This window comes from Bacillus sp. B1-b2 (assembly GCF_009183415.1).
GTDB lineage: Bacteria > Bacillota > Bacilli > Bacillales > Cytobacillaceae > Niallia.
In genome coordinates this window covers 1-46,464 of record NZ_WEHU01000032.1, presented here as the reverse complement: position 1 = coordinate 46,464, position 46,464 = coordinate 1, and the positions used below count along the sequence as shown (strand labels likewise).

The 46,464-nt window shown below is 34.7% G+C and carries 46 protein-coding genes, 2 pseudogenes and 2 riboswitches; of the genes and pseudogenes, 44 read left to right on the top strand and 4 right to left on the bottom strand.

The window, feature by feature from the left end; translation table 11 throughout:
* Positions 1 to 538: pseudogene (locus tag F9279_RS21330) on the bottom strand (hypothetical protein); the annotation flags it as partial.
* A gap of 1,992 nt (positions 539 to 2,530) precedes the next feature.
* On the opposite strand from F9279_RS21330, the gene F9279_RS21325 reads away from it, so the two are divergent.
* The 19 genes from F9279_RS21325 to F9279_RS25370 all read left to right on the top strand — a co-directional run bounded on the left by F9279_RS21325 (position 2,531) and on the right by F9279_RS25370 (position 22,571).
* Complete coding sequence (locus tag F9279_RS21325; protein ID WP_152116212.1) at positions 2,531 to 3,106, top strand: DUF6944 family repetitive protein; 576 nt, start codon at positions 2,531 to 2,533, stop codon at positions 3,104 to 3,106.
* A 66-nt stretch (positions 3,107 to 3,172) separates the two neighbouring features.
* Positions 3,173 to 3,667, top strand: coding sequence for a hypothetical protein (locus F9279_RS21320; protein ID WP_152116211.1), 495 nt, complete (start codon positions 3,173 to 3,175; stop codon positions 3,665 to 3,667).
* Positions 3,668 to 4,031: 364 nt separating this feature from the next.
* The gene (locus F9279_RS21315) at positions 4,032 to 5,489 is read left to right on the top strand and encodes a glycosyltransferase family 2 protein (RefSeq protein ID WP_413463235.1); all 1,458 of its coding nucleotides are present in this window, start codon (positions 4,032 to 4,034) and stop codon (positions 5,487 to 5,489) included.
* Between the two features lie 154 nt (positions 5,490 to 5,643).
* The gene (locus F9279_RS21310; RefSeq protein WP_152116209.1) at positions 5,644 to 6,378 is read left to right on the top strand and encodes a ZIP family metal transporter; all 735 of its coding nucleotides are present in this window, start codon (positions 5,644 to 5,646) and stop codon (positions 6,376 to 6,378) included.
* Positions 6,379 to 6,437: 59 nt separating this feature from the next.
* Complete coding sequence (locus F9279_RS21305; RefSeq protein ID WP_152116208.1) at positions 6,438 to 7,289, top strand: NAD(P)-dependent oxidoreductase; 852 nt, start codon at positions 6,438 to 6,440, stop codon at positions 7,287 to 7,289.
* 146 nt (positions 7,290 to 7,435) lie between these two features.
* Positions 7,436 to 8,236 (top strand): MurR/RpiR family transcriptional regulator, encoded by an 801-nt coding sequence (locus F9279_RS21300; protein WP_152116207.1) that lies wholly within the window; start codon positions 7,436 to 7,438, stop codon positions 8,234 to 8,236.
* Positions 8,237 to 8,330: 94 nt separating this feature from the next.
* Positions 8,331 to 9,326, top strand: a complete 996-nt coding sequence (locus F9279_RS21295; protein WP_152116206.1) for an acryloyl-CoA reductase — start codon at positions 8,331 to 8,333, stop codon at positions 9,324 to 9,326.
* Between the two features lie 70 nt (positions 9,327 to 9,396).
* A riboswitch (cyclic di-GMP riboswitch) is annotated at positions 9,397 to 9,484 on the top strand.
* Between the two features lie 273 nt (positions 9,485 to 9,757).
* On the top strand, positions 9,758 to 9,967 hold the full coding sequence (locus F9279_RS21290; RefSeq protein WP_226793797.1) for a nuclease-related domain-containing protein: 210 nt from the start codon (positions 9,758 to 9,760) through the stop codon (positions 9,965 to 9,967).
* Positions 9,964 to 10,611 carry an NERD domain-containing protein gene (locus F9279_RS21285; protein ID WP_152116204.1) on the top strand — a complete coding sequence of 216 codons (648 nt, stop codon included), beginning with the start codon at positions 9,964 to 9,966 and terminating at the stop codon, positions 10,609 to 10,611. Before F9279_RS21290 ends, F9279_RS21285 begins: the two co-directional genes overlap by 4 nt.
* A gap of 168 nt (positions 10,612 to 10,779) precedes the next feature.
* Positions 10,780 to 10,983 carry a hypothetical protein gene (locus tag F9279_RS21280; RefSeq protein WP_152116203.1) on the top strand — a complete coding sequence of 68 codons (204 nt, stop codon included), beginning with the start codon at positions 10,780 to 10,782 and terminating at the stop codon, positions 10,981 to 10,983.
* 121 nt (positions 10,984 to 11,104) lie between these two features.
* On the top strand, positions 11,105 to 13,348 hold the full coding sequence (locus F9279_RS21275; RefSeq protein WP_152116202.1) for a hypothetical protein: 2,244 nt from the start codon (positions 11,105 to 11,107) through the stop codon (positions 13,346 to 13,348).
* 130 nt (positions 13,349 to 13,478) lie between these two features.
* The gene (locus F9279_RS21270) at positions 13,479 to 15,089 is read left to right on the top strand and encodes a gamma-glutamyltransferase family protein (RefSeq protein WP_152116201.1); all 1,611 of its coding nucleotides are present in this window, start codon (positions 13,479 to 13,481) and stop codon (positions 15,087 to 15,089) included.
* 144 nt (positions 15,090 to 15,233) lie between these two features.
* The gene (locus F9279_RS21265; RefSeq protein WP_152116200.1) at positions 15,234 to 16,667 is read left to right on the top strand and encodes an NAD-dependent succinate-semialdehyde dehydrogenase; all 1,434 of its coding nucleotides are present in this window, start codon (positions 15,234 to 15,236) and stop codon (positions 16,665 to 16,667) included.
* Between the two features lie 258 nt (positions 16,668 to 16,925).
* Positions 16,926 to 17,531 (top strand): cysteine hydrolase family protein, encoded by a 606-nt coding sequence (locus F9279_RS21260; RefSeq protein WP_152116199.1) that lies wholly within the window; start codon positions 16,926 to 16,928, stop codon positions 17,529 to 17,531.
* Positions 17,532 to 17,591: 60 nt separating this feature from the next.
* Positions 17,592 to 19,046, top strand: a complete 1,455-nt coding sequence (locus F9279_RS21255; RefSeq protein WP_152116198.1) for an MFS transporter — start codon at positions 17,592 to 17,594, stop codon at positions 19,044 to 19,046.
* A 171-nt stretch (positions 19,047 to 19,217) separates the two neighbouring features.
* Entirely contained in the window at positions 19,218 to 19,721 is a 504-nt protein-coding gene (locus F9279_RS21250; RefSeq protein WP_152116197.1) for a cupin domain-containing protein, read from the top strand.
* Between the two features lie 157 nt (positions 19,722 to 19,878).
* Positions 19,879 to 21,615 carry a phospho-sugar mutase gene (locus F9279_RS21245; RefSeq protein WP_152116196.1) on the top strand — a complete coding sequence of 579 codons (1,737 nt, stop codon included), beginning with the start codon at positions 19,879 to 19,881 and terminating at the stop codon, positions 21,613 to 21,615.
* Positions 21,616 to 22,069: 454 nt separating this feature from the next.
* Positions 22,070 to 22,411, top strand: coding sequence for a single-stranded DNA-binding protein (locus F9279_RS21240; protein WP_152116195.1), 342 nt, complete (start codon positions 22,070 to 22,072; stop codon positions 22,409 to 22,411).
* Between the two features lie 13 nt (positions 22,412 to 22,424).
* A complete protein-coding gene (locus tag F9279_RS25370; protein ID WP_193224660.1) occupies positions 22,425 to 22,571 on the top strand; it encodes a hypothetical protein in 147 nt (48 codons plus the stop codon).
* A 219-nt stretch (positions 22,572 to 22,790) separates the two neighbouring features.
* Here the strand turns inward: F9279_RS25370 and F9279_RS21235 are convergent, their stop codons facing one another.
* Complete coding sequence (locus F9279_RS21235; protein ID WP_226793794.1) at positions 22,791 to 22,931, bottom strand: anti-repressor SinI family protein; 141 nt, start codon at positions 22,929 to 22,931, stop codon at positions 22,791 to 22,793.
* Between the two features lie 24 nt (positions 22,932 to 22,955).
* Positions 22,956 to 23,043, bottom strand: a riboswitch (cyclic di-GMP riboswitch).
* A 308-nt stretch (positions 23,044 to 23,351) separates the two neighbouring features.
* Here F9279_RS21235 and galE point away from each other — a divergent pair.
* Both galE and F9279_RS21225 read left to right on the top strand, forming a co-directional pair.
* Positions 23,352 to 24,314 (top strand): UDP-glucose 4-epimerase GalE, encoded by a 963-nt coding sequence (gene galE / locus F9279_RS21230; protein WP_152116194.1) that lies wholly within the window; start codon positions 23,352 to 23,354, stop codon positions 24,312 to 24,314.
* A gap of 38 nt (positions 24,315 to 24,352) precedes the next feature.
* Positions 24,353 to 24,763 (top strand): VOC family protein, encoded by a 411-nt coding sequence (locus F9279_RS21225; RefSeq protein ID WP_152116216.1) that lies wholly within the window; start codon positions 24,353 to 24,355, stop codon positions 24,761 to 24,763.
* Between the two features lie 443 nt (positions 24,764 to 25,206).
* Here F9279_RS21225 and F9279_RS21220 read toward each other — a convergent pair whose 3' ends face one another.
* A complete protein-coding gene (locus tag F9279_RS21220) occupies positions 25,207 to 26,139 on the bottom strand; it encodes a LytR family transcriptional regulator (RefSeq protein ID WP_152116193.1) in 933 nt (310 codons plus the stop codon).
* Between the two features lie 195 nt (positions 26,140 to 26,334).
* On the opposite strand from F9279_RS21220, the gene F9279_RS21215 reads away from it, so the two are divergent.
* Positions 26,335 to 26,835 (top strand): VanZ family protein, encoded by a 501-nt coding sequence (locus F9279_RS21215; RefSeq protein WP_193224659.1) that lies wholly within the window; start codon positions 26,335 to 26,337, stop codon positions 26,833 to 26,835.
* A 104-nt stretch (positions 26,836 to 26,939) separates the two neighbouring features.
* A complete protein-coding gene (gene galU, locus F9279_RS21210) occupies positions 26,940 to 27,812 on the top strand; it encodes a UTP--glucose-1-phosphate uridylyltransferase GalU (protein WP_152116191.1) in 873 nt (290 codons plus the stop codon).
* Positions 27,813 to 27,982: 170 nt separating this feature from the next.
* On the opposite strand, the gene F9279_RS21205 is transcribed toward galU, so the two are convergent.
* Complete coding sequence (locus tag F9279_RS21205; RefSeq protein ID WP_152116190.1) at positions 27,983 to 28,615, bottom strand: YigZ family protein; 633 nt, start codon at positions 28,613 to 28,615, stop codon at positions 27,983 to 27,985.
* A gap of 650 nt (positions 28,616 to 29,265) precedes the next feature.
* Here F9279_RS21205 and F9279_RS21200 point away from each other — a divergent pair.
* The 21 genes and pseudogenes from F9279_RS21200 to F9279_RS21100 all read left to right on the top strand — a co-directional run bounded on the left by F9279_RS21200 (position 29,266) and on the right by F9279_RS21100 (position 46,016).
* Positions 29,266 to 30,408, top strand: a complete 1,143-nt coding sequence (locus F9279_RS21200; protein ID WP_152116189.1) for a sensor histidine kinase — start codon at positions 29,266 to 29,268, stop codon at positions 30,406 to 30,408.
* 27 nt (positions 30,409 to 30,435) lie between these two features.
* A complete protein-coding gene (locus F9279_RS21195) occupies positions 30,436 to 31,122 on the top strand; it encodes a response regulator (RefSeq protein ID WP_152116188.1) in 687 nt (228 codons plus the stop codon).
* A 170-nt stretch (positions 31,123 to 31,292) separates the two neighbouring features.
* Positions 31,293 to 31,430 (top strand): sporulation histidine kinase inhibitor Sda, encoded by a 138-nt coding sequence (sda, locus tag F9279_RS21190; protein WP_319020782.1) that lies wholly within the window; start codon positions 31,293 to 31,295, stop codon positions 31,428 to 31,430.
* A 156-nt stretch (positions 31,431 to 31,586) separates the two neighbouring features.
* Positions 31,587 to 32,429, top strand: a complete 843-nt coding sequence (locus tag F9279_RS21185; RefSeq protein WP_152116187.1) for a DegV family protein — start codon at positions 31,587 to 31,589, stop codon at positions 32,427 to 32,429.
* 793 nt (positions 32,430 to 33,222) lie between these two features.
* On the top strand, positions 33,223 to 34,266 hold the full coding sequence (locus F9279_RS21180) for a nuclease-related domain-containing protein (protein WP_152116186.1): 1,044 nt from the start codon (positions 33,223 to 33,225) through the stop codon (positions 34,264 to 34,266).
* Positions 34,266 to 35,747 carry a DEAD/DEAH box helicase gene (locus tag F9279_RS21175; protein WP_152116185.1) on the top strand — a complete coding sequence of 494 codons (1,482 nt, stop codon included), beginning with the start codon at positions 34,266 to 34,268 and terminating at the stop codon, positions 35,745 to 35,747. Before F9279_RS21180 ends, F9279_RS21175 begins: the two co-directional genes overlap by 1 nt.
* Positions 35,744 to 36,421, top strand: a complete 678-nt coding sequence (locus tag F9279_RS21170) for a ComF family protein (protein WP_152116184.1) — start codon at positions 35,744 to 35,746, stop codon at positions 36,419 to 36,421. The genes F9279_RS21175 and F9279_RS21170 overlap by 4 nt, the downstream gene beginning before the upstream one ends.
* Before the next feature lie 16 nt (positions 36,422 to 36,437).
* A complete protein-coding gene (locus F9279_RS21165; RefSeq protein WP_152116183.1) occupies positions 36,438 to 36,845 on the top strand; it encodes a TIGR03826 family flagellar region protein in 408 nt (135 codons plus the stop codon).
* Between the two features lie 202 nt (positions 36,846 to 37,047).
* Positions 37,048 to 37,311, top strand: coding sequence for a flagellar biosynthesis anti-sigma factor FlgM (gene flgM / locus F9279_RS21160; RefSeq protein WP_152116182.1), 264 nt, complete (start codon positions 37,048 to 37,050; stop codon positions 37,309 to 37,311).
* A 26-nt stretch (positions 37,312 to 37,337) separates the two neighbouring features.
* Positions 37,338 to 37,832 carry a flagellar protein FlgN gene (locus F9279_RS21155; protein WP_152116181.1) on the top strand — a complete coding sequence of 165 codons (495 nt, stop codon included), beginning with the start codon at positions 37,338 to 37,340 and terminating at the stop codon, positions 37,830 to 37,832.
* Positions 37,833 to 37,846: 14 nt separating this feature from the next.
* On the top strand, positions 37,847 to 39,391 hold the full coding sequence (flgK, locus tag F9279_RS21150; RefSeq protein ID WP_152116180.1) for a flagellar hook-associated protein FlgK: 1,545 nt from the start codon (positions 37,847 to 37,849) through the stop codon (positions 39,389 to 39,391).
* Between the two features lie 11 nt (positions 39,392 to 39,402).
* On the top strand, positions 39,403 to 40,290 hold the full coding sequence (gene flgL / locus F9279_RS21145; RefSeq protein ID WP_152116179.1) for a flagellar hook-associated protein FlgL: 888 nt from the start codon (positions 39,403 to 39,405) through the stop codon (positions 40,288 to 40,290).
* Positions 40,291 to 40,532: 242 nt separating this feature from the next.
* Positions 40,533 to 41,120: a DUF6470 family protein gene (locus F9279_RS21140; RefSeq protein WP_152116178.1), complete on the top strand. Its 588-nt coding sequence runs from the start codon at positions 40,533 to 40,535 to the stop codon at positions 41,118 to 41,120.
* 14 nt (positions 41,121 to 41,134) lie between these two features.
* Complete coding sequence (gene fliW, locus F9279_RS21135) at positions 41,135 to 41,584, top strand: flagellar assembly protein FliW (RefSeq protein WP_152116177.1); 450 nt, start codon at positions 41,135 to 41,137, stop codon at positions 41,582 to 41,584.
* A 4-nt stretch (positions 41,585 to 41,588) separates the two neighbouring features.
* On the top strand, positions 41,589 to 41,816 hold the full coding sequence (gene csrA / locus F9279_RS21130) for a carbon storage regulator CsrA (RefSeq protein ID WP_152116176.1): 228 nt from the start codon (positions 41,589 to 41,591) through the stop codon (positions 41,814 to 41,816).
* 268 nt (positions 41,817 to 42,084) lie between these two features.
* On the top strand, positions 42,085 to 43,356 hold the full coding sequence (locus F9279_RS26105) for a flagellin (protein ID WP_152116175.1): 1,272 nt from the start codon (positions 42,085 to 42,087) through the stop codon (positions 43,354 to 43,356).
* A gap of 344 nt (positions 43,357 to 43,700) precedes the next feature.
* A pseudogene (locus F9279_RS21120) lies at positions 43,701 to 43,814 on the top strand (flagellin); the annotation flags it as partial.
* A gap of 635 nt (positions 43,815 to 44,449) precedes the next feature.
* Entirely contained in the window at positions 44,450 to 44,632 is a 183-nt protein-coding gene (locus F9279_RS21115) for a hypothetical protein (RefSeq protein ID WP_152116174.1), read from the top strand.
* Between the two features lie 278 nt (positions 44,633 to 44,910).
* Positions 44,911 to 45,426, top strand: coding sequence for a JAB domain-containing protein (locus F9279_RS21110; RefSeq protein WP_152116173.1), 516 nt, complete (start codon positions 44,911 to 44,913; stop codon positions 45,424 to 45,426).
* 15 nt (positions 45,427 to 45,441) lie between these two features.
* Positions 45,442 to 45,753 (top strand): hypothetical protein, encoded by a 312-nt coding sequence (locus tag F9279_RS21105; protein WP_152116172.1) that lies wholly within the window; start codon positions 45,442 to 45,444, stop codon positions 45,751 to 45,753.
* Positions 45,754 to 45,755: 2 nt separating this feature from the next.
* Entirely contained in the window at positions 45,756 to 46,016 is a 261-nt protein-coding gene (locus tag F9279_RS21100) for a hypothetical protein (RefSeq protein WP_152116171.1), read from the top strand.
* Positions 46,017 to 46,464 lie beyond the last annotated feature (448 nt).

The following is a 46,464-nucleotide window of genomic DNA, read 5'->3' as shown; positions in this document are numbered from 1 at the left end:
AATAGGTGATAGCTAGTTCGGTTGATTCTGAAACAAAGGGACGACTTGTGGAACCAGGAGCAGCACTTCCCTTTCCAACTAAGCGAATCTCAATTGCTTCTATCCGCATAGAAAGTCCTTGAGTCCCAGCAGATTGTCCATTTTTAGCCCAATCTAGCCATCCATAATTTTCTGAATGAACACGGTAATAGACATCGTAATAGTTGTTCATTTCTCCCGTTAAGCTAATTTGAATTGCTTCAACCTGCTTACTTTCCCCAGGTTTCCCGCTAATAGCACCATTTGAGACAGAATCTAGCCAACTATAATTTTCAACATGGGTTTTGTAAGAAATACCACCAGAATAAGGAGCGTTTTTTAGCGCAACACTTAAGGCTTCAACGCGTTTGTTTTGCCCCGTTGTACCAGATGGAACGCCATCGTTTACGTAATTTAACCATCCATGGTCTTGAACATGAGTAGAATAAGAGACAGATGGTGTTGCATTAGCGTAAACCTTGTCCAAATGCGAATAAAATGTAAGACCTAAAATTAACAATAGAAAAGTATAGAATATCTTCCTTTTATTCATGGTTGTTTTATCATAACCTCCAGTATATAGAATTTTAGAATATTGAATGAAAGAATAGAGAACATATTCTTTCATTCAATATTCTATCTATTATTCTAGCATACTGAACAAAAAAAAAATTAAGAAAAATTTTCTATATTACAAGATGAATAGTTAGATGTTAGAGATAACTTTCTAATAGCAGTGTTAAATGAATTTTGAAGATTCCATTAAAGAGGAGTAAACTTGTAAAACCCTATAACTAGAACTAGTTAGTTTCAGACAGTGTGAAAATAAACAAATTGGTTCCTCATTCACTATTAAAGTAGGAGACTCAATCCATTTAAAAAATATGAGGTTTAGTCGCTTTCTGTAAAATAAATAATTTTAGTCAGAAGCAAATAACTTCTCAAGCCCATAGATCAACTGTCCTTTACATCTAGGAAAAGAGTGGTAATATTAACAGCTTATTCGACAAGAGAGGTTCATTTCATGGTGTGAATAAAAAGTTGCAATTTACTTAATTTTGATTATTGTATGAAAATAAGTTTTATGAGGATATCATAATTAGTCTTCTAATCTAGAAAAGGGTTGCTTAAAATCAATAATAATTAATTTTAATAGAGGCAGATTCTAAAGTGAATCTATTAAACATGGAGGAAATAGATGTGATTTTATATGTCTGATAGATGTTCTAAAAAGGCCAGAGCATCTATTTGAGTGAGTGTGGAAATGCTCTGGTTAATAAAATCCATCCATAAAAGCATTATAACTTCTAAAACTTAAATAAAGCTTAAACTTTGCATTTAACTATTATCTTCTAACTTGTTTTCCAGAGCTAATGGCAAACAGCTAATAAAAAAATATATAAACATTCTTGAAGGTTATGAATCATCATTCAGGCAAACTAAATTAATTTATTTGCACTAGTTAAATTATTTTGAGGTACTTATAGTACTTCATGGGTTTAAAAAAATCATAAAAATAATTGTTCTATTTTTAATTTATATATTCAAGTCTTACTACTATTAGTTTGGATCAATAGGTTTTTGCTGTGGTATGTAGAGATGTCATTCAGTAACTTAATCTATCTAAAACGATCTATTGTATCGTTCAACTGATATACTTCTAAACTATATGTTTGCTAGACACAAACAGCCAATCAAGCTCTATACCATTATTAAGACCAGTAATTGCTTATAGAGTCTTTACAGTGAATGGATTATCTTATTTTATAGTATTGGCTACAAAATAAAGATAGCTAATTATATAGAAAGATCAATAATAATATTGGACATATTTTGCTCGCGTTAGCGATATAAGATGAAATATTAAAAGTGATGAATTTGCGTTTTTAGGTAAATATGGATAATTATACCTCTTTATTTAGATGTATCTGCATTTTATAGGATTTAAAAAGGAGAAAATAGTTTTATTGATATCTGCAAGACTTGCTCAACTACAATATAAGTATGGGAATTGAAAATTCGGGTATAAATGATACTATGTGAAGGAATGGAAGGTAATAGTAGAATATATATGAGATTAAATACAAGATGATATCGCATAACTTTAACGATTATGGTATATATGGATGCATAGGAGAAGAAGTGAAAAAGAAGAGAAGAAAGTATGATAGGGCTAATAGGATTTGCTAGTATAAAGTAGAATTACATTATATTATATATTGTCATAAAAAGTAGTTATTTATGGATAAATATTATGAATAATAATAGAGAACTAAACTGTAAGATTTTTTAGGAGAAAATGGTTAATTTCCCGGGAAACTTGTCGCTATTTCTGTCTTCATATTTATTGCTGCTAGAATTGACATCATTATGACTACAAAAGTGGAATAGTTTTAGAAAATCTAGGTAGTTATTTATATAGAAATTAATAATGAAAGAATGAATAAAGTCGAATATCCTAAGCAATCCATTTTGCATAGAATACAACTAAGCTAAAATAGGGTTGGTGAATATGAATAATCATACCAAAGAAATACTAGGATCTGTTTTATCAGCAATTGGAACAATAGAAGCAGCGATTGGAAGTACACCTATACCAAGAATAAATGAACATTTAAGCATGGATTTAAGACTGACAGGCAATGTATTGCAAGCTACAGGTAGTGCTTTATCTGCTGATGGGCAGGGGACCTTCTCTTTAGAAATGTTTGGTGATGAGATACAGGCAGTAGGAAATTCAAGTGTCATAACAGGATTACTAATAAATAATAAAAGTATAAACAGTCAAAAAATTATTATTGATGGAAATTGGCTCCAAGCACTTGGAAGTTTTGTAGGATTAGCAGATGAATCTTTTGATTCTACTGCTTCAGGTAGAATAGAGAATGTTATTGGAGGATTTCTTCAAGGAATTGGAAACTCCATGCAGGCAGTTGGAGGAGTGGATCAATTAAAAAATGGATCGCAACCTACTCTTCATTCTGTTGGAGTGATTGGTTCTTGGATACAGGCAACTGGTTCTGTTATTTCTTTAATAGGACAAATAAAGGAAGAAAAGGAAGAAATAAAAAAAGGAATAAATGAGTAAAGTCTTTGCACCAATATAGGCAAATTGCATAAATTAAAGCATAAATACGAAAGGGGAATATTTGTTATGTATTATCCACCTTATTATACTTATAATGCTTTGAATACAGATCCACAACAAAATAGAATAATTCTTACTCCTATTGGAGGAGGCTCTACACCTAACTTTCCGCCATTTGGAGGGGGATCGACACCTAGTTTTCCACCACTTGGAGGGGGCTTTCCACCAAACTTTAACGGACCACAAGGGGGACCTCCATCTCCACCACCATTTGACGGACCTGGAGGGATGGGTGGAGAACAAGGACCACCGACATCACCGCCACCAGCTTTTACTCCACAACTTAATCAATCAAGTGCAAATTTACTTTCTGTTGAATCTGGTTCTATGAGACCATGCTTATATCGTTATACCTATGTTTGGTTAAACAATGGACGTGGGTTCTGGTTCTACCCAACTTTTATAGGAAGAAATTCAGTTGCTGGATATCGTTGGAGAGGTAATCGTTGGTCTTACTATGGAACAGACACAAATCGAATTCGTTCATTCCAATGTAATTGATAGGGTAAAAGCCTTGCTTGATAAAATATCATGCAAGGCTTTTTATATTAATTGTTCTATATATTGAATATCTAGGTATTATGTATAGATAGGTTTGTTCTGCTATATTTGTGGTTTGAGAGGAAAATGAAGTTGACTGCTTGTGATAAAGATGATAACATGTTCTTAAATAAGAACGAAACTAACGAAATATAGAGAACATCTCTGAAGCTTTTTCATTTGCTTGGTTGTTCTTTTTAAAGAACATATATATTACAAACGAAGATTTATAAAAAGAAAGTTGGTGGATATGGTGTCACTAGTAGTAGAAGAGGAAAAAGGAAGTATATCGTTTTTTAGTGTGCCTGGTGTAAAAAAATCGTATATGAAGCCTAGAATTGTTGCCTTAATTCCTGCTCATAATGAAGAGAAATCAATTAAGGATTGTTTAGCAGGTCTAAATGATCAGCTCTTACCAAAAGGAGTAGAATTAGATGTTTATGTAATTGCTGATAATTGTACCGATCGAACAGAAGAGAAAGCGATACAAGCAGGAGAAGAGTATGGATTAAATTTAAAGGTGATTATTACAGAAGGAAATAAGCTTCGTAAGGTAGGTGCTTTAAATACTGGGTGGAAGCTTTTATATGGTGATTTACTCGATATATATGAGAAGCAATTAACAGAATCACAAATGTTATATAAACAAAGCATTAAAGCTGTTTTAGGGATGGACGCGGATAGTAGATTAGCCCCGAATTGTTTAAAGTACCTTTGGGAAGGGCTAATGAGTGGAAGAAATATTGGTGGAGTAATGGCAAAGTATACCATGCGTATGCCAAAAAAGAAAAGTCAACTTAGTAAAAATGATGTCTATTATGAAGAAAAACTTGCTAGTGGAGAGTACGGTGGCCCTATTAGTAGATGGTGGACACACCAACAGAAACAAGACATGGCTAGTTGGCTACTGGATTTACAATATCATGGTGGAAGTACGTATGTATTAGGTGGGCAAGCAACTTTATTCCGCCCAGAAGCATTAGAGGAAGTGGTAAATCATAATAAATTAGATGGCCCATGGCAAAATGATAGTGATGTAGAGGACATGCTTCTTACATGGCAATTGCAGAAATCTGGATGGAAAACATTAATTAGTCCTAAAGGTAGATGTTTTGTGGATGCTATGCGCTCCTATCATACTTTCCGCGAACAAAGAAATAAATGGAATTCAGGAACAGTAGAATTATTAACGAATAGAGACTTAACTATTCAAACAAGACATAAGGGGAAAATATGGCGTAACCAATTCAAATTATTATCTGATTTAGTAGTACGTGTCCTGTTTGTTCTGCTCTTATCTGTAGCCGTTGCGACAGATCAATACTATTGGTCTTGGGTCTGGGTTATTCCAATCGCACTGGCATCATTTTTAAATATTATCCTGGCAATAAAAACACCCATGCATCGAACGACAGATGTAATCCTTGCAGCTCTTTTAATTAGTCCAGAAATCTATTTATGGGTCAATTTAATGACATTTAGTCAAGTGTGGCTAGGTAAGCTTTCTTCCAATAAAAAAGATGGATGGGCTAATCAATATGCGGCAGAAGCAGGAAAAACACGAAGTAAATTGTCTCAAGGCATACTAATCGCAATCATATTTATTTTATTAATAGGCTATTTATGTTTTCATTATCGCGATGTCTTAACAAGTCAATCTATAAGAGAAGCTATTAATCCATATTTAATGGCAGGTTGGATTACTCTAACCTACTTAACAATCATTAAATCACTCATGATGATTTATCAGATTTGGACATTAAGAGGAAGACATACTGCATAATATAAGGAAGCTTCTACAAGCTAAAGGTGAAGAGCCATGGTTGTAGAAGCTTCTTTTTTGTTGATCCTTCCTTCAAATGTTTAAAAAGAATAGAAAAAAAGGAAAAAGGAAATATTATGACTTTTAGGATACTTTAAGTTAGGAGTGAGTAACTATGTGGAATGCTGCTTTGTGGGGTGGTATTTCTGGTTCGGCTGTATTACTTGGAGCTTTGGCAGCCATGTTTCTGTCTATAAAAAAAAGATACATCGGATTTATTATGGCATTTGGAACTGGGGTATTAATAGGTGCAACTACATATGAACTATTAGAAGAGTCTGTAGAATCTGGTGGAATAGTGTCTACTTCTATTGGTTTTTTGTGTGGTGCTATTCTCTTTACAATCATGGATGGAATTATTACTCGAAAAGGAGCAAATGACCGCAAAAGATCTTCTCAAAACGCAGAAAGTTCTAACCAAAGTGGAATAGCTATCTTTATTGGAACGGTAATGGATGCCATTCCAGAATCTATCATGATTGGAGCAAGCTTAATTAGTCAAAATAGTGTAAGCTTTTTACTAGTTGTTGCTATTTTTATAAGTAATATACCAGAGGGATTATCAAGTACAGTTGGATTAATAAAGAGTAAATATACAAAAAAGAAAATTTTATTCTTATGGATAGCCGTTCTAGCTATATCCGCTTTGAGTTCTTTATCTGGATATGTATTTTTAGATCATGCTTCAGAAGAGTTGATGGCAGGAATAGCTGCCTTTGCAGGTGGTGGAATTATTGCAATGGTTGGTTCGACCATGTTACCAGAAGCTTTTGAAGAAGGTGGATCTATTACTGGACTGATTACTGCATTAGGATTATTAACCTCTTTACTATTAAATACTTTTAGCTAAAGTTATGCTAGTTCCTTATAATGAGAGTGATATATAAAGAAAGTGAGAGGGTGTTAGATATGAAAATTGGTTGGATTGGGTTAGGAAATATGGGTATTCCTATGTCCATAAATTTATTGAAAGCAGGATATGAGCTAAGCTTTTACAATCGTACGGCAGAAAAAGGAGAAGAATTAATTGCTTTAGGCGGTAAACGTACACAATCAATTCATGAGCTAGTGAAAGAAAGTGATGTTATTTTCACCATGGTGGCAGATGATAATGCAGTCAAAAGTATTTATGTAGAAAATAATATATGGAGCCATGAGGTGAAAGGCAAGATTTTTATTGATATGAGTACAGTGTCACCAGAGACTTCCAAAGAAGTATTTCAGTTAGCTCAAAAGCATGGTGCTTTCTTTTTAGATTCTCCCGTTTCAGGTAGTATTCAGCCGGCTAAGGAAGGGAACTTGATTGTATTAGTAGGTGGAGAAGAGTCTGTATATAAGAAAGTGGAATCCATTTTTGCGCCATTAAGTAAGCTTTCTCTCTATTTAGGAAAGTCAGGATCTGGAAGCAATGCAAAGCTTGCTATTAATTTACTGTTAGGAATAACCGTACAAGGAATTGCAGAATCTTTATTATTTGCAGAGAAACAAGGAATTCAAGTTGAAGATATGTTAACGATTATTAATGAAAGTGCAGTAGGTACTGCTATTTCTAAAATGAAAACTCCAGCTATTTTACATAATGACTTTCCCCCTGCTTTTGCGTTAAAGCATATGGCAAAAGATTTACGATTAGCTAATGATACAAGTAATTTACTACCATTGGGGAATGCTGCAAACGATTCGTACCAAGAAGCATTTGAAAACGGATTAGGGGAATTGGATGTTATGGCTATTTTAAAAGGATTACAAGATGGAGAATAAACGTAGTTAAGAGAGAAGAGTGAATGTACTCTTCTCTCTCTTTTTTTTACGGAAATTGGTAGTAGAAAGAGATGGCAATCTGCTATAGTAAAGGAAGAAACCGTTAACATTACGGATACAATAATTTAGAAATATTGGTGAGGAATATGAAAGATCTTATTTATCGATTATTAGATTTTATCAACAATCATAAAACGAAGGATACAAATTACTTTATTGCTTTATTTTTATTAAAAGATGTTTATCAGATTGCTTCTATGAATATTACGGTACTTGCTGAGTCTTGTTATACTTCGCCAGCAGCTGTGACAAGATTTTGTAAGAGAATAGGCTATTCTTCTTTTCAAGAGTTTAAAGAAATGGCCAAAATAGAACACATTACTATTCCCACTGATGTTCAAATGGATGTGTCTTTACCAGCAATAGAAAAGGGGAATATTTTGCAACATAAGCTTTATCATAAAATGGTAGACTGGCTAGATAGTGTAGAAAGTAACATACAGGTTTCAGAGGCTCAACATATATTAAAGCTTATTAATGAGTCAGAAAAGGTTTCCTTTTTTGGAACACAGCTATCCCAGGCTATCGCTCAGGATTTTCAATATCGATTAGCAAAGCTGGGGAAATTCGTTCAAGCATTTTCTGATATTCAAGAACAGCTTGCAGATGCCTTAGAATTAGATGAACATTCAGTTGCTATAGTAACAAGTCCTTCAGGAAGATTTGTGGAGGATAATTCAGATTTAATGAGAGTACTAAGAACATGTCAGGCTAAAGTATTTGTCCTTACACATAATGAAGATATTTCTTCCTATAGTAACTGGGAAATAATTCGATTGCAGGGAAGGTCGTATGATCGTACTGGTTTTTCATCAGAACGTTTTTCTCTTATGTATTTCTTTGATTTTGCTATTGCCTATTATCAGCAATTGTATCCACTTGAATAGTTGTTTGTAACGTTACTTCTATGAAAATGGGGTAATTTGTATCTTTTGACGGTGCTATTATTCACTGATACTATGGTTACGAGGTGATATATAGATGGATAAAAAATTTAAAGCATTAGTAGTAGATCTTCAGGATAATCAATTTTCTTTAGAGATAATGGATAGAACGATAGACGAATTATCTTCTGGTGAGGTACTAATAAAAGTTGCATACTCAGGCATTAACTATAAAGATGGCTTAGCAACAACACCAGATGGAAAAATTGTTCGTTCTTTTCCTCATATTCCAGGTATTGATCTAGCTGGAGAAGTAGTTGCTTCTACTGATCATCGATATAATGAGGGTGATCTAGTGATTGCAACTAGTTATGAAATCGGGGTCTCACATTCAGGAGGGTATAGTGAATATGCTCGCATTCCAGCCGATTGGATCGTTCCATTACCAGAGGGATTAACATTAAAAGAAGCCATGATATTTGGAACGGCGGGATTTACAGCTGCATTATCTGTTCAAAGATTGCAAGATAATGGTTTAAACCAAACAGATGGACAAGTTCTAGTCACTGGAGCGACAGGTGGAGTTGGTAGCTTTGGGGTTGCTATGTTAGCAAATCTTGGTTTTGAGGTAGTAGCTAGCACTGGAAAGGAAAGTGCGACAGAATATTTAACTAACATTGGTGCAACTTCCGTAATCAGTAGGGAAGAAGTATATAACGGAAAAGCTAGAGCACTAGATAAGCAGGTATGGTCAGGTGCAATTGATCCAGTTGGTGGAGAGTCATTAGCAGCTATACTTTCCAAAATAAATTATGGTGGCTCTGTAGCAGTTAGTGGTTTAACAGGTGGAGGTTCCTTACCAACAACGGTATTCCCCTTTATTTTAAGAGGTGTGAATCTACTAGGAATTGATTCCGTTTATTGCCCAATGCAAGAAAGAAATAAGATTTGGGGACGAATGGCAACGGATCTGAAGCCTAAAGATATGTCTCCTTTTATTTATAAAGAGGTTAAGTTACAAGACTTACCAAATGTACTTCCTAGTATTTTGAAGGGTGAAATGATAGGGAGAGTAATTGTTTCAATAGACTAATAAATATATCAAAATGGCAAATATTTTCTCTTTGGAACATTTTTGTAGTAGAATATAGTTAAAAAGAACTATCAGATAAAGGCAAACCCTTCGAAAGAGAGGGACGCAAAGTTACAGATCTAAGGCATAGCTAGGGCTAGGATGGCTGGACTACCAAGATAGCTGAGAAGGAGAGACTAATAGAATGAGCATTAAATCCATTATTTGTCTAATCCGAGGACAGCATAAATTTAGCTATTATTCTAATGTATGTGTTCGATGTGGAAAAAGCAAGCAAGAAAAACAATAAGCTTTTATGATGAAGAACTGGATTCTATTAAATCTAGTTCTTTTTTTTAAAGGATTTAGGAAAGGAACGTGTAATTTGAATGGAGTCAAATATTTATAAAGAACGAAGGGAATCGCCTGAGTTGCTCATCTATAAATCATTAATGAATCGAATGAAATTAACAGATAAAGAGAAACAATATGGTGAGTATTTGGTGAAAGGATATGAAGGAGAGAAGCAATTGGATTATTTTACAGAAGCATTAACTAGCAATTGTATGATTCTGAATGATTTATTCTTAGAAGTGGACAGAAGGGTTTTCCAGCTAGATACCACTATAATCACAGCAGAACAAATATTTATTTTGAAGTGAAAAATTATGTTGGTGACTATTATGATGAAAAGGAAAGAATATATCATATAAATAACAAAGAAATCATGAATCCTTCTTATCAAATAATCCGAAGTGCAGGATTATTAAGACAGTTTTTACAAAATATAGATTTGTCAATTCCCCCTATTACTTCCAAAATTGTATTTATCGATCCCTCATTCATGCTATATAATGCTCCAATTGAAGGACCAGTTATTTTTCCAAATCAAATAGAAAAAAAGCTACCATTATTGATTTATTCTAATAAAGTAGTAGGCTCCCAACACAAATTGATTGCTGAGAAGCTACTAGCTGCTCATAAGGATTATTCTCCATATAGTAAAATTCCTAACTACACATATGAACAATTAAGAATGGGATTAATATGTAAAGAATGTCGTTCATTTCAGTTAGAGCTAGAAGAAAGGAATTTACTGTGTAGGAAATGTGGGAAAAGAGAATGTTTAGAGCATGCTATTATTCGCATGGTAGAAGAATTTAAAGTACTGTTTCCAAATGAAAAGGTTACTACCTCTGTAATAAGTGAGTGGATACAGCACATTGTTTCATATAAGGTGATAAAAAGAATACTAAAAAAGCATTATACTTTTGTTGAATGTAATCGTTGGTCTTACTATAAATAGGTTTTAAATAAATTTAGGAGGAGAGACATAGGTTTCTCTTCCTGTATTTGTTAGAAGAGAGGAACTCAATTAAAGCCCGAGTACCATCAATAAAGGAGGAAGAGGGAAGAGGGGAACCGAATCAAAGCCCAAATATCATCGAAAAAGGCAGAAGAGGGAAGAGAGAACATGGATCAAAGCCCGAATATCATTAAAAAAGGAGGAGGAGGGAAGAGAGAACGTGGATCAAAGCCCGAATACCGTCAAAAAAGGCAGAAAAGGAAAGAGAGAATCCCGATCCCTACACATGCTAGGACCAGAACAGAAATATTTCACCATTTGTATGAAAAGTCTACTAAAGTCGGTTATGAAAAAAACGGTGTTCCTGTATAATACATATATTAGAATGCTTTTATGAGGATAAATGTTAATTTATTTACGACAATTTTATTATCGTGTAAAATTTACATTAAATGACATAGATTTGATTAGGGAGTAGAGGGGGAGAAAAGATATGGGAAAAAGCCTTATTCAGCAACAATTATATCAAAAAGAAAGCAAAGGACTTTTTCTTTCTAGTGATGGTTCTGATGTTAGTGCTGTTTCACCTCGTTTAGATCAACGCTTTGTTCAAAAATACCTGCATCCCATTTGTACCTATTCAATACCAAATGAGTTAAAGAGAAGCGGAGAACGGGATAAGAAACAATATCCTAACCTTTTCACCATGATACAGCCTGAAACAGGTGATTTAGTAGTAGGACAAGCAAGCTTTATACCAGCAGAAAATATGAAGCAAAAAAGTAGTTACCTTGTACATAACTTTATTGTTCCTGCAGCCCGCAAAGAGGAATGGATAGAAAAGCCATCTCAGATCTTTCAGATTGATAGTTTTATTGATTTGCCTGACACGGAAACTAGAAGTGAAGTATTAGAGGAAAAAGAGCAAATTTCTTATAGAACAGAAAACATATTTATGCGAAAGCAAGAACTTTTCCATGTATTGCAAATTGAGGAGGAAAAGTTTAAACAGTTACTATATGCAAGTATTGTAGCAGTGGAAAGTAATAAACGAATCTATATTACTTTTCAATCGGCACTTGAAGATCAAAAAAAGTATGCTATGTGGCTTTTGGAACTGTTATATACATATCTTCCATATGAGACTAGACGTAATATTGGTGTTACAACCTTTCATAATGAGCCGATTGTGAAGGAAAATATTCATATCATGTTTGTAGAGCCAGGAAGTATACGTTTACGTAATCGAGCGGTAGAAGAGCAATTTGTTTTTGATTTCTCCACACATAAGCAAAGTGGGATTAATGTGGATGTTAATCAATTGGAATTCTTGAATTATGCTTATAGTGCTTTACAAACAGCTTCAGATTTAGGTGAGTTTTTCATTTATTGTGAAAGAGCTCTTAAGGGCTTACCTAAGCAAAAGAAGCTGGAGATGGAAACATATAACGAATTATTCCTACTATTTTATTTGGAGAAGCTAGATTATTATTACTATGACTTAGATAAGGTAGCTATTATCAAAACACTACATACCTACTTAGAGAGTAATCATCGCGAAAAAGAAGAATTAGTTCAACTGTTTTCCAAATTACTTCAGCGTGAAGAGCGAATGAAGGATGCTACAACTGTTTTGGATTATCTTTGGCATGTATTAGAAATTCAAAGAATAGTAGGACAGGTTAATGTTTTAGAATTTGTAGTAAAAACAATTGTTTACTATGAAGGTGAAGCAATCTGTAAAGAGATTTGGGATTTGTTAGAAGGTTATGCTGAAACGTATTATCAAGTTCTTTCCTATATAGGAGATATTTTTTCTTATGGTGAGATTATCGATGAATATTTAAAACAAAAATTCAGCTTACATCATGATCTTGATACTATCTTACATAATATTAATACCTTATTAAGTGCAAATCCATCATTAGAACATAATGTATTCTTTTTAAAATGGACGAAGAATAGATTAGTAAACGAAGTGAAAAAAAGTAGTAAGCCTATGACCATTGTGGCTAAAATGGATCAGTTTTTCCACCAGTCTATTCTTTTTCATTCTTATAAACGAAGTGTTCTTCCAGAGGTTAAAGGGCATTTATTAATACAAGTACAACTAGAGCGAATTACAATGGAAGAAGTTCAACATTTTGGTGCCTTATTTTTAAGAGAAAAAGACGATAATAACTTTGCGATAAAAGGCTGGGAAAAGGAAAAGTATGAGATTTTAGAAGTTCTCCATTCTTTTTTCTATTCACCAATTGAACAAGTAAGTGCTTTATTTCGTATGGTGACAATGCCTATTAAAGGGAAAGCTAGTGAATTAGCACTTGAACTAATGAAAGAGAATGGATTATTTCAGCCTTATGAACGCTTTCTTCTGCTATTTCCAGGAGGAATGGAGGGCGTAGAGCACAGACAAGTTTTTTCTTACTTAGCTATATATGGTACAGCAGAGGAAATGACTACATATATTAAGTGGTCTTATAAACAATTTGCTACAAATAGTAGGTATAACCATGCATTATTAGACTACTTAGTATCTGATCGTAATTCGGTCTGGAAAAAGAAAGAAATACAAAAAGAATTAAAGAAAGTTCGATCTCAGTCCTTTAGGAAATTATTGAAGAAGGTAAGAGAACAAACATCTAGCCCTACGGTTAGGTTTGTTAGAAAATATGGCATTGTACTATGCATTTTTTTAATTGTCTTAGCTGGTGGATACTTTTATCTTAATATGTAATGTAGACTTGTTCACCTTTGTTTAGTTATTTTATACAAAGGTGAACCTTATTTTTAGAATTAAATTTCAGAATTTTCTAATATAATTATTAAATAATCTATTAAAGCTTTGTCGAAGGAGATTAAATATTATGTTAGAATTCGATTCGTTATATAACCCATATCCATCCAGAAGAAGTACTGTTTATGCAAACAAAGGGATGGTAGCAACCTCTCATCCACTTGCTGCTCAAGTGGGAATAGATATGATAAAGAGAGGAGGGAACGCCGTAGATGCAGCTATTGCCACAGCTGCCTGCTTAACCGTTGTAGAGCCGACATCTAATGGAATAGGAGGAGATGCCTTTGCCATTGTGTGGATAAACAATAAGCTTCATGGATTAAATTCTAGTGGGCCTTCTCCAAATAGTATATCGATTGAAGCGGTGAAGGCAGAGGGATATACAGAGATGCCAAAATACGGATTAACGCCAGTTACTGTTCCTGGAACTCCAGCAGCATGGGTCGAGCTTTCTAAACGATTTGGGAAATTACCCTTAACGGAAGTATTGAAGCCTGCCATTCAATATGCTGAAGAAGGGTATCCTATTTCTCCAACTTTAGGTCACTTTTGGCAGAAAGCTTTTGATACTTTTAAACAAGCTTGTAAGGGAGAAGTATTTCAACATTGGTTTGAAACATTTGCTCCAGAGGGAAGAGCTCCTGCAATCGGGGAGATATGGAAATCTAAATATCATGCTAAAACACTACAAGCCATTGCAGATACAAATGGAGAGGCATTTTATAACGGAGAGATTGCTGACCGTATAGATGCATTTTCAAAACAATACGGAGGATATTTGCGTAAAGAGGATTTAGCGGCATATACTCCTGAATGGGTGGATCCTATTTCCGTACATTACAAAGGATATGATGTTTGGGAAATTCCACCTAATGGGCAAGGTCTAATAGCCTTAATGGCTCTAAATACATTGAAAAATGATCATTATTTAGCAAAAGACCTTCCTGAAACCTATCACTTGCAAATGGAAGCATTGAAGCTTGCGTTTACAGATGGCTTAACATACATTACGGAACAACAAAGAATGAATACAAAGGTGGAAGAGCTTTTATCCGATACATATGCAAAGTTAAGAAGATCATTAATTGGTAATTATGCAATAGAACCATCAGCAGGAGAGCCACCTAAAGGAGGAACTGTTTATTTAGCAACAGCAGATACAGAGGGAAATATGGTTTCTTATATTCAAAGTAATTATATGGGTTTTGGCTCTGGGGTTGTAGTGCCAGAAACAGGTATTGCTCTACAAAATAGAGGTCACGGATTTAAGCTTGATCCAACACATGAAAATGCACTAGAGCCAAACAAGAAAACCTATCATACTATTATCCCAGGTTTCTTGACAAAAGATAATCAAGCAGTTGGACCCTTTGGCGTAATGGGTGGTTTCATGCAACCACAAGGACATTTACAAGTAGTAATGAACTTAATTGATTTCGGCTTAAATCCTCAAATGGCATTAGATGCACCCAGATGGCAATGGATGGAGAAGAAGATTTTTCAACTAGAACCAGGTTTTCCAGAGCATATTGCACATGCACTGGCAAGAAAGGGGCATGACATTAGATGGGCATTAGACTCTGGTAGTTTTGGTCGGGGGCAGATTATCATTCGTAGCAAAAATGGTGTTCTTGCAGGAGGGACGGAATCTCGAACAGATGGAAGTATTGCTTCCTTTTAATAGTAGTAAAAATAACTGCTTCTTCAAAAGAAGTGGTTATTTTTTGATTAAAAGAGACAATAGGAAGGATAAGCAGATAAAAAGAAATGAACCTATAATTCTGATATGATAAATAGGAATAAATAAGAAGAAGGAAGTGTTAAGATGCTCTATATAAATGGAGGTTGGTGTGAGGCTATCTCAAAGGAAACGTATCCAGTCTATAATCCTGCAAATAGAGAGATGGTTAAAATGGTGGCAAAGGGAAGTAAGGATGATGCCTTTCTTGCGATTGATGCTGCTCAGAACGCATTTTCTTCTTGGTCTAAGAGAACGGCTAAAGAAAGATTTCATTATATGAGGCAAGCTGCAGATTTATTTCGGAAAAGAATAGATTATCTTGCAGCCTTAATTACGACAGAAATGGGAAAACCACTAGCGGAAGCAAAAGGGGAAATAGAGCTTGCTGCAAATTATTTAGAATGGTATGCAGAGGAAGGAAAACGTATCTATGGTGATACTATTCCTGCAAGCTCCAAGACAAAGCGAATTATTGTGCTACGGCAACCAGTAGGTGTTGTGGCCGCTATAACTCCATGGAATTTTCCTATCGCCATGCTAGCGAGAAAAATAGCACCTGCTTTAGCTGCAGGTTGTACGGTTGTTTTAAAACCAGCAGAATCTACACCATTAACAGCAATAGAGGTACTAAAAATTTTTGATGAAATTCATTTACCTAAGGGTGTATTAAATTTAGTGCATGGTAATGCGCCAGCAATTGGTGATGCAATGATGGAGAGTAAGGATGTTAGAAAAATTACTTTTACAGGCTCTACAAAAGTAGGGAAAGAATTAGCTGCAAAAGCAGCAGATACTATGAAGAAAATTTCGATGGAACTTGGTGGACATGCTCCGTTTATTGTGTTTGAAGATGCAAATCTTGAAAAAGCGGCAGATGGTGTTATAACGAGTAAGTTTAGAAATGCTGGTCAGACATGTGTATGTACAAATCGAATTTATGTACAAAAAAATGTAGTGAAGCCCTTTTCTAAGATTTTAGCAGAAAAAATGAAAGGGTTAGTAGTTGGTAACGGATTAGATTCTGAAGTAACCATTGGTCCACTTATTAATGAAGCAGCTGTTGATAAAACAAAAGAGCATATAAAAGATGCCATGCAAAAAGGAGCAGCTATCCTTTCTGGCGGAAACAAGCCTAGTGAGCAATCTCTACAGAATGGACATTTTTTTGAACCTACCATTTTACTTAATGCTACACATGAAATGAAAATTGCTATGGAAGAGACTTTTGGTCCTGTTGCACCTATTTTTGAATTTGATACAGAAGAAGAGGTTATTCAGTTTGCGAATTCAACAGAGTATGGGTTAGCAGCCTATTTCTATACAAACGATTTATCGAGAGTGTTTCGAGTGGCAGAAGGATTAGAATATGGAATTGTCGGTATTAATGATCCACTTCCAACCACTGAGCAGGCTCCATTTGGTGGTATAAAAGAATCAGGTGTTGGAAGAGAAGGTGGAAAGTACGGGATTGAAGATTATTTAGAGTATAAGTACTTATCTTTAGAGTTGAACCTATAAACATAAACTAAATAATGTTTTACCTTTAACCATAGGAATCAAAGGGGAATTTAATCTCTTTGGTTCCTATGGTTTTTTTGTGCTTTCCTGCTACTATCATCTAACCATTATATTAAAGAGGGCAGATGATTCTTCTCTCTTATTAAGCAAATAGCTAGAAGATAGAAGTTTTAAAATGGACGGATATAGAACAAAGTAAGGTGAATAATAGGAGGTAAGCTCCTTCTCTTTATAGAGATGGAAGAAAGGAAGATGTTCATGAATGATATAGAGTGGGATCCTCATAGTAGTGCACTAATCATAGTAGATGTGCAAAATGATTATTGCCATAAAGATGGAAACATGGCGAAGCAGGATCTAGATGTATCTATGGTAAGTGAAATGATGCCAAATTTAAAGAACATGATTTCTTCGTTAAAGGAGTTATCTGTACCCATAATTTATGTGAAAACCATACATGAGGATTGCACTGATTCTAAAACATGGTTAAAGCGATTAAAAGGGAAAAGTGGAAAAGATTTATGCAGGAAGAATACATGGGGAGCCGAGTTTTTTGAGTTATCCCCAAATGATACGGATATCATTGTAGTAAAACATCGTTATAGTGCTTTTATTAATACAAGATTAGATTCCATTTTACGGTCATTAAAGATAGAAACTTTGCTAATGGCAGGTGTGAGCACGAATATTTGTGTGGAATCTACAGCGAGAGACGGCTTTATGATGGATTATGATATTATCTTACTCTCTGAGTGCACAGCTGCTTTTTCAAAAGAAGCACATGAAATGACTTTACAGACTATTGATCAGTTTTTTGGATCTGTCGCAACGAATAATGAGGTTCTTCAATCAATATATGTGTAATCCTATTAATGAAATAAAGGAAGCAAGGCAACGGATTTTACTCTTAAAGGATGATAGAAAATGAAAAAGGCGAAATTTAATAATTTTATATCATCTACTGAGGAGATTAGGGAAAGTAAGTCGCAATCTATCCTTCTTTTACTATCTGTATGTACGGGGGCATTTTTATCCCATTTCTCTGCAGGCTTCGTAAATATTGCACTTTCTGATATTGCCATTGATTATGCAACAAATCTAACCACCACACAATGGATTGTAAATGGTTATTTACTTTCTATTATGCTACTTTTGCCTTTAATGGGGAAGCTTTCAGATCAATATGGGAAGAAAAAGATACATAATTTGGGATATCTTTTTTTTGCTGCAGGGGCTTGTGCATCAGCCATTTCGCCGAATATTCTCTTTTTAATAGTAGCTAGAATTTTACAGGGAAGTGGTGCAGCTATGCTTCAAGCAGTCAATATGGCCATTGTAACAGATGCCTACCCAAAGGAGCATCGAGGGAAGGCATTAGGGATTATTAGTACTTCAGTTGGAATTGGGGCTTTACTTGGGCCATCTGTTGGTGGCTTCGTAATGGAGTATTCCTCCTGGCACCTTTTATTCTGGACAGTAGTCCCAATAAGTGTGGGGGCATATTTTCTTGCACAGAAATATATTCCAAAAGATAAAACTTTTCAAAGCTCTACTTTGGATGTAATGGGGAGTTTATTATTTGGAATTGCCACTGTTTCTTTTGTGTTTGTTCTTAACACCATTGGAAAAGGTGAACTGCACTTTTATTTAATCATTCTTATGCTAATAAGTTTAAGTAGTTTTATCTGTTTTTTCTTCCATACTAAAAGGGTGCAAAATCCATTCATAGAACCAACCATATTTGTTTCCTCTATTGTAAGAGCAGGCGGGCTTATTTTAATAGTAAGTTATGGTGCAACCTTTGCATCAACTGTGATCCTTCCTTTTTATTTAAGAGGAGTATTAGGGTATTCCGCAGAAGAAGCAGGCTTGCTTTTAATGTGCTATCCCTTATTTCTTGCCATAGTAGGACCGATTAGTGGTTCCCTATCCGATCGATATGGCGGTGTTAAAGTCGTATTTGGGGGTGTTGGAATACTATCTCTTACTATGCTAGCATTAAGTTTTTTAACTGCTCATACTTCCCTTTTCATGCTTCTTTTCCTGTTTAGTTTATTAGGATTTGCAATGGGATTGCTAACATCCCCAAATTACAGCATTATGATGTTGTATACGCCAGTTGCCTATTTAGGAATGATGAGTAGTACCATTGCGCTCTTAAGAAATATTGGGATGATAATTGGTACAGCCTTAGCCATTTCGTTTATGAATGCTTGGTTGGAGGGGACGATTAGCCAATGGATGCAACATACATCATCGGCTGAAGTAAACGCTGCATTACTTGGTTTTCATTACTTGTTTCTTCTGCTATCTTTCCTCTTATTATTAGTAGGTGTATATTTCTTTTTCACTCTGCATAGAAGTAAGGAAGGGAAATAAAAGGAATATATGAAATTAGTTTTTCTTTCCTTTAAATGAAATATCACTTTCCTATTTCTTACATTTTATGAGCGACACTTTCACCTTTATCCATTGTTTAAAGAGTAGGAATGTTTCTTGAAAGAAAGGGGTATATAGTAATATAGCGAGCCAGAGAGGTGAGTGGATATTATGATAAACCCAAGCTTAACCATGTACTATTTTGAACCAAATGGTTATATACCTAATCATCCATCTTTACCTGCTTTACATTATAAACAAGCAGTAGATAGTAAGGAAAAGGATTTAGAGTCTATTTTTCAAAAAAATGGTTGGACTAATACGTGGAGAGGTGGAATTTATGCATTTCATCACTATCATAGCAATACACATGAAGTACTCGGTGTTGGAAATGGTTCAGGCTTATTGATGATTGGAGGAGAAGGCGGGTCCAAGATTTTGGTTAATACTGGAGATGTCTTGATCTTACCTGCTGGAACAGGGCATAAAAGTATATCTGTTTCTCCTGATTTTGAAGTGGTAGGTGCTTATCCGAATGGTGTAGACTACAATATGAAAAAGGATGCTAAAGAAGATAGTGAAGAAGTAGAAGAAGACATCCTTCATGTTGACTTCCCAGAATTAGATCCCATTTATGGGAAAGACGGTCCTCTGTTTAAATTGTGGAAACGATAGAAAAGGTATATAATTTCTTTATGCTAATCCTACTATTTCAGGAAATAAGATATATGGTAATAGTAGGATTGGTTCCGAAATCACTTTACTTATATACATATTTTAGGTAATGTAAGGGTATAAATTTGAGAAATCAAAAGGTAGGGGAATAAAGACGATGGTCTATAAAGAAATTGTTGAAAAATGGACAAGTTTTGCAGGTCTTGAAGCAAACTTAAAAGCACAATTAACAGAATTACAAACATCGGAAAAATTACTAGAAGATAGTTTCTATAAACATTTGGAGTTCGGGACTGGGGGAATGCGAGGAGAGCTTGGACCTGGTATTAACCGAATGAATATTTATACAGTAAGAAAAGCTGCTCAAGGTTTGGGTAAATACATATTAGAGCAAGGCGAAGAAGCGATGAATAGAGGAGTTGCAGTTGCTTATGATTCCCGTCATCAATCACCAGAATTTGCATTAGAAGTAGCAAAAGTGGTAGGAAAACTTGGAATTAAAGCATATGTTTTTGAAGAGCTTCGTCCAACACCAGTACTATCTTTCGCTGTTCGTCATCTAAATACTTTTGCGGGAGTAGTGATTACAGCAAGTCATAACCCTCCAGAATACAATGGCTTTAAAGCATATGGAGAAGATGGTGGACAACTTCCTCCCGAAGCTGCAGATACGATTATTAAATATGTTAATGCAGTAGAAGATGAATTAACAATAGAAGTATTAGAGGAAAGTGATTTATTAGAAAAAGGGTTATTAACTTATATTGGAGAAGCTGTTGATCATGCTTATGTAGAACAGCTAAAAACAATTCAATTGAATCGACTTCCAGAAGCGACGGATTTAAAGATTGTTTTCACTCCATTACACGGAACAGGAAACAAACCAGTTAGAGCAGGCTTACAAGCTTTCGGATTTGAGAATGTTACGGTTGTAAAAGAACAAGAGCTACCAGACGCTAATTTCTCTACTGTTTCTTCACCAAATCCTGAAGAACATGCTGCTTTTGAAATTGCGATTCGTTATGGAAAAGAGTTGGATGCAGATATCCTTTTAGGAACAGATCCAGATGCTGATAGACTTGGTGTAGCAGTAAAAGATTTAAATGGAGAGTACACGGTATTAACAGGTAATCAATTAGGTGCTTTAATGCTTGAGTATTTACTATCAGAGAAAAAAGTGAAAGGCAGCTTACCAGATAATGGTGTGGTTATTAAAACAATCGTTACTTCTGAAATAGGACGTACTATTGCTAAGTCTTATGGAGTTCCTACTATTGATACTTTAACTGGCTTCAAATTCATTGGAGAAAAGATTCTAGAATTTGAACAAACAAAAGAGCATACATTCCTTTTTGGTTATGAAGAAAGCTATGGCTACTTAATTGGTGATTTTGTTCGTGATAAAGATGCTGTTCAATCTGCTATTTTTGCTGCAGAAGTTGCTGCTTACTACAAAGCAAAAGGTTTAACATTATATGAAGGTTTATTAGAAATTTTTGAGAAATATGGTTTCTATCAAGAAGGTCTAGAGTCCTTAACGCTTAAAGGTAAAGATGGTGCAGAGCAAATTTCCTATATCATGGATACATTCCGTAGCACACCGATTCAAGAAGTGAATGGATTAAAGGTGACAGTAGTAGAAGATTATTTAACAAGCATAAAGGTAGAAGGATTGACAGAAAGCTTAATCGAACTTCCTAAGTCTAATGTTATTAAATACTATCTAGAAGATGGTTCATGGTTCTGCTTACGTCCATCTGGAACAGAGCCGAAAGCAAAATTCTATTTCAGTGTAACTAGTACTTCTCTTGAAGAAAGCACAGCAAAATTACATGCTTTAAAAACAGGAGTAATGGAACAAGTGAATAGAGTAATTGAAGGTTATGGTAAATAAGATATCCGTAGATTATGAAAAGAGGCTAGTACATAAGTATTTTAGCCAATAATAAATCCGAACTATTAGAAGTCATTTTTTCTAGTAGTTCGGATTTTTTTATTCCTGTTGAATATTAAATTTTAAGATTAATGGAACGGACTTGTTTTACTTTATAACCTAGATATTTTCAATAAGTTATTATTCGTCATTAAGAAGGAGTCATTTTTATGTCCCAACCTCTTTAACTAGTAGGTACATCTATCGTCATAGAATATAGGCTCAGTGCTTTATATTTTTTGAAATTAGCCCAAACTTTATATTTCACATGCATTTTACCTTGAAACTTTAAGAATCACCTAGGTGAAAAATGAAGTTTCACCCTCTTTTCTGCTTGAAACTTAAGATATCGAGATTTTTCAAGTAAATTCTTATATAGTATGATAAGACTAATTCTTGAGGAAGGAGGGTAGGTATGATTAATCAAGTTACATTAGTAGGTCGACTGACGAGAGATCCTGAGCTTAAATTGACACAAGAGGGAACTTCTTTAGTAAATGTTGTATTAGCTGTTAATCGCAACTTCAAAAATCAATCTGGTGAATATGAGACAGACTTTGTTTCTTGTACCTTTTGGAGAAAGGTTGCAGAAATTACAGCACAGTATTGTAGAAAGGGTTCTCTTGTTGGAATAATGGGCAGAATTCAATCTCGAAGCTATGATAATCAAGAGGGAAAGAGAGTGTATGTAACCGAAGTTATTGCTGAATCTGTTCGTTTTCTTGACCAAAAAAAGACTGAACAAACTGTTCCTTAAGGAGATGTCAACATTGAATAATGTGCCAGATCTAATGGTAACATTAATAAAAATGCAAGCAAAGAATAATGAAAAGCTAGATCAATGTACACAAAGAATTAAACAATTAGAACATATTATTTATACACAAAGCTTCGTACATCCCCCTACTACACCATAAGAATACAATCTCTATACATTACTCACACCACTAAATACCATCCGTTTAAATAATCTTTTTAAACAAACCATTCCACTTAATAAAGAAATTCACAAGTATCCTCGTATTATTCCTCTTTTTTTAAAGTACCTATATGGTACTTTTTTTGCTTGGATATAAATAAAAACCATCATGATAATGATGGCTCAAATTCTATGTATACCTATCGTTGTAGCTATATTATTTCGAGCCAAGAATGGTTAACAAAGAACGAATCTCTTCTTGGGAAAAACCTTGATTCTTTGCCTCCATAATTAATTCAAGCCAATCAGAGTCTATTTGCTTAGAAGAAGTATCTGGTGTTGGTAACAAATTAATCACTTTAATAAACCTCCTTATAGAATATAAGGTGGCTCAGCCATCATAGTAAGAGTTCTACCTTAGATCTGAAGCTTTGCGTCCCATCTTTTCAAATGGTTTGCCTTTATCTTGGATTATTTGATTGATATACCTATTTTATCATTATTTTCAAAAAAATGAAAACCATTTTCATTCCCTATAATTCGACAATTAATCCTATTTACATAGTATTTAACATAACTAATATTCATTTGTTAAGATAGACTGCTTTTATTATAATAAAATTGCAAATAGTCCAAGACCCAATATGCTGTTAGTTGGAGTTGGATGTTGAATTTCTAAATACAGCTTTGTGTTTATTTGAATAGAGAAATATTTACAATAAATGTGATAGACTAGATACGATTAATAAATATTTGTTTTTATAAAAGGAGATTATATATGATTTTAGTAGTAGGTGGAGCTGGATATATTGGTAGTCATCTAGTAAAGGAATTAGTAGAAAAGGAAGAAGTAATTGTATTAGATAATCTTGCTACTGGTCATAAAGAAGCAGTAGATTCTCGTGCGGTATTTGTACAAGGTGATTTAGGAAATACTGCAGATTTAGAAACAATATTTCAAAAATATCCAATTAAAGCAGTAATGCATTTTGCAGCATATAGTTTAGTTGGAGAGTCTGTTCAAGATCCAGCTAAGTATTATGATAATAATGTAGCAAATACGCTAACTTTATTAAATGTCATGCTTAAATATAAGGTGAAGAACTTCATTTTTTCTTCTACTGCAGCGACTTATGGTATTCCAGAAGAGGATATCATTCTAGAAACGTCTAACACACAACCAATTAATCCATACGGTAAATCAAAACTAATGGTTGAGAATATACTAGCAGACTTTCATCATGCATATGGCTTAAATTATGTAGCGTTACGCTACTTTAATGCGGCTGGTGCTCATGTTACAGGTGAAATTGGGGAACAGCATGATCCAGAAACACATTTAATTCCTATTATCTTACAACATCTATTAGGAGAAAGAGCATCTATTTCTGTATTTGGAACAGATTATCCAACAGAAGATGGAACTTGTATTCGTGACTATATCCATGTAACAGATCTAGCAGAAGCTCATATAAAAGCATTAGAAGCACTATTAGCAGGAGAAAAAGAAGCAGAAACATATAATCTAGGAAATGGTGTTGGCTACTCTGTTAAAGAAGTTATTGAAACTTGTGAAAAAGTGACAGATAGAAAAGCAAATGTTGTTTTTGCTGATAGAAGAGCAGGAGATCCTGCAAGATTGATAGCTTCTTCAGAGAAAATATACAAAGAATTAGGCTGGAAAGCAGAAAGAGATTTAGAAACAATTATTAAGAGTGCTTGGAACTGGCATAGTAAATAAGCAGTATTTAGCGGAGAGTCTTGATTCTTCGCTTTTTTATGGATGAAGGAGGTAATATTGTGTTAAAAGTCAATGATATACATCATATCGCTATTATTTGTAGTAATTATGAAGTTTCAAAGCATTTTTATGTGAATCTACTTGGGTTTAAACCGCTTCTAGAAGTATATCGTGAAGATAGAGATTCCTATAAGCTCGACCTTATGTTGAATGATGTTTATAAAATAGAATTATTTTCTTTCCCTAATCCTAAGCAAAGGCCGAGTCATCCTGAAGCCTGCGGTTTACGCCATTTAGCATTAGAAGTCAATGATATGATAGAAGCTGTTCAATGGTTAGAATCTAACAATATTATAGTAGAGGATATAAGGATTGATCCCTTTACAGAGAAACGATATACCTTTTTTGCAGATCCTGATGGTTTACCAATAGAATTATATGAAGCTTAATGAGCCTGTATCTTTCCTTTTAATTGAGTCAGGCTGGAAACGGTTTGTAAGATAAATTGTTTATCTTGGGCACTTAGTAATTTCCAGCTACCAGCTTTTATTTTCATATACAGCCACCCTTTCTAATGTTTGTACTATATGTATACCGCATTTTCCCTCTTTGAAAACAACCAAAATTCTTACAATTGCTGACAATAGATTGCGGTAAAAGTCGATAGGTGGGATATTATAGTTGCGTGATTGCTAAGTAAAAAAGAGGAGGATTTATGGCAAGAATCTCACTCGTTGTGAAATGAATGAAGCTAAGATTGATTAAATTGCTTTAGTGGGTTAGGGAACTCATACAATTATAAAAAAAGGTAATGGCTATGCCATTACCTTAAAAATATTCCTACACAAACTGCTACATTATTTAGCAGGAATTTCATTTAGTATAAGTTTTTTTATTGGATGTTTAATTGATCTTTCATTTCTGTTTGGATACGTGTTTTCTCTGCATCATCAACTATTAAATAGTAAATTCCATCTATTCTTTGACCAGTACCCTCTATGGTTAATTGATCAATTGTTTTTGCAACAGAGCGATAATTTGCTTGAATACTAACCATCTCGTTGAATGTGATATCTGTTTTAACATTGTTACCTAAAGCATCAAATATGTCATCAAAGTTTTTTAAGGAATTAAGACTTGCACCCTCATTGATTACTGCTTGAATGATAGAGCGTTGTCTTAGCTGTCTTCCGAAGTCACCTCTAGGATCTTCATAACGCATTCTGGAGAATTTTAAAGCTTTATCTCCGTTTAATGTCAATTGACCTTTCGGGAAGTGAACACCTTCATAAGTGAAATCTAAATCGTTATCTACTGTAACACCGCCAACTGCATCAACAATTTGTGAAAAACCTTCCATATTCACTTGTATATAATAATCAATTGGGATGTCTAAGAAATTCTCAACCGTATCAAGTGCCATCGCTACTCCACCGAATGCATAAGCATGGTTAATCTTATCTGTTGTTCCATGTCCGACAATTTCTGTTCTTGTATCTCTAGGAATACTTAACATCTTAACTGATTCTTTCTCCGGATTAACAGATAAAACAATCATGGTATCAGAACGGCCAGAATCCCCATCTCTTTCATCTACTCCTAACATGAGAACAGAGAATGGTTCTTGTTTCTTTAACTCAAGAGTGTCTGTTCTTTCTTTTGTTGGTGTTCTTTCTACTTCTTGGTGCATCGTGTCTACTGCACTAGATAAAGAATTATAAACGACACCTACATAAACACCGACTGCAATTATTAATAATAATAAAACAAGACCTACTATACGAAGGCCTTTTCTTTTCTTACGTTTAGGCTTTTCAGATCGCATTTTGACAAATACCTCCATATCTCAACAAATATTCAATATAATAAAGAATAGCAGAAATTCGTATAGAATTATATGCTTTTTTAAAAAACTGGGATAAAATGATAAATATAGTGATACCTCTACTAATAGTAGGATTAGTTATCAAGATCCATGTTATACATCTTGTATAACGATTTAAAAAAGAAAGAGGTTTTTATGAAAAAAATAAGTTTGTTAGCACCAGTAATCCTTCTTATGGTCATTATTTTTAGCTTTTCTTCTCAACCATATAAGGATCAAGATATTACGCCATGGTTTAGTTTTTTAGATGATTCCAAGTTCGCTATACAATTACTATCATGGATTTCCTTCCAATATGGTGGCAGCGAAGTGAGTATAGCGGAAAAAGGAGTATCACATTTCTTAGAATTCTTCATAAGAAAGGGAGCTCATTTTACTATTTATTTCTTACTTGCCTACTTTACGGTTCGCGCTTTTAAAGGATTATTTTCTAAAAGAAGAAGTTTAATAATACCTATTAGTTATTTATTTGTCGTACTATATGCTATATCTGATGAAATTCATCAGGGCTTTACTGGTGGGAGAACTCCATTAGTTAGCGATGTTATTCTTGATAGTATAGGTTGCGCGTTTGGAGTTATTTGTTTTTTCCTTTTACATCAAAAACTGATTCATTTCTTCAAAAGAGTTTTTTAGTGTTTTCCTCCTTCCTATAATAGGTAGACTATAAATGGAATTCTAAGTAATAGACGACAAAAGAAGGAAAAAGGTTGCATAAATTACATATCTGGAGGTTAGTGATGAATAAAATAAGAAAAGCTATTATTCCCGCTGCTGGTCTTGGTACAAGATTTTTACCTGCAACAAAAGCAATGCCAAAAGAAATGCTACCTATTGTGGACAAACCTACTATACAATACATTGTGGAAGAAGCAGTTGCCTCAGGAATTGAGGATATTATCATTGTGACAGGAAAAGGAAAAAGGGCTATTGAAGATCACTTTGACCATTCATGGGAGCTAGAAGAAAATTTAGTTGCAAAAGAGAAATTTGATCTTTTAAAAAAAGTGAAGGAATCTTCTAATGTAGATATTCACTATATACGGCAAAAAGAGCCAAAAGGCTTAGGGCATGCAGTTTGGTGTGCTAGAAACTTTATTGGCAATGAACCGTTTGCTGTACTATTAGGGGATGATATTGTTGATAGTGAAGAACCTTGTTTAGGTCAAATGATCACAGAATACAATCAAACCTTATCTTCTATTATTGGAGTACAAGTAGTTCCTGAGCATGAAACACATCGATATGGAGTAATAGATCCAGTAGAAGGAAATGGGCGTAGATTTCAAGTGAAGCAGTTTGTGGAGAAGCCTGCACAAGGTACAGCTCCTTCTAACTTAGCGATTATTGGAAGATATATTTTCACACCAGAAATATTCCGTTTTTTAAATGAGCAAGAAATTGGTGCTGGTGGCGAAATTCAGCTAACAGATGCTATTGAAAAGCTGAATAAAATACAACGAGTATTTGCATACCAATTCGAAGGAAATCGCTATGATGTAGGAGAACAGCTAGGCTTTATTCAAACAACGATTGAAATGGCCTTAAAAAGAAGTGATTTAAAAGAGCCATTAAGCAAGTATATTAAAGAAATTGCTAAAACCTTAGAGTGAGACATTTTAAGAAATGGTTGTGACATCAATTAATAGATTAGTTTTTTAATACTGGGCAATGAAGAAACCCAAACTAATACGAATTTGAATTCGTGTAGTTTGGGTTTCTTTTAAGTACTATGCACTCATTCATCCACTTTTTCTTTATATCAGAGATGAAGGGGTGATATCTAAATATATGTTTCTAAATACAAAGTATCTTCTTCCTTAATAGTACCTTGTCCGTTAGTCAGGTCTGTAATCCATGCTTTGAAAGTGTCTACCTGGTTAAGCACGACAAAAACATGTACTTTCACATTTTCTACATATTCAATATCTTTGATTTGGTAGATCGATGAGCGTAATTCATTTTCCAATTTGCCTAGGAGAGTGTAGTCAATGGAAATACTTAAAAGATTCATTAATGTTCTTTCTATTATTCCTACAGAATTCAACCCTTCAGAGGTAGATTTTCCATATGCTCGAATTAAACCACCTGCACCTAATTTAATTCCTCCAAAATACCTCGTAACAACTACTGTAGTATCTTTTAGGTTTCTCTTCTTTAATACTTCTAAGATTGGTACACCAGCCGTTCCACTTGGTTCTCCATCATCATTAGCTTTTTGTATTTGATCCTGTTCACCTATTAAGTATGCAGAGCAATTATGGGTAGCATCTTTGTGTTTCTTTTTGATTTCTCCAATAAATGCTTGTGCAGCTTCTTCTGTTTCTGTTCTTGCAATATGTGCAATAAAACGTGATTTTTGAATAATTAACTCGGATTCTCCATAGTTTGGCACAGTGAAATAAGAAGGCAGCAATGAATTGGCCCCTTTCTTTTTATGTTTTTAGTTCTTATTGATCAATGGGTAGGGTATCTCTATTTTCTATAATTCTGTGGAGCAATCGTGTTTATATAGCATTCTTACTATTTTTATAAAGAAAAGAATTTGAAACATTTTTCCTTAATTCGTAAATTGTTTGTCGCATTTTGAATAATCATATGTACGCCAAGAGTCATCTATTATTATAATTCGACAGAGATTGCTCTTCAATGAAAGGGCTCTTTGTAATCAAATCTTAATATAGTGCCATATGTATCGTGATATAATAAGTAAAACTCCATGCGCGAAAAGACCTCCTACAATAGGAATGGGATAAATATCATGGAGTAAATATTTAATTGTTCAGTATCTTGCAATCCTTTATATAAAGGTATTCTCGTTTTTTTTCTTTTCCTTTATAATATAAAATAATATATAGGTACAAAAAGACTTAATAGATATATTATCCTATTTATATATTTAGAATTTTGGATACAATGAATCATAAGTCATGTTTTCTAAAATAAAATATGTGTCTATTTAACGATTTTAATTTATTTTTTGATGAAAATATACAAGTTATGTAATTTCAAGCTAAAATAATAATGATACAAGAAGGGTTTTAGCCTTTTTGGAGGAATTTATATATGGTAATAAGGAAATTTGACACTAAAACTCTAGATTATATTGTAGAACAAATGATTCAAACAGTTGGTTCGAGTAAGGACGAAATCTTTCGAATTGGAGAACAATGTCGACAAGATTATGAAACCATTACAGATGAATTAAAAGAAATAAGAGAACTTGTTATACAAACAATTGATGAGGGGGACAAGCTGGAGGTTCAGGCAAAGTTTGCAAGAAAACGGTTATCTGAAGTCAGTCGTCATTTTAATGAGTATTCAGAAGCAGAAGTCCGTGAAGCTTATGAAAAAGCACATACCTTGCAGATGGATTTAAGTATGAACCGCCATTTGGAGAAGCAATATCGTGAGCGTAGAGATGATTTAGAGCGCAGGTTGTTAGGTTTAGATGAAACCATTCAGCGAGCAGATCACCTTGTCACTCAAATCTCCGTTGTCATGAATTATTTGGTAAGTGACCTAAAGCAGGTTGGAGAAGTATTGGAAGATGCCAAGCAAAAACAAGATTTCGGACTAAGAATAATTGGTGCACAAGAGGATGAGAAAAAACGCCTCTCAAGAGAGATTCATGATGGACCAGCTCAAATGATGGCAAATGTTATGATGAGATCTGACTTGGTAGAAAGAATTTATAAAGAACATGGTGCAGATCAAGCTTTTGAAGAAATAAGAAACTTAAAAGTCATGGTTCGAAATGCATTATATGAGGTTCGACGAATTATTTATGATTTAAGACCAATGGCTTTAGATGATTTGGGACTTATTCCTACTTTGAAAAAATATCTGCAAACAACAGAAGAATATCATCAATCAACCAAGATAGACTTTACTTTCTTGGGAAAAGAAGTAAGATTACCAAGTGAATACGAAGTAGCACTATTTCGATTAATTCAAGAATCTGTTCAAAATGCTTTCAAACATGCCAATGCTACTACCATAACAGTGAAAATTGAACTTATGAGAGATCAAGTAATTGTAATGGTAAAGGACAATGGAAAAGGATTCGATAAAGAACAACGTAAAGAAGAATCCTTTGGTCTGATTGGCATGCGAGAAAGAGTAGAATTACTAGATGGCGAATTAACCATTGATACGAAGTTAGGCGTTGGTACAATTATTATGATTAATGTGCCTATACGAAAATAAAGAGAAGGATAAGGGGAGGCGGAGTAAATGACTACGAAAATAGTTATTATAGATGATCACCAACTATTTAGAGAAGGTGTAAAGAGAATTTTAGATTTTGAAGCAAGCTTTGAGGTAGTGGCTGAAGGAGATGACGGTACCCAAGCGATTCAGCTGATAGAAAATTATCAGCCAGATGTAACTATTATGGATATTAATATGCCTACCATTAATGGGGTAGAAGCAACTAGGCAGTTACTAGAAAAATTCCCTAATACAAAAGTTATTATTCTATCTATTCATGATGATGAAAATTATGTAACACATGCCCTGAAAACTGGTGCAAGTGGCTACTTATTAAAAGAAATGGATGCAGATGCATTAGTAGAGGCAGTAAAGGTTGTGGCAGATGGAGGTTCCTACTTACATCCTAAAATTACGCATAATCTAGTAAATGAATATCGTCGATTAGCTTTAGAGGAATCAGGAGCAACAGATCATTATTCACAAACTGTCGAAATTCGCAGACCTCTTCATTTATTAACTCGTCGTGAGTGTGAAGTGCTACAATTGCTAGCTGATGGGAAAAGTAATCGTGGTATTGGAGAAGCGCTATTCATCAGTGAGAAAACAGTAAAGAACCATGTAAGTAATATTTTACAAAAGATGAATGTAAATGATCGTACTCAAGCAGTAGTAGTGGCTATTAAAAATGGTTGGGTAGAAGTGCGCTAATATATATATTTTAGGAACAAGGATATTGACCTAGTTAAATATCCTTGTTTTCATTTTTAATGGTTGAAAAATTAGGGATTTTGTCGAAAATAGTTGTTTAGACCTATTAATTTATGTATTATAATTGCTTATATAAGATAAATGCATACTTTGATAGGAGATCGTATATTATGAATGGAATCGTTCTACTTTCAGATTCGATACTACTAAATGCTTATCATCAAGCAATTCAATTAAAGTTAGATCGTGAGTTTATTGAATTACTTATGGCGGAAATAAATAGAAGAAACATTCATGTACAAACATAATGGGCTATGGAAGAAATCTGTCGATAAAATTCCTTTGCCCTTTTTTTATTTTACCTATTAAATCAAGCTAATTGTGCATTATAATAGAATCAGTATTATATAATAGAATAAAGTCTTTTGTGGATAAAAAGAAAGATAAGGAAGGTATATTATTGAATGAAAACAGCTATTGTCACAGATAGTACAGCTTATATTCCTAAGGAAATGAGAACGAAATATGACATACATATGATTCCTCTAACCGTGATATTAGGGAATGAAGTGTATGAAGAAGAAGTTGACTTGAACGCATCCCAATTTTACGAAGAAATAAAAACGAGAGATTTACCAACCACATCTCAGCCTCCAATAGGTAAGTTTGTTGAACTATTCGAAAATCTTTCCCATACATATGATGAAGTAATCAGTATACACCTATCAAGTGGAATTAGTGGTACCTACCAAGGAGCAGTTTCTGCAGGTGAAATGGTAGAAGGTATTGAGGTCTACGCTTTTGATACAGAAGTTAGTTGTATGGTGCAAGGCTTTTATGCGATAGAAGCAGCAAAGATGGTCCAAGAAGGAATGAATGCGAAGGAAATCATGCCTCTGTTAGCAGAATTAAAAGAAACTAGTCATGCCTATTTTATGGTAGATGATTTATCCAACTTACAGCGAGGTGGAAGACTTTCAAGTGCACAAGCATTGATCGGAAGCTTACTTCAAGTAAAGCCACTTTTACATTTTGAGGATAAAGTGATCGTTCCATTCGAAAAAATTCGTACACGAAAAAAAGCCATGAAGCGAATTGTAGAGTTATTAGCAGAAGCTACCAACGGAGAAGCATACCAAGCTGTTGTTATCCATGCGAACCGTGAACTAGAAGCAGAAGAATGGAAAGTAGAGCTAGAGAAAGAATTACCTAATATTGAGTTTATGATTAGTTACTTTGGTGCAGTTATAGGAACACATCTAGGCGAAGGCGCAATGGGCCTTGGGTGGATGAAGAAGAGAACCTGATTCCTGGTATGGGGATTGGGTTTTTTTGTTTTTTTTTGGTGGGGGGGGTGAGTGGTGTTCTGCAACAATAAGAGAGGAAAACGCAACAAAATGGGAATAAGCGCAACAAAGTTAGGCGTGAACGCAACAAAGAATGGAGATTGTGAAACAAAATAGGATGGGGGAAGATGCAGGAGATTGAATATGTAGTGTGAATACTAGAGGAAAAGTGGTTTCGCAACAAAAAGGGAGGAGAACGCAACAAAATGGCGATAAGCGCAACAAAGATAAGGATGAACGCAACAAAAATGATTTTTGCGCAACAAAGTAAAGCGATTGCGCAACCAAACAGGTTTGGGGAAGATGCAGAAGCTTGAATATATAGTGTGAATACTAGAGGAAATGTGGTTTCGCAACAAAAAGGGAGGAGAACGCAACAAAATGACGATAAGCGCAACAAAAATAAGGGTGAACGCAACAAAAATGATTTTTGCGCAACAAAGTAAAGCGATTGCGCAACAAAACAGGTTTGGGGAAGGTGCAGGAGCTTGAATATGTAGTGTGGATAGTAGAGGAAAAGTGGTTTCGCAACAAAAAGGGAGGAGAACGCAACAAAATGACGATAAGCGCAACAAAAGTAAGGGTGAACGCAACAAAAATGATTTTTGCGCAACAAAGTAAAGCGATTGCGCAACAAAACGGGTTTGGGAAAGATGCAGGAGCTTGAATACTTATAGTGAAAGGGAGAAAAACAATCAGGTAAAGAAATTCAAAATAAAAATACGTAATGAATTCCTTCAAATAAGAAGGAAAAATGTCACTTATTGAAGAATTTTATCAAAAACAAGAAAGGAAGGTGAATTATTTGATTATAAAACCGATAGAATATCCACAAAGAGCTCTTCAATTAGAGGCATTAATTTCAAGATTAAAAGTAAATCATGAAAGTATGGCTTTCATAAAGCATGATTATCAACTTATTATGGCTGGATTTCGTGGAGAAATGGCTGTGGATTATCCATTGAGTTTTCTACGAGAAGAAGAATATATTATCATGCATGATTTAAGGTTATGGAACGGCAAGTACTTCTTTCAAATAGACATTCTTATTCTGCATGCTAAATATATTTTGATTCTAGAAGTGAAGAACATGGTAGGTGAAATACTAATAGAGACAGATTTGCACCAAATGATACAAGTGAAAGATGATGAAAAAACAGCATATGCTGACCCACTTCTACAAGTAAGTAGGTTGAAAAGTCAATTGCATAGTGTGTTAGAGAATGCTCACTTTCATAATATCCCCATATTTACCCTTGTTGTATTTAGTAATACAAAATCCATTATCCGTATCCCTCCTGCACAACTAAATCTTCTGAAAAATAAAATTGTGCACAAAGAATTTCTTCCTGAACTCATTCCTAATGTAACAAGCTCTCAAGATTCTGCAAATGTTATAATGTCTCCAAATCAAATGAAGAAAATATCTAAGTATTTAATAAAGAAACATACTCCTTTTGATTCAGTAATATTGGAAAAATATCATATTAAGAAAGAGGATATAATAACAGGAATTATTTGTGGAAAATGTAGTGAGTTTGCCATGAAAAAGCTTCGTACATATTGGTTCTGCCAAAAATGTCATAATAAAACGAATGATGCTATATTTTCTGCTTTAAGGGATTATTATTTTCTTTTTGGGGAGGAAATCAATAATGAACAATTAAGATTTTTTCTCCATTTAGACTCTAAATTTGTTGCTTCACGAATTCTTAAGAGTTTACCTTTCAAAAGAAGTGGAAAGGGAAAATCCACAGTCCATCACCTAACACCCAAACTATTCAAAGAGGTGAACTAATGCTTTTTCAACATAACAATATCCATCTAATCCCTACCATTAACAAATCAGTGAATGCCCTCCGTATCTCAGACATCCCCAAAAATCAACTCACCACTCCAACTCTAAATCCATCATATGCCTTTAATAAAAACCTTCAACTCTCCCTACAAGGAAAAAAACTTCTCATTGACGAACTATCCTTTTCACTAGATGAAATCCAGGAACATTATTTAAACGGGTACTGCGCATATACACCAGGAATAGAAGAAAACACATGTAAAAGATGCGGAAATGACAATAAATCATTATTCGCAAGCTTTCCTTGTGCGAGATGTGGAAAAGAATGTTCCTATTGTAGAAACTGCATTATGATGGGCAGAATAAGTGAATGCACACCTCTCATTAGTTGGACTGGACCAGAAGTAGTCCAAGATACTAACAAAGTACAATTAAATTGGAATGGTACACTTTCAAAAGGTCAAAAAATTGCTTCAGACAAAATGGAAGAAATCATTGCCGAACAATCAGAGCTCCTTATTTGGGCAGTATGTGGAGCCGGGAAAACAGAAGTGCTTTTTAAAGGAATTGAACAAGCTCTACAACAAAATCAACGTATTTGTATTGCCACTCCGAGAACAGATGTAGTGCTTGAACTTGCGCCGAGACTTCAAGAAGTATTCCCAGAAATAAAAGTACTACCTGTTTATGGTGGAAGTGAGGATAGGCATTTATACAGCCCTCTTACTATTAGCACTACACATCAGCTATATCGATTTCACCAGGCATTTGACTTGGTTATACTTGATGAGATGGATGCTTTTCCGTATTCCTATGATCTTACCCTGCAAAGAGCTGTTCAAAAGGCGCGTAAGATTAATTCTACTCTTATTTATTTAACAGCAACTCCAGATAAGGAATGGCAAGAAAAGTGTAAAAACCAAGTCATCCAATATGTAACCATTCCTGCAAGATTTCACCAATATCCTCTTCCAGTTCCAGAGTTCAAATGGTGTGGTAATTGGGAAAAAACATTAAAGAAAAACAAACTTCCACCATCTATTGAAAAGTGGCTAAGACAACATGTGGACTCAGATAAACCACTGCTGCTTTTCGTACCTAAAATTACACATATGGAAAAATTAAAAAATCTCATCCAACCTATTATTCACTCTCTAGAAACAGTGCATGCAGAAGACGATGATAGGAAAGTGAAGGTTCAGAAAATGCGTGATAAACAATTGAAGCTATTAATAACAACTACTATTTTAGAACGAGGTGTTACTTTTCCGAATGTAGAGGTTGCTGTTTTAGGTGCAGAAAATAAAATTTTTACAGAAAGTGCCTTAGTGCAGATAGCTGGCAGGGTTGGAAGAAAGAAAGATTATCCTAATGGAAACATCCTATTTTTTCATCATGGAAAAACAGTCAGTATGGTAAAAGCGAAAGAACAAATTGAAAAAAGTAATAAGGAAGCAAGAGTACGAGGTTTGTTGAGATGAATTGTGTTTTTTGCTTAAAGCAGCTAATTCCTGAAATCAACTGGACATACTTATTATCCAAAGAGCCAATTTGTCACATATGTGAAGAGTGTAAGGAGAAGTTAGAAATCATTTCTGGTGAAGTCTGTGCTATTTGTGGGCGATCAGTAGAAAGTTTAAATGAAAAAACTTGTTCTGATTGTTACAGATGGGAACAACAAAAAACTTGGAAAGGAGTACTTGAAAAAAATACCGCTTTATTTCACTATAATCCATTTCTGAAGGATATTATTGCCCAATTTAAATATAGAGGGGATTATCATGTTGCTGCCGCATTCTCTTTATTTATTCCAAAGAATGTAGCGAAAAATAAAATCGCAGTGCCGATACCCTTAAGTACGGAGCGTTTGTATGAAAGAGGATTTAATCAAGCGGAAGCCATTCTTCATTATGCCAACATCCCATACATTCCATGTCTATCAAGAACCCATGGAGAAAAGCAATCCAAGAAAACAAGACAACAACGATTGCAATCAGAAAATATTTTCTCATTGAAAGGGAAAGATAGGATAAATACTCAAGATATTCTTTTAATAGACGATATATATACTACTGGAGCAACGTTGCGTCATGCAGCAAAATTATTAAAGGAAGCTGGAGCACATTCAGTCTCTTCCTTTACAATTGCACGATGAATAAGGAGTGATTCTAATGGCGGAGTTTGGTAATTGTCCTAGATGTGGAGATATATATGTATTAAATAATGTTCGAGAGATTTGTCCAAACTGTTATAAAAAGGAAGAATCTGACTACGAAAAAGTGTATCAGTTTATTCGTAAGAAACACAATAGAACGGCCCAAATGGATGAGGTTGTAGAAGTAACGGGTGTTGATCGATCTACTATATATAAATTTATAAAAAAAGGAAGAATTAAAATTGCCCAATTCCCTAATCTTGGATATCCTTGTGCGAAATGCGGTACAATAATTCGTGAAGGCAATCTTTGTAATCCTTGCTTAACAGGAATACAAAAAGACTTAAAGAACATAGAAAAAGAAGATAGACAAAAAGAACTAAATAATAAAAGTGCTACTTATTATACAACGGAAAAACCATAACAAGGGGAATACTTTTTTCCCCTCTTCTAAATATCTTCTCTACCATCTCCACTAGGAAAATGTTCACAAATTAAAGTTTTTTAATTAGTAAATTTGACGTATTTTAAGAAAATCAAAAGGAAATGCTTAAAGATATCGCTAATCATCCGATACTAGGTGTAGAAAAGATTTTCGTACGGAAAAAGAAAGTGAGGAATACAGGATGAAAATTAATAACTTTGGAACACAAGGCATTAATCCATATAAAAAAGTAAACAAAGTAGATCAAACGAATAAATCAGAAGGAACAAAAGGGACTGATAAAGTAGAGATTTCTTCTGTAGCAAAAGAATTGCAACAAGTCTCTCAAGTATCTGGTGCTCGCACAGAAAAAATTGAAGCATTGAAAAAACAAATTCAAAGTGGAACATATGAAGTAAATGCACAAGATGTAGCAAAAAGCATTATCAATTTCTACGCAAAATAATTCATTATTAGAAAAGGAGGGCTATCATGTCGGCAACGTTATTAATTCAAACATTAGACAAATTAGTAAAATTACATCTAAGTTTACATGAAGTAACAAAGAAGAAAACAGAAATTATTAAGGTTGGCGATATGGAAGCTCTTGAACAGATAATGAAGGACGAGCAAGCTCATATTATGAGCATCCAAAAGCTCGAGGAAGCAAGAATGACTATCTCGAAGCGAATTGCACCACATTTTGATAACCCTACTGTTACGGAATGCTTATCATTCCTAAACCAAATGGATGCGAAACAAGTTTCGGACATTGCGGCACACTTAAAGAACATTATAATAGAATTGAAAGAAACCAATATACTAAATCAACAGCTATTAATGCAGTCGATGCAATTTGTTAATGTTTCCTTAAATCTATTAAAGCCAGCACCAAAAAGCATCAATTATGGGAAACCAGCAGGTAGCAATCAAAACGTGCAAAATTATGGAAAACAACGAACTAGCTTATTAAATATAAAGGCATAATGGGGGATTAGAAAATGGGTTCAACTTTTATGGGACTAGAGACTGCAAGGCGTGGGATGGTTGCCCAGCAAGGTGCTCTATATACAACGGGTAACAATATCGCTAATGCGAATACACTTGGCTACACTCGACAAAGAGTAGACCTTCAGCAAACAGAAAGCTTTCCTTCTGTTGGAACAAATGCTCCGAAAATACCAGGGCAAATGGGAACAGGTGTAGAAGCGGGTGCTGTTGTCCGAGTAAGAGAAACATTTTTAGATACTCAATATCGCTCTGAATCTAGTAAGCTAGGATATTGGGAAAATCGTGCAAGTGCATTAGGTGATTTAGAAACTATTATGAATGAGCCTTCTGAATCTGGATTATCTGCATCTATGGATTCTTTCTGGGAGTCACTACAAGATATGGCAGTAGATCCACAGAACTCAGGAGCAAGAGCAGTTGTTCGTCAACGTGGTATTGCTGTCGCAGAAACATTTAATTATTTATATGATACGGTTTCTGCACAAAAAGCAGATGCTCAAAATGAAGTGAATGTTTCAGAAAAAGCAATCAACACCTTATTATCTCAACTAGATCAAGTAAACAAGCAAATTGGTGCTATTGAGCCAAATGGTTACTTACCAAATGATTTATATGATCAAAGAGATACCATCTTAGATGATTTATCTCAATATGCAAGAATTAAAGTAAGTTATGAAAAATCAGGTGGTAATGCTTTAGCTCAATCAGAGGGAAAGGCAGTTGTTTCTCTAGTAGATGACAACGGCAATGAACTAGGAAATTTAGTAGATACAAATGGTTATAAAGAAGTAAAAGTAAACAGCAATACAGAAAATACTGGTGTTCAATCCATCTCTATTGGAGATACAACAATTGATATTAATAACTTTGAATCTACTGGTAAATTAAAGAGTGTAGTAGAATCGTACGGATATGAGAATGAAAATGGCGATCTTAAAGGTACTTTCAATGATATGCTTTCAGAGTTAGATAACCTAGCTTATACATTCGCAACAGAATTTAACAAAGTTCATGAAGAAGGTATGAGCCCGAATGAAATTAAGAATGGTAATCAAGCCATTTCCTTCTTCGCTGATAATGAAAGTGCAGATGGAAGTATATCGGATAGAAAAGGTTTTGCAAGTAGAATGACTGTTTCACAGGATATTCGAAGTAGTTTAGATAATATTGCAAATGCAAATCCTACAAATCCTACTGTCGGTGATGCTTCTTATGTTAGTAAATTAGCAGAAATCATTAATAATGATTATGATTATGGGTTAAGTTCTGAGCAATCTTATTTTCGTAACTACTTTGAAGGAGTTATTGGAAGTATGGCTGTAAGCTCTCAAGAAGCAACAAAAATGGCAACTAACGCAACTGCTCTTCAACAAACAGTAGATAACAGAAGAATGAGTACAAGCTCTGTATCTTTAGATGAAGAAATGACAAATATGATTCAATACCAACAAGCATACAATGCAGCAGCAAGAATGATTTCTATCACAGATGAAATGTTAGATACAATTATTAACGGCATGGGTGTCGGGAGATAGGTGATTAAATAATGCGTGTAACACAGTCGATGGTTTCTTCAAATTCATTACGTAATATAAGCAATAGTTATAATAAATTAGCTTCATTGAATAACCAAGTAGCAACTGGGAAGAAAATTACGAAGCCTTCTGATGATCCAGTTGTAGCAATGAAAGGCATGTATTTTCGTTCTAACTTGAATTCAGTAGAACAGTATAAGCGCAATCTTTCAGAATTGCATTTGTGGATGGATAACTCGGAAGCAGGGATTGAACAGGCTACGAGTGGTCTTGAACGGGTACGTGAGCTATCGTTGCAAGGGAAAAATGATACGAATAGTGAAGATGAAAGAGCAGCCATATCTAAAGAAATTTCCCAAATTAAAGATGATTTAGTCAATGTGGCTAATACAAAGATAAATGGGAGATATATTTTCCATGGCACGGATGTATCCAATCCTGTAGTCTCAAGTGGTTCACCACCACAGGTAGCCGCAAATATTAATGATCCTTCAATTGATAATTATAATGTGGAAGTATCTCAAGGAATTACGATGAAAGCAAATATCAGTCCAAGTACTTTTAACCAAGAAACCTTTGACGTTTTACAAGAAATTGAAGATAAAATGGCAAATAATGATACAGAAGGTATGGATGAATTATTAGAGAGATTAGATAATGTTATTAATTCTATTAACTCTGAAAGAGCTGATCTTGGAGCTAAATCCAATCGTTTGGAAATGGTAGAGTCAAGAATTGATGCCCAGGAAGTTATGGCAAATAAGGTATTATCTGATAATGAAGATGTGGATATGGAACTGGCGATTACTCAGTTATCTGTTCAGGAAAGTGTGCATAATGCCGCGCTTAGTGTTGGAGCTAGGTTGATACAGACTTCGTTAATTGATTTCTTGAGATAAGCAGCTATTAAAGTTGGCTATTGATTTCTCTGAAGGTGTTTGTTATCTGCAGTTAAGGAGCCCTTTCGTGTCTACACTCTCTCTAACTTGAGTAGCCATACACTTTTCATTACAATTAACAAGGCTAACAGTAAGTTATTTTCTATAAGTATTCTAAATAGGAGGAGGCAAGCCTGACCGACTTGGTCTGATGGTTTGGCTCTTTTTTTCTAAATATGATTATTTAAGGATGTGAAGATGGAATGTTTCCGCAAATTAGATTGCAATCTTCTCCTGCTAAGATTGATATTCAAGTGCTAAGAGGATCGTTAGAGATAGAACCACAACATATAAAAATGGAACTGGAACAGCCAAAAGCTGAATTAACAATAGATAAACGACCATCGAAATTGACTATTGATCAAACGAAGGCTAGAGAGGATGTCGGTTATAAAAGTGTGCCTCGAATAGTGGAGGATGCTGCTGCAGAAGGGAAACGTGCGGTGCTTGAGGGAATTGGGAGACGTGGAAGAGATCGAAATGAACTTTTGCAAATTCAAAATGATGGTAATCCTATTGCAGCTCAAGCTAAAAGAAATAGTCAAGGAGAACCAAAACAATTTGGAATAGGGTGGATACCTTCCCCAAACAGTGTGCAGATCGATTATGATCCTGGAGATGTGACGATATCAGTAGAAACTAAAAAGCCGATTATTAGCAGTACAACAAATAATCCACAAAATACTTTTACACCATCCAAAGTGAATGTTCAATTGGCACAATATTCATCTTTAGAAATAGATTTTGAAAATTTAAAGTATGTTGGGGTAAACTATGAACAATACATATAAAGGAATGATGTGAATTGAAAATTATTACTAAGTATCATGGGGAAAGAGAATTTGAGGAAAAAGAAATAATTATTTTTCCACAAGCTATTCCAGGATTTCCAGATGAAAAGAAATTTATTGTATTGTCGCTAGATGAAGAAGGCGAATTTTTAGTACTTCAATCTGTTTCTAATACCCAACTTGCTTTTATTATGACAAATCCTTTTAATTTCATTAAAGAGTATGACTTTACATTAGAGAATCATGTGGTGGAACTACTAGAAATAGAATCAGATAAAAATGTGTTGATATTTACTATATTAACGGTTAAAGATCCATTTGATAAAACAACAGCTAATTTACAGGCACCGATTGTGATAAACAGTAAAAAAAATATTGCGAAACAAGTGATTTTGAATCATCAAGATTATCATACCAAGCACCTACTTTTTCAAAAAGTAAAGTCTTCAAGGGTGAAAGGGTGATTAGATGTTAGTACTCACTAGAAAAAATGGTGAAGTAATTAAAATTGGGGATGAAATAGAGATCACTGTTATTGCATTAAAAGGTGATCAAGTGAAGATAGGGATAAATGCTCCTAAAAATGTGGATGTTTATCGTAAAGAAGTATATGAGCAAATAATTGCCGAGAATCAAGAAGCTTCTGCAGATGTGTCGGAGGTTATGGGATTTATTAAAGGAGCAAAGAAAGACTAAGGGAAAAACAAACAAGTAAATACTGTATGTAGCAGCGTAGCTAATATTTTGCTACGCTTTTTATTTTATTATGGTTTTTGCCTATGTGTATTCTAGTTTTCTTTTATTCTAAAAAAAATAAAAAAAAAGATAAAAAACTATTAAAACTTTTAGAGGTAAGACGATATATAAAGTAAGAGAGGGAAGGGCGGCCGACCTTCCTAACTCCTAACAAAAAATTATATGTTCACAAGGATGTGAACACTCAAATTCAGGGAGGAACATAAAAATGAGAATCAATCATAATATTGCAGCACTTAACACGTATCGTCAGTTGGGTAGTGCAAATGAAGCACAAGGTAAGTCAATGGAGAAATTATCTTCAGGTCTTCGTATTAACAAAGCTGGGGATGATGCAGCAGGTCTAGCAATCTCTGAAAAAATGCGTGGACAGATTCGTGGATTGGATATGGCTTCTAAGAATGCACAAGACGGTATTTCTTTAATTTCAACTGCTGAAGGTGCATTAAATGAAACTCACTCAATTTTACAACGTATGCGTGAATTATCAGTTCAATCTTCTAATGATACCAATACTTTAGATGACCGTAAAGAAATTCAAAAAGAAGTTGACCAATTAAAATCAGAAGTAGATAGAATCGGTAACAACACAGAATTTAACACTAAAAAACTTATTAATGGTGGTGCCTCTGTTAGTGGTACAGTGGCTGATACTGACGCTGGTGATGCTGCAAAAATTAGTATAGTTGGTGGTACTGGTGAAACTACTGCAGGGGCTGCAATAGCTATGAGTGCTTCAACAGTAGCCACTGCAGCTACAGATGCTACAACTGCAACATTTGCGCTTTCTACAACAGCCTTAGGTTCAGCTTCATCAATAACTATTAATGGTACGAAGTTTGATTTTGCAGCTACAGACACGGTTCAAAATGCTTTAGATGCTATCAACAATGCTGGCGTTGGAGTTAAAGCTACTCACACCGATGGTGCAGGAATCACTTTAGCTACTGAAGACAAAGGTAGTGCAGCAAAATTCACAGTAAATGCTGTAGGTGGTGCATTAGCTGGTTTAGCAACATCAAGTGGTACAGATGCTACTGTTACTGCTGCTTCAGGCTTTACAAGCTATAAAGCAGAAGGGGATACTGTAACTATTCTAGATGGTGCTGCAAAAGGTTTAGAATTAAAAATTAATGGGGCTTTAGATAACACAGCTAATACTACTGTTACTGTGACATCAAATGGCACTTTAAATTTACAAATTGGTGCAAATGAAAACCAAGAAATGAATATTTCTATTAAAGATATGAGAGCATCAGCTTTAGGTATTAGTGGTATTGATGTAACTACTCAAACAGGTGCATCTTCAGCGATTAGTACATTGGATAAAGCTATCCAAACTGTATCAGCTGAACGTTCTAAACTTGGTGCTTATTCAAACCGCTTAGACCAGACAATTAACAACTTAGGTACATCTTCTGAAAACCTAACTGCTGCGGAATCTCGTATCCGTGACGTAGATTATGCTTTAGCTGCATAAGCAGTGACAAGCACAGTCGTCCTAGCTGGTAACGGCTAGTGATTATAATCGGGTGAATTGCTGGAAAACCCTTAGAGCTTTTCTTACCACAACGCAGTTGGAAACGACAAGCGTGATGGTTTGAAAAAAGAAAAGATTGGGCAATCAGCAGCCAAGCTCCTGTCTTGAAAGAGTGGAGAAGGTTCAACGACTAGGATAGACCATCTAAGGCAAAAGCTATGGTGATGAAATCCATAGGTGAAACAATATACATCAGTATTGTGAATCCGAAGTGCCCGACCCCTACTAGATTGCTAGAGGGTGAAGATATAGTCTAGTCATTTATGAAAATAAATGTTCGCACGATGGCGAAAGAAATGATGAACCAAACGAAGAATTCTATTCTTTCTCAAGCAGCACAAGCAATGTTGGCTCAATCGAATCAATTGCCGCAAGGAGTATTGCAACTTCTTCGATAATTGAAAGAGGGCGTCTTACTTGGCAACGGGTAAGAGTATAACTGGGTGAATTGCTGGAACTTCCTAAAGCTTCATCAACCACAACGTAATTAGAAATGATAGGCGTGAAGGTTTGAAAATGATGAAGATATTACAATGGATAATCAGCAGCCAAGCTCCTGTGAGGAAACTCTGGAGAAGGTTCAACGACTAGGGAATACGGTCTAAGGCAAATGCTATGACTATGAATCTCGTAGAATAGCAAAAGCTGTTCGAAGTGCCCAGCTCCTAATAAATTTAGGATGAAGATATAGTCTATTCTATGATCGAAAGACATAGTCGCAAAGCAAGCGAATCAACAACCACAAGGGGTTTTACAACTTCTTCGTTAATTTTAATATACCTGAAGGAGGCTCTAGTTATACTAGGGTCTCTTTCTTTTAAATTAATTTAATATGATCTCTAAATTTCTATTTTTCCATCAATTTTGCCCTCTAGAATAGACTCCAATAACTCCATTAATAATATTGTAATTTGTAGCATTTATCTTCATCATCCATCGTCTGAAATATATTGAATGACACTTAATTAATTGGAATAGCAGGGGGACAGGTATCATAAACTTTACTATTAGATACTTAAGGGGGATTATTTTTATGACCACTAACACTTCTTGTCCTCATTGTTATACGGGGAAAAAGCCTATATTAGAAAGGGAGGATGAAATCGATAAATTAATGGATACTCGAGGATTAAGTTTTTATGAGGCTATGCTAAGAGTAGGTGATTATATTATATGTCCACATTGTAAGGGGACAGGTGAAAAACAGGGAATGTAAGAAGAAGTTTTAGATATGACGCTACGTTGCTCCTTGTCCTCTTTGGGGAAAGTCGAGAAAGTCGATTGTGCCCCGAAAGTCTAGTTGCTCGTAAGAGATACTAAAGTAACAAAGCAATCTTCTAATGTGCAACTAGTAATGACTGAATATTCAGATATATATTATATTCATAGAATGTACATTTGTTCTATGAACACTAGATGTTCAAGAAACAAGCGACCTGAACCTCTACTTCAATCTTCGGAGTAGGGGCTATTTCTATTTAGGAGGAGTTTAGTATGAATTATTACGAAGCATCAGAATTAAAACAATTGGAGCTATTAGAAGGGAGAATTGAAATTATGAAGAAACAACCTGCCAAACGAGTGAACATCGTAAGTCTAAAGCTAGTAAGAGAATCTAGTATTCTGTACAAACAAAGGAGAATCACTTCCCCTGATGATGCGTATAAGCTTTTAAGAGATTTTCTAGTGGATTCAGATAGGGAAAGATTTGTTGTTGTGTGCTTGGACACTAAGAACCAACCGACTGCCATCAACATTTGTCATGTCGGTAGTTTAAATGCAAGCCTAGTACATCCTAGGGAGGTAATGAAGGCAGCCATTCTATCTAATGCAGCATCTATTCTAGTTGGACATAATCATCCTTCACAGGACCCAACACCAAGCAGAGAAGATTGTGAGGTAACTAAACGATTAGTTAAGGCAGGTAAGATAATTGGCATTGATGTCCTTGATCATATTGTCGTTTGCGAGGATAAATTTGTCTCATTAAAAGAAAAAGGCTATGTATGAAAGGGGGTGAAAAAGATGAAGGAATTAGATTGGTTTTTAAAAATGTTAGAAGATGAGTTTCAAGTAGCAGTAGACCTCAATCAAATCAGCTATGAAGGTAATGAGCTTTACCTAGATGAAATTGATGAGTCTTTAATCCCTTTTGAAATGTTAGAAGGACTACCTAAATCACTTCTTTTTGAAACAATGATGTTTGAAAGTGAAGAGCAAATAGAATGGATTGGCATGGTAGCAATAGATTTAGAAACAAGGGAATGGTACTTGCAAGTGATTTTAAAGGACGGGGTACCTGTGTTAAGAAAAAGGATAGAAAAGGAGAATGGTTGATCATGACAAGATACAACAAAATCATCATAAATGGTGAGATAACATACAGAGGGTTTAATGAGGCAACAGGGTTTTACGATAATGAAGTGTTAACTGAGGAAGAATTGATTGAAGAATTGCTTGGAGAAGTAGTGGAAGATGTCATTGAAATTGATAAAGGACAAATTGAAAGAGCTATTTCCTGCATTCCAACTATTCATCAAAGGGAAATGGTCCAAAACTATCTAGATTATCTTGAATGTCTAGTCGAGTCTATGGAATAAACTCACGACATTTCTTCACGAAAACTTACGACATAACTAAATAAGAAAAAGTAAAGGAATGTAAAACCCAATAATGCCATATAAATCAGTCCATTTTTGGTAGGGAAACCTCACGTCATAATTATATAACTGTCGTGAGCTGACTTGAAAGGAGGTGAAAAGGATGCTGGAGAAAATCATCGTACCTGTAATCATTGCAGTAGCTACTGAAATTGTGAAAGAGGTCACGAAAAAATAAGTGTCCGTTCGTTTAGCAAAATGAGAGGAGTGAAAGTGTGAAAATCTATCCATGCTCATGTCATCAACCATGTACCAGTTGTACCATTAAAAACAATCATGATCTTTCACTCACACCCCCTCATGAAAAAGGGGGTTATTTTTTTGTGAATTGACCATAACTGATACTACACAAACAGATAAGTACGTGGGTTTTAATGGTGGGTTAAAC

What these genes read in the sequence shown, in the direction of transcription:
- F9279_RS21295 (WP_152116206.1), top strand. Translation starts at nt 8,331, where the DNA reads ATGGATAAAAAATTTAAAGCATTAGTAGTAGATCTTCAGGATAATCAA.
- F9279_RS21305 (WP_152116208.1), top strand. Translation starts at nt 6,438, where the DNA reads ATGAAAATTGGTTGGATTGGGTTAGGAAATATGGGTATTCCTATGTCC.
- F9279_RS21280 (WP_152116203.1), top strand. Translation starts at nt 10,780, where the DNA reads ATGGATCAAAGCCCGAATATCATTAAAAAAGGAGGAGGAGGGAAGAGA.
- F9279_RS21100 (WP_152116171.1), top strand. Translation starts at nt 45,756, where the DNA reads ATGACAAGATACAACAAAATCATCATAAATGGTGAGATAACATACAGA.
- F9279_RS21195 (WP_152116188.1), top strand. Translation starts at nt 30,436, where the DNA reads ATGACTACGAAAATAGTTATTATAGATGATCACCAACTATTTAGAGAA.
- F9279_RS21180 (WP_152116186.1), top strand. Translation starts at nt 33,223, where the DNA reads ATGTCACTTATTGAAGAATTTTATCAAAAACAAGAAAGGAAGGTGAAT.
- F9279_RS21275 (WP_152116202.1), top strand. Translation starts at nt 11,105, where the DNA reads ATGGGAAAAAGCCTTATTCAGCAACAATTATATCAAAAAGAAAGCAAA.
- F9279_RS21140 (WP_152116178.1), top strand. Translation starts at nt 40,533, where the DNA reads ATGTTTCCGCAAATTAGATTGCAATCTTCTCCTGCTAAGATTGATATT.
- F9279_RS21225 (WP_152116216.1), top strand. Translation starts at nt 24,353, where the DNA reads ATGGATGAAGGAGGTAATATTGTGTTAAAAGTCAATGATATACATCAT.
- flgK (WP_152116180.1), top strand. Translation starts at nt 37,847, where the DNA reads ATGGGTTCAACTTTTATGGGACTAGAGACTGCAAGGCGTGGGATGGTT.
- F9279_RS21320 (WP_152116211.1), top strand. Translation starts at nt 3,173, where the DNA reads ATGTATTATCCACCTTATTATACTTATAATGCTTTGAATACAGATCCA.
- F9279_RS21115 (WP_152116174.1), top strand. Translation starts at nt 44,450, where the DNA reads ATGACCACTAACACTTCTTGTCCTCATTGTTATACGGGGAAAAAGCCT.
- F9279_RS21315 (WP_413463235.1), top strand. Translation starts at nt 4,032, where the DNA reads ATGAAGCCTAGAATTGTTGCCTTAATTCCTGCTCATAATGAAGAGAAA.
- F9279_RS21270 (WP_152116201.1), top strand. Translation starts at nt 13,479, where the DNA reads ATGTTAGAATTCGATTCGTTATATAACCCATATCCATCCAGAAGAAGT.
- F9279_RS21240 (WP_152116195.1), top strand. Translation starts at nt 22,070, where the DNA reads ATGATTAATCAAGTTACATTAGTAGGTCGACTGACGAGAGATCCTGAG.
- F9279_RS21105 (WP_152116172.1), top strand. Translation starts at nt 45,442, where the DNA reads ATGAAGGAATTAGATTGGTTTTTAAAAATGTTAGAAGATGAGTTTCAA.
- F9279_RS21260 (WP_152116199.1), top strand. Translation starts at nt 16,926, where the DNA reads ATGAATGATATAGAGTGGGATCCTCATAGTAGTGCACTAATCATAGTA.
- F9279_RS26105 (WP_152116175.1), top strand. Translation starts at nt 42,085, where the DNA reads ATGAGAATCAATCATAATATTGCAGCACTTAACACGTATCGTCAGTTG.
- F9279_RS21310 (WP_152116209.1), top strand. Translation starts at nt 5,644, where the DNA reads ATGTGGAATGCTGCTTTGTGGGGTGGTATTTCTGGTTCGGCTGTATTA.
- galU (WP_152116191.1), top strand. Translation starts at nt 26,940, where the DNA reads ATGAATAAAATAAGAAAAGCTATTATTCCCGCTGCTGGTCTTGGTACA.
- F9279_RS21155 (WP_152116181.1), top strand. Translation starts at nt 37,338, where the DNA reads ATGTCGGCAACGTTATTAATTCAAACATTAGACAAATTAGTAAAATTA.
- F9279_RS21325 (WP_152116212.1), top strand. Translation starts at nt 2,531, where the DNA reads ATGAATAATCATACCAAAGAAATACTAGGATCTGTTTTATCAGCAATT.
- F9279_RS21170 (WP_152116184.1), top strand. Translation starts at nt 35,744, where the DNA reads ATGAATTGTGTTTTTTGCTTAAAGCAGCTAATTCCTGAAATCAACTGG.
- F9279_RS21185 (WP_152116187.1), top strand. Translation starts at nt 31,587, where the DNA reads ATGAAAACAGCTATTGTCACAGATAGTACAGCTTATATTCCTAAGGAA.
- F9279_RS21250 (WP_152116197.1), top strand. Translation starts at nt 19,218, where the DNA reads ATGATAAACCCAAGCTTAACCATGTACTATTTTGAACCAAATGGTTAT.
- F9279_RS21265 (WP_152116200.1), top strand. Translation starts at nt 15,234, where the DNA reads ATGCTCTATATAAATGGAGGTTGGTGTGAGGCTATCTCAAAGGAAACG.
- F9279_RS21255 (WP_152116198.1), top strand. Translation starts at nt 17,592, where the DNA reads ATGAAAAAGGCGAAATTTAATAATTTTATATCATCTACTGAGGAGATT.
- F9279_RS21175 (WP_152116185.1), top strand. Translation starts at nt 34,266, where the DNA reads ATGCTTTTTCAACATAACAATATCCATCTAATCCCTACCATTAACAAA.
- F9279_RS21300 (WP_152116207.1), top strand. Translation starts at nt 7,436, where the DNA reads ATGAAAGATCTTATTTATCGATTATTAGATTTTATCAACAATCATAAA.
- F9279_RS21165 (WP_152116183.1), top strand. Translation starts at nt 36,438, where the DNA reads ATGGCGGAGTTTGGTAATTGTCCTAGATGTGGAGATATATATGTATTA.
- F9279_RS21245 (WP_152116196.1), top strand. Translation starts at nt 19,879, where the DNA reads ATGGTCTATAAAGAAATTGTTGAAAAATGGACAAGTTTTGCAGGTCTT.
- sda (WP_319020782.1), top strand. Translation starts at nt 31,293, where the DNA reads ATGAATGGAATCGTTCTACTTTCAGATTCGATACTACTAAATGCTTAT.
- F9279_RS21220 (WP_152116193.1), bottom strand. Translation starts at nt 26,139, where the DNA reads ATGCGATCTGAAAAGCCTAAACGTAAGAAAAGAAAAGGCCTTCGTATA.
- galE (WP_152116194.1), top strand. Translation starts at nt 23,352, where the DNA reads ATGATTTTAGTAGTAGGTGGAGCTGGATATATTGGTAGTCATCTAGTA.
- csrA (WP_152116176.1), top strand. Translation starts at nt 41,589, where the DNA reads ATGTTAGTACTCACTAGAAAAAATGGTGAAGTAATTAAAATTGGGGAT.
- F9279_RS21200 (WP_152116189.1), top strand. Translation starts at nt 29,266, where the DNA reads ATGGTAATAAGGAAATTTGACACTAAAACTCTAGATTATATTGTAGAA.
- F9279_RS21215 (WP_193224659.1), top strand. Translation starts at nt 26,335, where the DNA reads ATGAAAAAAATAAGTTTGTTAGCACCAGTAATCCTTCTTATGGTCATT.
- flgM (WP_152116182.1), top strand. Translation starts at nt 37,048, where the DNA reads ATGAAAATTAATAACTTTGGAACACAAGGCATTAATCCATATAAAAAA.
- F9279_RS21110 (WP_152116173.1), top strand. Translation starts at nt 44,911, where the DNA reads ATGAATTATTACGAAGCATCAGAATTAAAACAATTGGAGCTATTAGAA.
- F9279_RS21290 (WP_226793797.1), top strand. Translation starts at nt 9,758, where the DNA reads ATGAATCGAATGAAATTAACAGATAAAGAGAAACAATATGGTGAGTAT.
- flgL (WP_152116179.1), top strand. Translation starts at nt 39,403, where the DNA reads ATGCGTGTAACACAGTCGATGGTTTCTTCAAATTCATTACGTAATATA.